The sequence below is a fragment of the Gordonia gummivorans genome, assembly GCF_022513585.1.
GTDB lineage: Bacteria > Actinomycetota > Actinomycetes > Mycobacteriales > Mycobacteriaceae > Gordonia.
The window spans coordinates 171,715-228,791 of the sequence record NZ_JAKWBF010000003.1; the positions used below are offsets into that span (position 1 = coordinate 171,715).

The window sequence follows — 57,077 nt, forward strand, 5'->3', positions numbered from 1 at the left end:
TAGCCGGCGAATCCGACCGGCGCATTCGTCGGCGCTCCCGCCAGACGCAGTGCGGCGCGTGCGGCGTCGAGCATCGCGTGGCCGGTCTCGGCCCGGTTGACATATGTGTGGATACCCGGAGTACCCAATCCGATGTAGTCGGTGACGACCACCCGAACACCCTGCAGCAGAAGGTAGTACATCTCTGGAGCGGTGTAGTTGACGCCGATGCTGGGCTTGGTGATGTCCACCGACATCGGGAAGGCCATCATCTTCGACGGTGCGCAATTGTCGGCCTGGCCGACGGTGCCCGGTCCCACCACGACGGTCGGACGGTGCCCCTTACCTCGCCACGGGGCGGTCGGCTCGACCACGGTGCCGGTGACCGCCGCGGGCTTTCCGTCCTGGTAGCGCGAGGTGTACATGATCCGCTTGGCGGTACCTGGCCACTGATTGGCCATCCCTGGAATCTGCAGCAGCAACGGACTGGCCTCGCTGCGGATCACCGAACCCGGCGCGTTCGCGAACCGTGCGGGCGGTGTGTAGAAGTCGGTGGCAGCATCGGCCTGCGGCGTCGCCACCACGAGTCCCGCCCCCACGACGGCACCGGCGAGCACAGCGGACGACAGTTTCCGCCGACCATTTCTTGAGAAGATCCCCCTGATTTGTCTCATGAGGAAGTAAGCTACCACACAGTAACTTGGACGCGTGATCGGGGTCATGTCCAGTCTTCGACGCGGGCTCTCCCACGCCCAACTGAAGTCTCTGCCCGGGGACGGGTCCTGAAAAATCTAGCGGAAGAACTTCCTCCCCTAAGTTCAAAGTCCTCCCCTAGAAGTTTCTAGGGGAGGACTCCAAGGGTCGGGGAAGAAACTCCTCCCCTACTTTCTGCGACTACGTCAGACGAGCAGTTCGGCGATCTGGATCGTGTTGAGCGCGGCACCCTTTCGGAGGTTGTCGCCGGAGATGAACAACGCCAGTCCTCGACCGTCGGGCACACCCGGGTCCTGCCGGATACGACCCACCAGTGAGTTGTCCTTGCCGGCCGCGGCGAGCGGCGTCGGCACGTCGGCCAACTCCACGCCGGCCGCTGCACCGAGGATCTCCTGGGCGCGCGCCACCGAGAGCGGGTTCGCGAACTCGGCGTTGATCGACAGCGAGTGCCCGGTGAACACCGGCACGCGGACACACGTTCCGCTGACCAGAAGCTCGGGCAGACCCAGGATCTTGCGAGATTCGTTGCGCAGCTTCTGATCTTCGTCGGTCTCGCCCGAACCGTCGTCGACGATGGAGCCGGCGAGCGCGATGACGTTGAACGCGATGGGGGCGACGTACTTGTTCGGTGCCGGGAATTCGACCGAACTGCCGTCGTAGACAAGCTTTTCCGCGTCTCCGTCGACAGCGCGCACCTGAGTCGCAAGTTCTTCGACACCCGCAAGTCCACTACCGGATACCGCCTGATAGCTCGACACGATCAGACGCTGCAGGCCCGCCGCGTCGTGCAGGGGCTTGAGCACCGGCATCGCCGCCATCGTGGTGCAGTTCGGGTTGGCGACGATCCCCTTCGGCGGGTTCTTCGCAAGCTCGCCGTTGACCTCCGAAACCACCAGGGGCACATTCGGATCCTTGCGCCAGGCCGAGGAGTTGTCGATGACCGTCACTCCGGCCGCGGCGAACCTCGGTGCCTGCTCACGCGACATCGTCGCACCGGCGGAGAACAAGGCGATGTCGAGACCGCTGGGGTCGGCGGTCGAAGCATCCTCGACCACGATCTCGCCGTCACCCCACGGCAACTTCTTGCCGGCCGACCTCGCCGATGCGAAGAACCGCACCTCGTCAGCGGGAAAGTTGCGCTGCGCCAACAGGGTTCGCATGACGCCGCCTACCTGACCGGTCGCGCCCACCACTCCGATACGTACACCCATCACATCTCCCGTCGCTTCGCTCGCCCCATGACTTACCTCCCTGTTCCCGCGTAGACGACGGCTTCTTCTTCGCCACCGAGATCGAAGGCGGCATGCAGGGCGCGCACCGCGTCGTCGAGTTCGGTGTCGCGACACAGCACCGAGATGCGGATCTCCGAGGTCGAGATGAGTTCGATGTTGATACCGGCCTCGCTCAGCGCCTCACAGAAGGTGGCGGTGACGCCCGGATGCGACTTCATGCCCGCGCCCACCAACGACACCTTGCCGATGTGATCGTCGTAGAGCAGATCGGTGAAGCCGATCTCCTGCTGAAGCTTGGCCAGCTTCTCCATTCCCGTCGGGCCCAGTTCCCGCGGCAACGTGAAGGTGATGTCGGTCTTTCCGGTCTCCACCTTCGAGATGTTCTGCAGCACCATGTCGATGTTGATCTCGGCGTCGGCGACCGCGCGGAACACCTTGGCGGCATAGCCGGGTTTGTCGTCGAGGCCGACGACGGTGATCTTGGCCTCGCTGCGGTCGTGGGCGACTCCGGTCAGAATGGCTTCTTCCACTGGGATGTCCTCCATCGATCCGGTCACCAGGGTGCCGGGTTTGGTCGAGTACGACGAGCGCACGTGAACAGGAACGTTGTAGCGGCGCGCATATTCGACGCACCGGAGCATCAGGACCTTGGCGCCGCACGCTGCGAGTTCGAGCATCTCCTCGAAGGAGACGGTCTCGAGGCGGCGGGCATCCGGAACGATGCGCGGGTCGGCCGAGTACACACCGTCGACGTCGGTGTAGATCTCGCAGACGTCGGCCTCCAGCGCGGCGGCCAGCGCCACAGCGGTCGTATCCGACCCGCCGCGCCCGAGGGTGGTGATGTCCTTGGTGTCCTGAGAGACGCCCTGGAACCCGGCGACCAGCACGATCTTGCCCTCATCGAGTGCGCTGCGGACGCGGCCCGGCGTGACGTCGATGATCTTGGCCTTGCCGTGGCTGCTGGTGGTGATGACGCCGGCCTGCGAACCGGTGAAGGATTGCGCCTGCGCACCCAGCGAACTGATCGCCATCGCGACTAGAGCGTTGGAGATCCGCTCACCCGAGGTGAGCAGCATGTCCATCTCCCGAGGAGGCGGCGTCGGGTTGACCTGCTGGGCCAGGTCGAGCAGTTCGTCGGTGGTGTCGCCCATCGCCGACACGACCACCACGACGTCGTTGCCCTGCTTCTTGGTCTCGACGATGCGCTCGGCGACCCGCCGGATGCGTTCGGCCGTTGCGACCGACGATCCGCCGTACTTTTGCACCACCAGTGCCACGTCGAGTTACCTCCTTGCCGACGGTTGTCGGTCGATCTGCGGCGTTCGCTGACGCAACAACCTTACCGGCGAGCGCGACCACGTCCGATTCGTGGTGACCTGATCCACGTGAGCCGCGCCGAGCGCAGGCCCTACGATCGCTCACGTGGTCACCTCAACCGATGCCGGCAGTGCCGACGACGCGCGTGCGCAGGATGACCGGCCCGACGACCAGGTGAGTTCCTCGCCACACCGGCCATGGCCACTCGGTTCGCCGCACCTGTGGTGGATCGAGGCGGTCGTCGTGTTCCTCGCGGTCCGCGCGATCGGCGTGATCGTGCTGGCCCGGTTCGCCGACCTGAACGGGGGCACCGTCGGCGGGCGTCTGACCGTGTGGGACGGACAGTGGATGCTGGCCATCGCCGAATACGGCTACGGCGGTGTTCCGCTGTCGCTCACCGATGCGCAGGGGGTGCACACCGCCGAAACCGCCTACGCGTTCTTCCCCGGCTATCCGTATCTGGTCGGTGCCATCGCAAAGCTGCCGCTCATCACACCCTTCGGTGCCGCGATCGGCCTCAACCTGATCCTTGGATGCGTGGCAGCCGCCGGAGCAGCACGCCTCGGTGCCGTGTGTGCACGTCAGATGTCGGAGCGCTCACCGATCGGACCGGCCTCGCCGCATGCCACCGGCCTGATCCTCGTCGTGCTGTTCGCCGCTACGCCGATGTCGATCGTGCTGAACATGGCCTACACCGAGACGCTGTTCTGTGCGCTGGCCGTGTGGGCATTGGTCGGGGTGCTCGAGCATCGCTGGCTGCTGGCGGGAGCCATGACTCTCCTCGCCGGAGCGACGCGCCCTACCTCGGTGGTCCTCATCGGCGTAGTCATGCTGGCCGCGATCATCGCCCATCGCGACGGATGGCGGGCGTGGGCGGCGATCGTCCTCAGCCCCCTCGGATACCTCGGTTACCTCGCGATCGTCTGGGGTCAGACCGGCTCCCCCACCGGGTGGTTCCGGGTGCAGAGCGAGGGGTGGGACACCCGGATCGACTGGGGCAGAGCGGCATTCAACTTCGTCAACGCAACCATCGTCGGATCGGGTGAGGTGGCGGCCACCGCGACGGCGTGGGTGATGGTGGCCTCGGTGGTCCTGATGGCCATCGCCTGCTGGTCGCGACTGCCCTGGCCGGTTCTCGTCTACGGCACCCTCGTGGTGGTCTCGATCCTGCTGTCGACGGGGCTCATCATCAGCCGCACCCGCCTGCTGTTGCCGGCGTTCGTGCTGCTGATCCCGCTGGCGATGGCGCTCGCGCGGGTTCGGCCCGCAGCCGCCGTCGCGATGCTGGTGCCGGTGGTCGTCGGCAGCTCGTGGTTCGGTGCGCACATGCTGACCGTGTTCCCGTACGCGATCTGACGCGAAGAGTTCGGGTCAGCCGGCGCGACGAGACCCCTGCGCCGCAGCCTCGAACCCCGCGCACAGGAATTCGATACCCGCGTCGAGCCGGTTGCGCGGGTCGAGCAGCCGTGCGGCGTCGGGGCTGGTGGCGAGTCCGGAGAGATGAGGTAGCGCGGGATCGGTGTTGCCGCGGGCCAACTCGGCCAGACCGTCGGGCGGCGCGCTCGGATTGTCCGGCCGCAACAGCGCGTCGCTGACCATGACCAGCGCCACGCCGTGGACAAAGCTCCAGACGGTCAGCGCCATCTCGATGGACCGCTCGACGTCGACGCCGAGATCGGTGAATCCGGCCGCAAGCCAGTCCAGACAGACCAGCGATTCTTCACCGAAACTGTGCCGGGGCGACGAATACGCCAGCACCACCCACGGGTGGCGCCGATAGAGCTGCCAGTCGACGTCGACGGCGATCTGCACCCGCTCTCGCCACGTCCACGGACCCGCTTGGTCGACCGGATACGGGAAGCGTCGGCCGATCTCCTCCGACATCTCCTGCAGCAGCGCGTCCTTGTCGGCGACGTGGCGGTACAGCGACATCGCGCCGACTCCGAGCACATCGGCGATACGCCGCATCGACAAGCCACCGAGCCCGTCGGAATCGGCGACGTCGATGGCGGCGTCGACGATCGTCGGCAGCGTCAGTTTCGCATTGTCGGCCTCGGGCACACGGCACCTTTCTGTGGGACCACAGGGCGGTGACCTGGGTCATCACCGGAATGAATTGGTTGCGTACAGCGTACTCACCTGGGTACCGTACGAGCGTACGGCGTACGCAGATGCGTCCGCCGAGACGCATCACGACCCAGGAGATCACACCATGTCCACCCAGCTCGATCCGACGACCCAGCGACCTGCCGAACCCGCGGCCGCTGACCGTCGTACCTGGTGGGGACTGGCCGTGCTGACCCTGCCGGTGTTGCTGGTGTCGATGGACTTCTCCGTCCTCTATCTGGCGATGCCGGCGATCACCGACGCACTCGAACCCGGCGCCACACAGCAATTGTGGATTCTCGACATCTACGGATTCCTCATCGCCGGCCTCCTCATCACCATGGGCAACGTCGGCGACCGCATCGGACGTCGTCGCGTACTCCTCGCCGGCGCCGCGCTGTTCGGCGTCGCATCGGTGATCGCCGCCTTCGCACCCAGCGCCGCGGTCCTCATCGCCGCTCGCGCGCTGATGGGCGTCGGCGGTGCGACGCTGATGCCGTCGAGCCTGTCGCTGATCGCCAACATGTTCCCCGACGCCCGGCAACGCGGACGGGCCATCGGGGTCTGGACGGCCGCCTTCGCGGGCGGTAGCGCTCTCGGCCCCGTGCTGGGAGGCGTTCTGCTGCACCACTTCTGGTGGGGCGTGGTCTTCCTGATCAACGTGCCGGTGTTGGCCGTCCTCTTCATCCTCGGGCCGCGCCTGATTCCCGAGTATCGCGCTCGCACCTCCGACCCCTTCGACTTCGTCGGCGTCGGACTGTCGATGCTGGGCATCCTGCCGCTGGTGTACGCCGTCAAGACGATGGCCGCCGAGGGTGTCGCCACCGGCCCGGTCGTCATCGGTGTGATCGGCCTGGCGATGCTCGTGGTGTTCATCGTGCACCAGCGCAACACCCGCGCCCCGCTGCTCGACGTCCGACTGTTCGGCAACGCCCAGTTCAGCGCCGCCGTCGTCGTAGCCCTCGTGGGCATGATGGCGCTCGGCGGGATGGCGTATCTCACCAGCGTGTACCTGCAGTCGGTGATGGGGCACGACGTCTTGTCCGCAGCGCTCGCCGGACTTCCAATGGCTGTCGCGGTGGCGGTGTTCTCCCTCGGTGCGACGCGCGCCGCCGACGCCATCGGCACGCGTGCGGCCTTCGTCGGCTCCGTCGCGCTGGCCGCGGCCGGCAACCTGGGGCTGCTCCTGCTCACCACGTCGAGCCCGATCTGGATCTACCTGGTCTTCACCTCCATCGCCGGAATCGGCTACGGCATCCAGTTCAGCCTGGTGTCCGACGTGGTGGTCGGGTCGGTTCCGGTCGAGCGGTCGGGCGCGGCGTCGGGCATCTCCGAGACCAGTTTCGAACTCGGCACGGCGCTCGGGCTGGCACTGCTCGGGTCGCTGGCGACGCTGGTGTTCCGGGAGAGCTCCGGGGGCTGGGACTTCGGTGACACGCTCGGCGAGACCCTGCATCGCGCTCTCGACATGGGCGACGGCGGAACGGCTTTGGCCGACGCGGCACGTCAGGCATACGTCGACGGGATGCACGCCGCGTCACTCGCCGCAGTGATCGCGCTGACCGTCCTCGGTGTGGTGCTGACCTTCGTCATGCGCACGCCGCGGAAGAACACCCACTAGTCTCGGCCGCGTGCACGAACTCATCGAGAGTCGCTGGAGTCCGCGCGGCTACGACGACACCGCCACCGTCTCGGCGTCTGAGATCACCGAGATCCTCGACGCCGGACGGTGGGCGCCGACGTGGGGCCGAATCCAGCCGCTCAGGTTCGTCGTCGGGCTACGGGGCGACGACACGTTCACGCGGCTGACCGGCACCCTGAATCGCGGCAACATCGGGTGGGCGCCTCGCGCGTCCGCGTTCATCCTGCTGTGCACCACCAACGATCCCGACGACGCGAAGGCGCACACCTACGGCGCGGTCGACCTGGGCCTCGCGTTGTCGCAGATGCTGGTCCAGGCACGGGCGCTGGGGTTGCACGGGCATCCGATGGCCGGATTCGACGCCGCCGCCGCATCCGAACGGTTCGACATCCCGCATGACAAGCGCCCGCTCGTGGTGCTGGCCGTCGGTCGGCTGGCCGACGACCCCGACACTCTTCCACCCGAGATCCGCGAACGTGACGCGTGGCCGCGCGAACGACTGCCGTTGTCCGAGGTGGCGTTCGGCACCACATGGGGTGAACCCTTCGACTCCTGAGACCGTTGCGCACGGATGGGCGCCGGAACCGCATTTGATCGTCGCGGGTGGCAAAGAGTATGGTGACGCACATGCAGCGTGCACTCCTTCTCGGTTGCCGCGGCGGGGTCTGAATCGACCGGCCCTCCGTCGCGGGGCCTTTTCACGCGCCGGTCACTTTCCACTTTCATCCGGAGACTGACCATCATGGCTGCAGCAGATACCTTCACTTCCGGCGCAAGCCGCATCATCGAACCCGCGGGACCGATCCCCGAGGGCCAACCCGCCTGGAACACCCAGCGCGGATCCGCGATGCCCGTGCATCGCTACCGGCAGTTCGCCGACGAGGTCGAGACGATCGCCATCCCCGACCGCACCTGGCCCGACAACGTCATCACCAAGGCCCCGATGTGGGGTGCGGTCGACCTGCGTGACGGCAACCAGGCGCTGATCGACCCGATGAGCCCGGCGCGCAAGCGCCGCATGTTCGACCTGCTGGTGCGGATGGGCTACAAGGAGATCGAGGTCGGCTTCCCCTCGGCAAGCCAGACCGACTACGACTTCGTCCGCGAGATCATCGAGGACGGCGCCATCCCCGACGACGTCACCATCCAGGTCCTGACCCAGTGCCGCGACGAACTGATCGAGCGCACCTTCGACGCCTGCCGCGGGGCCAACAAGGTGATCGTGCACTTCTACAACTCCACGTCGGTGCTCCAGCGTCGCGTGGTGTTCCGCGCCGACCGCGACGCCATCACCAAGATCGCCACCGACGCGGCACACAAGGTGCTGGCCGAACAGGCGAAGTACCCCGACACCAACTGGCGGTACGAGTACTCGCCGGAGTCCTACACGGGCACCGAGTTGAGTTACGCCAAGCATGTGTGCGACGCGGTCACCGCGATCATCGCTCCCACCCCGGAGAACCCGATGATCATCAACCTGCCCGCCACCGTCGAGATGGCCACCCCCAACATCTATGCCGACTCGATCGAGTGGATGCACCGCAACCTGGAGCGTCGCGACTCGATCATCCTGAGTCTGCACCCGCACAACGATCGCGGAACCGCGGTCGCCGCAGCCGAACTCGGCTTCCAGGCGGGCGCCGACCGCATCGAGGGCTGCCTGTTCGGCAATGGAGAGCGCACCGGAAACGTCTGCCTGGTGACCCTGGGCATGAACCTGTTCAGCCGGGGTGTCGACCCGCAGATCTCTTTCTCCGACATCGACGAGATCCGTCGCACGGTGGAGTACTGCAACCAGCTGAACGTCCCCGAACGCCACCCCTACGGCGGTGACCTGGTCTACACGGCCTTCTCCGGCAGCCACCAGGACGCGATCAACAAGGGTCTCGACCAGATGAAGATCGACGCCGACGACGCCGACTCGGACGTCGACGACATCCTGTGGCAGGTGCCTTACCTGCCCATCGACCCCAAGGACGTCGGCCGTAGCTACGAAGCCGTGATCCGCGTGAACAGCCAGTCCGGCAAGGGCGGCGTCGCCTACATCATGAAGGCCGACCACGGCATGAACCTGCCACGCCGTCTGCAGATCGAGTTCAGCCGGGAGATCCAGAAGATCACCGACGGCGAGGGTGGCGAGGTCAATCCCAAGGAGATGTGGGATGTCTTCGCGGAGAACTACCTTCAGCCGATCTGGCCGCTCGAGCGGATGCGCCAGCGGGTCGACGCGGCCGAGGTCGACGGCGGCGACGACAACATCACCGCGATCGTGAAGGTCGAAGGCAACGAACGCGAGATCGCCGGCACCGGCAACGGCCCGCTCGCCGCGTTCGTCGACGCGCTCTCGACCGTCGGCTACGAGGTCCGCGTGCTCGACTACAGCGAGCACGCGCTGACCGCCGGCGGAGACGCGAGCGCAGCAGCGTACGTCGAGGCCGAGGTCAACGGTGAGACGGTGTGGGGTGTCGGCGTCGCGTCGTCGATCACCACCGCCAGCCTGCGCGCCGTGGTCTCCGCGGTGAACCGCGCCTACCGGGTGAGCGCACCGGTGGAGGCCGACAGCGGCGCCGCGCCGCGCACCTGGGCACCGTAAGGCCCTGTAAGACAACACCTTCGATGCCACCTTCGCGGTGGCTCCCAAGACCCACGGTGCGCGGGTGACCCCTGCCTGCACCGTGTCGGGTTGGGCCGGACATGGCACCGAGACGAGCGATCCCCGTCCGCCGTGTCCGGCCCATCATCGGTGTTGCAGATGGCCGTCCGATTGTGCCGCCCGAGAGAACCCGCTGCTCAGCTGCCGTCGTCGCCTCGAGCAACGGCGAGAATCCGAGGGTCGGTAGGCTCGCCATTCGCTTCGTTGGCGGCTATCACCATGCGAGCCGCCGCTTGACGCACCACAAGTGGGCGCACGCGACGACGTCCACCCGCGGCGGGTGAAGGGCTGGCTTCTGTCCTGGTCATGATGCCTCCTCACGTGCCAGTATGAGGTCGGAAGATCTCCGCTGTCACCCTCGTATGCCAGAGCCTGCGGGCTACCCCATGCTGCGAAGACTCTACGATCGGCGCGACTTGCCAACCTCGACCGCTGCAGCTTCGCCAGCACGTCGAAGCCGACGATCTGCGCGTCAACGTCGTCGGACAAGGTGTGATCGACACCCAAGTAGCGCGACGCCACCATTCCGCCCGGCGGTCGGCATATGTTCGTTGAACCAAACCAGCTATGCCACCGGCGAATCCCACCGCTCCGACGAGAAGAGTCGCCCAAACCTGGGCTGGCATGACGCCTACGACCGATTCCCGAGTCGCCCTCGGAAGCTGTCGCGCTCGTCGTACGGATCGCCGACGACGCGCAGGCGCGGCGATGTCGATCCGATCGACCCGCCGACAACGTTCTTGATCTTCTCCCCGATCGTCGAAAAGTCATATGCCGCAGTCGACATCGGGTACATGTCGGCGATCAGCGCCAGCCAGTGATAGATCTGCTTCAGATCGCTCTCGCTCAGCGGTCCGTGCATCCAATCATCACTGTTCCAGGTTTCGCGGTCGTCCCAGTTCTGCCACGGATAGTCCCAGTCGGTCGGCGGTGACACCGAGAACAGGCCGCGCACGATGACGTCGTTCCGATCGGTACCGGCCTCGACCCGCCAGCGGTCGACCAGCCGCGTGTAGGCCGCATATTCTGTTGCCGCCCAGCTGTTGTCACGCACTGTCCGCCAGCCGGCCCACCTCAGGGTGCGGGCAATCTTGGCGTCGATCGGCTGACACGGATGGTGCGGGGCGCCGGCACCCGCGAAGTAGAGGTACCAGGTGAATCCGGTGGGGCCGAGCCGCGCGATGACATTGCCGATGCGCTCAGGTTTGAGCAATGCGTACGCCTCGGCAGGATCGGTCCGACTCGTCGTCGCGGTGCGCATGAGGAGGGCACCGAGGTGATCGCGATCTGCAGCGACCGCGGCGATGCGGCGCTTGGCGTCGGTCATCTTCTGGCCCTGGCAGAACGCCACGGTGTGCCAGAGCAGCGAGATGGCCGCGGCCGGGCTGCTGACGGCGTCCTCGCCCATGCGGAACAGGTCACGGCGAGAGATCCGATCGGCAGTCAGTTCAGGCAAACCGTGAGCAGACAATTCTGCGTTCCACTGTGTCCGATTGACGTGCACGGTATCGGTGAAGATCTCGGTGGTCCGGTCTCCGGCAGCGAGCCACTCGGACACCAGGGCGGGGAGCTTGAGATTGTTGTCGGTCATGTTCACTTGGACGCACCTCGGCCCGATCCGGTTCCGTCCGCCTGCCGGGACATCTCGCGAATTCCGCCTAGGGGACCCCGCGGATCGCCTAGCGTGATCGACGTCTGGACCCTCGTCCGGGCGTTGATCCACGTCAGGAGCGAACTCACCCATGTCCGAAGTCATCGTCGTCGCGACCATCTCTCCCAAGCCCGGTGAAGAGGACAAGGTTCGGGCAGCCATCCTCGCGGCGATCCCGAAGGTCCACGACGAACCGGGTTGCGAGAAGTACGCGCTGCACGAGGCGACGGGCGATTCGACCGATCTGGTGATGATCGAGCGCTGGCAATCGATCGAGGCGCTCGGCACGCACGGTGGTGCGCCGGCGCTCACCGAACTCGGCGCGGCGATCGGCGACCTCCTCGCCGGCCCGCTCGACGTCAAGACCTTCACCGCCGTCCCGGCCGGGGATGCCGGCAAGGGCGCGATCTGACCACACGGGTTGTCGATTTTCGACCCAGGTGTTGTCTCCGCGCTTGAGTACGTGCTAGACCAGTAGAACGAGCGTTAGATCGGTACCGGGATTCCGGCCGATTCCGCTGTAGTCAGGCGATTCATCGTTCTTCTGAGAGGACCTGCTCATGCCCGAAGCCGTCATCGTCGACGTCGCCCGCCTCGCCTCCGGAAAGGGCAAGCCCGGCGGCGCCCTGTCGGAGACCAAGCCCGTCGAACTGCTCGCCCACGTCCTCAAGAACATCGTCGAACGCAACGACCTCGACCCCGCCCTCGTCGACGACGTGATCGGCGGATGCGTCGGGCAGGCCGGTGAGCAGGCCCTGAACATCTCCCGCACCGCCCTGCTCTCGGCCGGATTCCCGGAGTCGGTGCCGGCCACCACGGTCGACCGGCAGTGCGGCTCCAGCCAGCAGGCCGCCCATTTCGCCGCTCAGGGCGTGATCGCCGGCGCGTACGACGTGGTGATCGCAGCCGGTGTCGAATCGATGAGCCGGGTGCCGATGGGCTTCTCCGTCGCAGGCCAGAAACCGCACGGCCCGAGTATCGCCGCACGCTACCCCGACGGCCTGGTTGGCCAGGGCATCTCCGCAGAGCTGGTGGCGGCGAAGTGGAAGCTCGACCGCGAGGCACTCGACACCTTCGCCGCCGAGTCACACAAGCGTGCCGCACAGGCCACAGCCGACGGATTCTTCGACCGTGAGATCCTGCCGATCGACGTCGTCGATGCCGACGGGAACACCGCCACCCACCGCGTCGACGAGACGATCCGCGCTTCCACGACCGCCGAAGGACTCGGCGGCCTGAAGTCGTCGTTCTACTCGGAGGCCTACGCCCAGCGCTTCCCCGAGATCAACTGGCACATCACGCCGGGCAACTCGTCGCCGCTGACCGACGGCGCGTCGGCCGCGCTGATCATGAGCGACACCATGGCGTCCAAGCTGGGCCTCACGCCCCGCGCTCGGTTCCACACGTTCGCCCTCGCCGGCGACGACCCGGTCTTCATGCTCACCGCGCCGATCCCGGCCACCCACAAGCTTCTCGACCGGGCCGGACTCACGATCGACGACATCGACGCCTACGAGGTCAACGAGGCCTTCGCGCCGGTGCCGATGGCCTGGGCGCACGAGTTCGGCGCCGACCCGGCCAAGCTCAACCCGCGCGGCGGCGCCATCGCGCTCGGACATGCTCTCGGCTCGTCGGGCACCCGGCTCCTCGCAACGCTCGTCAATCACCTCGAGGACACCGGCGGACGGTACGGCCTGCAGACCATGTGCGAGGGCGCGGGCATGGCCAACGCCACCATCATCGAACGTGTCTGACACCATCACCGCACAGACGTCACCGGCCGCCGGGCTCCCGCCCGGTGGCTGGCGCAGCACCGAACCCACTGCCCTGTCGCCGATCCTGGCCGCCGCCAAGAGCGCGTTCCACGAGCGCGGCTTCCACGGCACCTCGACCCGCGACATCGCTGCCCGCGCAGGCGTTTCCCTGCCGACGCTGTACTACCACCACGAGAGCAAGCAGGGCATGCTGGTCGCAGTGCTGCAGGCCGCGATGGACGCGGTGTTGAGCCGGGTCCGTGCAGCCATCGCCGAGGCAGACACACCCGCCGGGCAACTCTCGAATGCGATCGAGGCCATCGTGCTGCATATGACAGCCGATCTCGAACTGGCCAGCACCGCAGGCGAATTCCGATACGTCGAACACGATCACCCGCAGCGCGCGGAGTATGTGGCGCTTCGGACCGAGATGGAGGACCTCGTGGAAGGCATCCTCCAACGCGGTTTGGACGCAGGCGACTTCCACATCGACGGCGACATCAAGGAAACCCTGCGCTATCTGCTCGGCGCCTGCCAGGCCGTCTCGATCTGGTATCGGCCAGGGGGCGCCCGTACCCCGACTCAGGTGGCCCAGTCCTACGCGGCCACCTCCATGCGCGCCGTCGGCGCCCAACCGAACACATCCGTTGTCCTAGCACCTATCTGAGGAGTTGAATCACATTGAAGCGCACCATCTTCAACGAAGACCACGAGGCACTGCGGGCAACCGCACGGGAGTTCCTCGCTCGTGAATGCGCACCCCACAGCGACGAGTGGGAGGCCAACGGCCAGGTCGATCGCGAGATCTACAAGAAGGCCGGCGACGCCGGACTGCTCGGCTTCAACATCCCCGAGGAGTTCGGTGGCGGCGGCAGCGAGGACTTCCGATTCAACGCGGTCGTCGTCGAAGAATTCGCCAAGTTCGACGGAGCCGCGCCGGGCCTGAGCCTGCAGAACGACGTTCTCGCCCCCTACTTCCTGCACCTTGCGAACGAGGAGCAGCGCAAGCGTTGGATGCCCGGAATTGCCACCGGTGAAACCATTCTCGCGGTCGCCATGACCGAGCCGGGAGCCGGATCGGACCTCGCCGGCATCAAGACGTCGGCCAAGAAGGACGGCGACGACTACATCGTCAACGGCGCCAAGACCTTCATCTCGGCGGGCATCAACTCCGACCTCGTGGTGGTCGTCTGCCGCACCAACCCCGATCCGGGCGCCGGACACAAGGCGTTCTCGCTGCTCGTCGTCGAACGTGGCATGGAGGGCTTCGAGCGCGGCCGCAAGCTCGACAAGATGGGCCTGAAGTCGGCCGACACCGCCGAGCTGAACTTCAACAACGTGCGTGTACCCAAGGAGAACCTCCTCGGTGAGGAGAACAAGGGCTTCTACCACCTGATGCAGAACCTGCCGTCGGAGCGCCTTTCCATCGCCATCGGCGCCATCGCCAGCGCCCGCGCGATCTTCGACGAGACGCTGCAATACGTCAAGGACCGCAAGGCATTCGGCAAGCCCATCGGAACCTTCCAGCACAACCGGTTCGTGATGGCCGAGCTCGCCACCGAGCTCGACCTCGCCGAGGTCTACATCGACCGCTGCCTGCAGGCCGTCCTCGACGGCGATCTGTCGGCCGTCGATGCGTCCAAGGCCAAGTGGTGGTGCACCGAACTCGGCAAGCGCGTCATCGACGCCTGTGTGCAGTTGCACGGCGGCTACGGCTACATGAACGAGTACCGAGTGGCCCGCGCCTACAAGGACTCTCGCATCCAGACGATCTTCGGCGGCACCACCGAGATCATGAAGGACATCATCGGTCGGGATCTGGGCCTGTAACGCCCGGTCGACGGGTCGGGGGCGCTACTTCGCGAGGTCACTGGCTTCGCGGAGTAGGCCCACGACGCTTCCGACAGCACTGCGGCCACCCGGACGGGTCAGCGCCTCGTACACCCTCGCGGCCCGAACACCCTTCAGCTCAAGCCTTCTCACCCCGGGATGACGCACGGCATAGCGTGGCATGAGGGCGATCCCATGACCGCCCGCAACCAATGCCTCGATGGTGGTGAAATCCAGCATTCGCTGCGTCACCCGTGGAGCCACTCCGGTGATCGCGGAGATCGACAAAAGCACATCGTCGACCGGGAAGCCACCCTCGACGGAGATCCAGTCGAAATCGGCCAGCTCCGACACCGATACCGAATCACGCAGAGCCAGTTCCGATGCCCCGGAGGCAATCACGTCAACAGGCTCGCGCATCAGTTCTGTCACCACCACCCGCGGCAACCTGACCGACGCGGTTCGCTCGTCGCGGTGGGTGACGACCACGTCATGGTCGGCGAGCGCCGGTGGCGCCTCGGGATAGCCCACGTCGAGGTGCGACGCGTCGATGTCGATGCCGGCCGCGGCCGCACCGTCGAGCACTGTGGGCAGCAGCAGCGTCGATCCGGACGGGAACATCGCGAGCCGGACAAGCGCATTGCCACCGCGATAGGACGCCATCTCCTCTTGTGCGCGCTCGATCACGGCGATCACCTCATCGGCACGCAGAACCAGCGCCCGTCCGGCCGGGGTCAGACGAATACGCCGACCGTCCTGCTCGACGAGTTCGACGCCCGCCTCGCGTGCCAGGACCTTCAGTTGCTGCGACACCGCCGACGGCGTGAGATGCATGGCGTCGGCCACCGCGCCCACCGAACCGCGGTCGGCGAACTCGCGCAGGATGCGCAACCTCTTGATGTCCATGAAGAAAGGCTACGTCAACCACCGAAGACCGTTCGATGATGCTTAACCGCGGATCCGAGTCGTTCGGTTGCGCGCAGCACCCCGTTCACCCGATCGGGATGAGGACATCGGACCCGGCTACCTCGACACTTGGGTACACACAACCGCCGAGGAGGTTCGATGCCCGATTCGACCGAACTCGGACCTGTGGATTACGTTGTCTATGAATTCCCGGACAGTACAACATCTTTCGGCAACGCCATGACAATCGAGCTCGCCGGGCTCGTACGGGACGGCACCATTAGGATTCTCGACCTCCTGGTGTTCTCGCGCCGCGACACCGGCGAGATCGACGTCGTCGAGGTCGAAGAACTCGTCGACAGCGGACTCACGGTCCTCGATGGCACAACTGCCGAACTCCTCGCCTGGGAGGATGTGGAGAACCTGGCGTCGTCCATCTCGCCCGGACGTTCGGCCGCCGTCATCGTGTGGGAATACCTGTCGACCGCATCCTTCACCAGGGCGGCACGTGCAAGCGGCGCGCAGCTGGTGGCGCGCGGCCGTATTCCCGGTCGGGCGATTGTGTCGGCCCTTGCCTCAGAGTAGATTTCGCTCGCGGGCACGCTCGACGGCGGCGCGGCGGGTGGAGACCCCGAGCTTGCGGTAGATCGATTGCTGGTGCGTCTTCACGGTGTTCACCGAAACAAACAGATCTGCCGCGATCTCGGCGGCCTTGTACATCGTCGGAAGATAGCGGAGAACGGCCAGTTCTCGTTCGGTGAGGTGACTGTCGGCCGACTCGTCGTCCTCGATCGGACGGCGGGGACCGTCGGCCAATTGCTCCAAGACATGCTCGACAAAGCGTTGATTTCGTTCTCCGACAACGTGATATCGCTCAAGCAGCTTCGGAACCGAGGGGCCGCCGACGATGAATGGTCGCACCGCACCCACCGGTTCCGCCAGCGCGATGGCCTCGCCGATCCGTACGAGCGCATCGGAGTCGCGACGCAGCATATGAGCCGCAACGGCTCCGAGCACCGCGGCCTTGGCAGCGATCACCCGGTACGGAGCAAACCGTGCGGCGTTGCCGAGCACACGAAAGACTTCCTCCGGGTGGCCCGTCCGTAAGTAGAACTGCGCCAGCAGCGTACGTTCCAGGGCGGCGGCGTAGTCATCACCCTCGGGCGGTTCGACGAGCACCGAATCGGTCGCCGCGCCTTCCATCAGGTCGACGTCGGTCATGGCAACATGCGACCACCGTCGCAACAGGTCAGGCAGGGCGCCCGCCGCGGCACACACTGCGGTCAGCCGCACTCGCGCCTCTCGCGCCGCGAACACATCGCCGCGGACGACGGCGATCCGGACCGCGGCGATCTCGAGCAAGACTCGCGCCCCCGCATCGGATTGCGTCCTGCTGCCCCGACATCCGCGCTCCACGGCGGCCTCGGCGAGTTTCAGTTCGTTGCGCTCGAGGTGCATCAGCGCCGCCGCGGCGTACAGCGCGGTGACCTGCGGCTCCCGACTCCAGCCTCGACGGTCCACCGTGGCGAGGACCTCACCCACCTGCCGGCCAACCGCCGGAAGCGCACCGTGGATGACGTCGATGATGGTGAGGTAGGCCGAAGCGGCGATCGCCATCAGGGAAATGCCTGCGCCCGCAGCGCGATCCCGACACACGGCCAGAATCTGGCTCGCGGCTTCCAGGTCACCGCGATGCATCAGCCCGATGCCGCGGGCGTTCTCGGCGATGAGCAGGAGCCCGGCCGCACTCGGCAGCTCCGAACTCGGGACGCTCCGCACGATCGTCGCGACCGCCGCACCGCGGTCGACAAGTTCGGCGAGACGGCTGATTCGCGCGTGGACCATCTCACACAGCGCGATGATGAGTCGCGCGGGAAGGCCTTCCTCGGCGAATTCCTTTGCAGCCATTGCATTCTGATGCATCGCTGCGAAGTCGCCACGTTGAAACTCGGCGACAGCGGCGATCAGGAGAGTGGCCACGGTGGGGCCGCGCGAATTCTGCACCGTGGCCGGACTCATCGCGGCGACGAGAGCGGGTGCGTGCGGTGAGAGGATCAACGGAACCGCCACGGTCGCCAGGACCGTCAGCATCTGATCCCAGTCGGCCGCCAGCCCGAGATGCCGCAGACCTTCGATCGGGTCCCCCGCACCGACAAACCAGGCTGCCGCCTTTCGGTGCAAAGGAGCCGCGATGTCAGGGTTTTCGGCGTCGAGCCGGGAACGCAGCAGCTCACGCAGCAACGGATGGTAGCTATACCAGCCCTCCCGATCGGTCAGCTGCACCGTCAACGCGTTGATCGCCACCAGCCCATCGAGCACGGTTCCACTGTCGGCTCGGCCGGTCAGCGCCCGCGCCAGGTTTGCGTTGATAGGGTCGGCAATACTGGTGGCCAGCAAGAACTTACGATCGCTCGGCGCGATGTGATCGAGCACCTCTTCGAGCAGGTAGGCGGCGACGAGCCGCTGTTTGCCGCCGAACCTGCGCAGACCTTCGTGCAGGTCGCCGCGGTCGGCAGAGAGCAGCAGAAGCCGGAGGCCTGCGGGCCAGCCGGCCGTCTTCTCGACGATGACGTCGATGTCGGCGGACGACACGTCGGCACCCGCTCGACGGCAGAACTCCTCGACCTCGGGCCTGGTGAAGGCGAGTTCGTCGGCGCCGATCTCGACCAGGTCACCGGCGATCTGGCGGCGCCGCAGACGCAGTGGCGGCTCGGTCCTGGTGATCAGCACCAGGCGCAGCGTCGACGGCCGGCGATCGAGGAGTTCGCTGATGGAGGCGATCACCTCCGGATCGGAGATCGTGTGAAAGTCATCGACCACGAGGACCGTGTCCGCCCTCAACTCGCACAGTGCGTCGAGGATCCGTTCGAGCTCGGCCGAACCGAACTCGACGCCCGGTGTGAGGTCGGCAAGTGCCGCGTTGCCGGAGTCACCGTCGGCGTCGGTGATCGCCGCGACCACGCCAAGCCAGAACGATCGCAGGCCACCTGCGCCACCTGCCACCAGCCAGGCGATGTGCTGGTCGGTCTTCGACGCCCATGCGGCCACTGCAAGGGTCTTGCCGTAGCCGGCTCCCGCGCAGACCACGGTCAGAGGATGGCGCACGCCTCGGTTCAGCGCGTCGGCAACGCGCGGACGGCGCACGAAACCGGGCGGCACGGCCGGGCGTCCACCGCTCGGCACCACCTGCAGAGCCGGCTGGCCCATCGCGCACCTCAGTTCCCCGGATCTTCACGACACGCTGCAGTAACGCGTCCGTACTCGAAGGAATCGTAGACGGTCGGTCATACGAACCGGGTGACGCATGGACAGAACATTGTCGGTGACGATGTGGTCGGTCGGCGTCGACCGTGGTGCTCGGAGAGTGTGGAGGTGGAGATGATCCGACCTGGCCGCCTGCAACGAGGTGCCGTCATCGGGCATCCCGTGGTGCGAGCAACGCCCGATGACAACGCTGCCGACGTGGTCAGGGCGGCCATTCGGCGGCGCCGTGAGAGCAGCGCCGACCATGCTCCGTCGACCCAAACTCCACCGACCGCGAGGGCGGACATGACAAGCTCCCCGAACGACAACCTGGCCACATTGGCCGCCGAGGCGTACACCTACCTGTACCCACTCGTGACGATGGACGTCACCCGGCGACAGCAGACATCGCCGCGGTCGCCGTCGGGCTTCGGTGGCGCGAATCGCTTCAACCACTTGCGGGCGTTCCCCACCGCCGAGTTCCGCTCGGTGGTCCGCCCCAACTTCGACACCCTGTACTCGATGGTCTGGCTCGATCTCACCGGCGGACCGGTGTTGATCGAGGTTCCCGAGGCCGATCGCTACTACATGCTGCCGTTCCTGGACATGTGGACGGACGTTTTCGCGGCGCCGGGCACCCGGACCACCGGCAACGGTCCCGCGCGCTACGTTCTCGTCGGTCCGGGGAACGTCGGCCTCGACAACGGCGTGATCCCCGACGTCGCGACCCTCATCATCACTCCGACTCCCCACGTGTGGGCGATCGGCCGAGTCCAGACAAACGGCCCATCCGACTACGCCACTGTCGGCAAGTTTCAGGACGGACTGTCGATCACCGAACTCACACCCGGCAACCTCGCGACGACCGGCGGCGACATCGACGTGCAGACCGAACCCGTGCGACTCGTCAACGGGTTGTCTGTGGTGGAGTTCTTCGCCTGGGCGGCCGAGATCCTGGCTGTCAATCCTCCGCATCCGACCGACTTCTCCGTGCTGGCGCGGATCGCGCGCATCGGACTGGTGCCGGGCATGCCGTTCGATGCTGCGCAGTTCGACGACGCAGCGTTGGCCGAACTCGAGAAGGGCCGGGCTGCCGCGCTGGCGAAGATCACCGACCTTTCACACCTTGCGCAGCCGGTGAACGGATGGATGACCCTGACGAACTCGATCGGGGTCTACGGCAACGACTACCTGCAGCGTGCACGCATCACGCTGCTCGGCCTCGGGGCGAACCCGGCCGACGACGCCGCGTACCCGGTGCTGGTGGCCGACGCGGACGGCACACCACTCGACGGGGACAACGACTATGTCATCCACTTCCCGGCCGACGGGCTGCCACCGGTGGACGCGTTCTGGTCGGTGACCATGTACGACGCGGAGGGCTATCAGGTGGCCAACGAGCTCGACCGATTCGCCATCGGCGATCGAGATCGCTTGCGGTACAACGACGACGGTTCGCTGGATCTGTATCTCCAGCACGCCGATCCGGGCGCGGACAAACGGGACAACTGGCTGCCCGCACCGCGTGGCACCCTTGGCGTGACGATGCGCCTCTACCAACCCCATCCCGAGGTTCTCGATGGCCGCTGGACTCCACCTGCGGTCGTGCGACGCTGAGAGCGTAAGACGAAAGGGCTACTGTCTTATCGTTTTTCGCGGACTACGATCTGGACATGACCGATGACCTCGTGATCAGACCGGCGATCGAGGACGACGCCGCGGGTCTGTTCGATCTCCGTGAACGCGTGGCCGCCGAGGGGGTGTGGATCGGCTCCGAGGCCCCACTCGACCCGGCGCGCGAGCGCGGACTCTTCCGGTCGCTGGTCGATTCCGAGGACAAGGCACTGTTCATCGCGCTCATCGGCGACGACATCGTCGGCGGTCTCGGTATCGCCTTCGGGTTGCCCGGTGTCACCGAGTTCGGCATGCAGATCGACCGCGCCTGGCGACACCGCGGAATCGGCAGTGCACTGATGACCGAGGCCATCGCGTGGAGCACCGAGCGCGGAGCCCACAAACTCGAACTCCAGGTCTGGCCGCACAACGGTCCGGCGATCGGACTCTACGAGAAGTTCGGATTTGTGCGAGAGGGTTGTCTGCGGCGGCACTACCGGCGCCGCTCCGGCGAACTCTGGGACGCCGTGGTCATGGGACTGGTGCTGGACACCGCATCGCCGGGGTCGGAATTAAACGGACCGCGGTACGTTTAGACGGTTATGAAGAACATCGGTTTCCTCTCCTTTGGCCACTGGTCCGATTCCCCCGGTTCGCAGGTGCGGTCCGGGTCCGACGCCTTGCTGCAGTCCGTCGAACTGGCGGTCGCAGCCGAGGAACTGGGCGCAGACGGCGCCTACTTCCGTGTGCACCACTTCGCCCGCCAGCTCGCATCACCGTTCCCGCTGCTGGCAGCCATCGGCGCGCGCACCAACCGCATCGAGATCGGCACCGGCGTGATCGACATGCGCTACGAGAACCCTATGTACATGGCCGAAGACGCGGGCGCCGCGGACCTGATCTCGCGCGGCCGCCTGCAGCTGGGCGTCAGCCGTGGCTCACCCGAGCAGGTCATCGACGGCTACAAGTACTTCGGCTACGTCCCACCTGAGGAATCGACGGCAACACGCGACCCGCTCGCTCCGTTCCCGGCGCCGGACGCCGATATGGCGCGTCAGCACACCGACGTCTTCCTGAAGGTCATCGAGGGCAAGGGATTCGCGCAGCCGAACCCTCGGCCGATGTTCCCCAATCCGCCCGGCCTGCTGCCCATCGAGCCGCAATCACCCGGGCTCCGGGATCGGATCTGGTGGGGCGCAGGCACGCGTGCGACGGCCGAATGGACGGCCCGCCAAGGCATGAACCTCATGAGTTCAACCCTGCTGACCGAGGACACCGGAGTGCCGTTCCATCAGCTGCAGGCAGAACAGATCGAACGCTTCCGCAAGGTCTGGGCCGACGAGGGGCACGAGCGCATACCACGAGTCTCGGTGAGCCGCAGCATCTTTGCGCTCATCGACGATCGCGATCGGATGTACTTCGGACGTGGTGGTGCCGAGGACGACCAGGTCGGCGTGATCGACAACAGCGTCGCGCGATTCGGTCGGAGCTACGCTGACGAACCCGACAAGCTCATCGAGCAACTACGCGAGGACGAGGCGATCGCGGCCGCCGACACGCTGCTGCTGACGGTACCCAACCAACTAGGCGTCGAATACAACGCACACGTGATCGAGTCGATCCTGACGCATGTGGCGCCGGAACTCGGTTGGCGCTGAATTCAGATCCCGAGGATGCCCGCGGTGGTGTTGCTCGCCCAGGTCGCGATGTCGTTGATCTGGCCGCGCGGCGCATAGAGCCACAGTGTGGGGCTGCTCTGCCGGCCGCACCTCAACACCACCGGGTGCCGGCCGGCCTTCACCGCCGCACCCGACACGGTCGCCGTGCCACCGGTCGAGATCGGCACAACCTTGTTCCCGACAAAGAGCTTGCACCTCTCCGACCGTGCGTCGCCCTTGTCGAAAGTGACCTGCCAATCGGTGTTGCCCGAAATCGACACAGCGATGCGCGGGCCGACGACGGCCCGCGCGTCGGCCGCACCGATCGTCGTGCCCACCCCCACCGCCGTCACGGCGAGAACTGTCGCTGCACCCGAAAGCATGACCCCGAATCTGCTCATGCCGGAATGATGCCACACCGGGTCGGCATTGTGGCAAGCCTCACCACCGGGCAATTAATGTAGCAAGTATGAACTATCTATGCGGATAAATTCGATTGTCCTTCACCGATTCAGGCCGCACGATGGCAATCATGTCCCCACGTGATCGCGCCCTCGGCCTGGCAGTCGTCCTCCTGTGGGGTTTCAACTTCATCGCCATCCGCCTGGGCCTCGACCACTTCCCACCGTTCTTCTTCGCGGCGCTGCGGTTCGCGGTCATGGCGATCCCGGTGATGCTGTTCGTGCGGTTCCCCAAGGTGCAACTGCGCTGGTTCTTCCTGTACGCAGTCGGTTTCGGCACACTGCAGTTCGCGTGCTTGTTCCTCGCGATGGAGTTGGGCATGCCGACAGGTCTCGCCTCACTCGTCCTGCAGACCTCCGCGCCGTTCACCGTCATCCTCGGCGTCGTGTTCCTGCGGGAGCGCATGGCGCCGCTGCAGGTGATCGGAATCGTCGCGGCGGTCGGCGGAATGGCACTCATCGCGGTGGATCGGACCGCGCACAGCAGTCTGGGTGTCGGCGCGTTGTTGCCGATCGCGCTCACCGTCCTCGGCGGATTGTCCTGGGCCTTCGGCAACATCGGCGGGCGGCTCGCACAGCCCGACGACGCCCTGCGCATGACGCTGTGGATGTCGGTGATCCCGCCGATCCCGCTCTATGCCCTCAGCCTTGCGGTCGAGGGACCGTCGGCCGGATTCGACGCGGTCGCCACCCTCGGCACCCACACCGGCATCCTCGCGTTGTGCGGTCTCGCCTACGTGGTGCTACTCGGCACTATCGCCGGTTCGGGAATCTGGACCTCGCTCATGTCCCGGCACGCGGCCAGTCGCGTCGCACCGTTGTCGCTGCTCGTGCCCATCGTCGGCATCAGCGCGTCGTGGGCGTTTCTCGGTGAGACGCCGACGATCGTCGAGCTGGCCGGGGCCGCTGTCGTGATCGTGGGGTGCGCGGCAGGCGTGCTCGCCGCGCCGGTGTCCCGACCGCATTTGCCGGAAACTCCGTCGGCCGACGACAGCGCCGAGCCCCAACTCGTCGGTGCCGCGGCTCCCGGTCGCCGGCTGAGATGAGGTGACGGCGACGATCGTGGCGGCGGGAAGAACGCCTCCCCGCCGGCTAGGTGCGAGCCTGCGAGCTTCGGCCCAGTGAGATGACATTGTTGTCTCACCAGGCCCTTCGAGGCTCGTCGCTGGCGCTCCTCGCACCTCAGGGAGCGGTGGGGGCGTAGCGGACCGTCGCTGGCGCTCCTCGCACCTCAGGGAGCGGTGGGGTCGAAGCGTTTCCGCAGTTCAGGAGGCCTGAAAGCAGTACTCTTCGATTCAGTCCTCGGGCTGCACCTTCTCGATCGCTTCACGAACGGCCTCGTTGACCCGGTCCACGGCCGCGCGTGCACCGGCGCTGATCAGCGTCATGTTGGCGAAGGCGTGGATCATGGCGCCCTCTCGTTGCACCGTGACCGGAACTCCGGCGTCGACCAGCCGCTGCGCATACTCGAGGCCCTCGTCGCGGAGTGGGTCGAAGCCCGCCACCACGACGTGCGCGGGAGCGAGGCCGCTCAGGTCCTCGGCCAGCAGCGGCGAGCAGCGTGGATCGGTGAGCATCGCAGGTTCCGGCACGTAATGGTTGTTGAACCATTCGAGCCGCTCCTCGGTGAGGAACAGGCCAGACTCGAACTCGCGGCGCGACGGCCGCACATTCCCCAGATCGGTGATCGGATAGAGCAGCAGTTGCAGGCACGGGGTCACGCCGTCGCCGCGGACCTGCTGAGCCACCACCGCGCTCAGGTTTCCACCGGCACTGTCGCCGCCGACGACGATCCGGTTCGGCGAGCGCCCCCAGCGAGGCGCCGCCTCGACCGCAAACCGCCATGCCGCGACCGCGTCCTCGACGGCAGCCGGAAAAGGGTGCTCGGGGGCGAGCCGGTAGTCTACCGACAGCACGTCGACGTCTGCACCCAGGGCCAGTCGCCGGACGAGACCGTCGTGGCTGATCCGACTGCCGAGGACGAAACCGCCACCGTGAAAGAACACCAGCAGACCGGACGATTCCTCGCGGGCACGGTATCGCGTCGCCGGGATCGGCCCGCTCGGCGAGTCGATGACCAGATCTTCTTCGACCGCGAACGGCGGGAACTTCTCGGCCAGTCCCGCAGCACCCTCGTCGACACCACGACGCGAGGGCTCCACTTCTGGACCGCCGAGACCCATCCCGGGGATGTGCGCCGCCGACCAGCCCACGGCAGCCATCTCCGGCGCCAGCCGTTCACCGTCGGCGTTCACTCGCGTGCGTCTACCGAACAGCGGAGAGACCAGGGGTTGCAGCTTTCCCATCCCCGACATGAGGGCGCGCTGGGGTCGGGCGAGGGGCGACAGCTTCATCGTTGTGGCACGGCTCACAGCAGGGACCTTACGCGGCGTGCGCATCTGCGCACACACCCGTGCCGAAGTCCTATGACAGACTCGTCCCCATGCCCGACCGTGTACCTGTCCGCACCTCGATCGCGTTGACGGCTGCCGCCGCGGCCCGCTGGGCGTCGCGCACGGCAGGACGAGGCAAGGGCTCGATGATCGGCGGTCTCGTGGCCGCAAAGATCGACCCCGACATCATGCGACGACTCGCCGCAGGCAAACGGACCGCGATCATCACCGGGACCAACGGGAAGTCCACCACCACTCGGATGACCGCTGCGGCACTCGCCGAGATCGGTGAGGTGGCCACCCAGGCCGATGGCGCCAACATGGACGCCGGGATCATCGCCACCCTGACGCTGCAGCGCAGCGCACCGGTGTGCGCGCTCGAAGTCGACGAGTTGCACGTACCGCACGTCAGCGACGCCGTCGACCCCGAAGTCCTTGTGCTGCTCAATCTCTCCCGCGACCAGCTGGATCGCGTCGGCGAGATCAACATGATCGAGCGACGGCTGCGCGAAGGAATCTCGCGCCATCCGAAGACGACCGTCGTCGCCAACTGCGACGACGTGCTGGTCACCTCTGCCGCCTTCGACGCGGAGCATGTTGTGTGGGTGGCGGCCGGCGCGAGCTGGGTCGGCGACTCGGTGAGCTGTCCACGCACCGGCGAGCCCATCGTCCGATCCGACGACGGTTGGTATTCGACCGGCGACCAATCGTTCCGTCGACCCACCCCGGATTGGTGGGTCGACGACGAGAACATCTATGGCCCGGACGGCTTCCGGTCGCGCCTCGATCTCGCGGTACCGGGGCGGGCCAACCGGGGCAACGCCGCGCAGGCGGTCGCGGCAGCGGTCGCGATGGGCGCCGATCCGGACAAGGCCGTCGCAGCCGTCGGCACCGTCGGCGAGGTCGCCGGACGGTATGGCATCCACCAGGTCGGCAATCACTCCGTGCGCACTCTGCTCGCCAAGAACCCGGCCGGCTGGCAAGAGGCCCTCTCCATGATCGACCAGGACGCCGACGGTTTGGTGATCGCCGTCAACGGCCAGGTCCCCGACGGCGAGGATCTCTCGTGGCTGTGGGATGTGCGGTTCGAGGCATTCGAGACCATGGCCGTGGTCGCCGCCGGCGAACGTGCCGCCGACTTGTCGGTCCGGCTGCTCTACGCGGGCGCCGAACACACCACCATCCCGGATCCCGTGCGCGCCATCGCATCCTGTCCGCCGGGCCGCGTTGAGGTACTCGCGAACTACACCGCGTTCCGCGATCTGGGTATCGCCCTGGATCGTGCCGCTCGGTCCCGGAGGGGTGAGCAATGAGCGAGTCCACTGTGCGGATCGGGCTGGTCCTGCCTGACGTGATGGGCACCTACGGCGACGGCGGCAACGCGCTCATCCTGCGGCAGCGCGCCCGGATGCGCGGCATCGACGCCGAGGTCGTGCAGATCACGCTCGACGACGAGGTACCCGAGTCCCTGGACGTCTACACCCTCGGTGGCGCAGAGGATTACGCCCAGCGGCTCGCCACACGCCACCTGACCAAGTTCCCCGGGTTACAGCGCGCTGCCGCGGCCGGGCGTCCGGTCCTGGCCATCTGCGCGGCCATCCAGGTGCTCGGACACTGGTATGAGACGTCGGCCGGCGAGCGCGTCGACGGCATCTCGCTGTTCGACCTCACGACGTCGCCGCAAGCGGCTCGCAGCATCGGCGAACTCGTCACCGACCCCGTCATCGACGAACTCACCTCGCCGCTCACCGGATTCGAAAACCACCGTGGCGGAAGCACACTCGGCTCCGACGCCCGGCCACTCGGCCGGGTGCGACACGGCGTCGGGAACGGCGTCGGCGACGGCACCGAAGGTGTGGTGCAGGGTTCGGTCATCGGAACCTACATGCACGGACCGGCACTGGCCCGCAATCCGGAGTTGGCCGATTTCCTGTTGGCCCGGGCGATGGGCGTCGAACGACTCGACCCGCTGGAACTACCCGAAGTCGACCGCCTACGACGCGAACGGCTCGTCGCCGGACGACGCGGCTGAGTTCCCCGGATCGACTCCCGCGAATTCTGCTGCGGCAGTAAGCACATCGACGACCATCGGTAAGGTCAGCCGGCCGGTGAAGGTGTTGTGCTGGCTGACGTGGTAGCAACCGAAGACGACGATCTCCTGCTGCCCCCGAGCCAGCGATGCCGTGGCACCGTGGGCGAACACCGGCCGCGGGCGCGGCACGGTCCAGCCCAGTTCCGCGAGAGTGTGCAGTGTCTGACGCCATCCGAACGCACCGAGCGCGACCACCGACCGCATGCTGGGTGCCAGCAACTCGAGCTCCGCATGCATCCAGTGCGCGCAACGGTCCCGTTCTTCGGGGGTCGGCTTGTTCTGCGGCGGTGCGCAATGCACCGGTGCCGTCATTCTCGTTCGGTACAGCTTCATCCCGTCGTCGGCCGACACTGCGGTCGCTTGATTGGCCAGCCCGGCCTCGAAGAGCGCGGCGAACAGCATGTCGCCACTACGGTCACCGGTGAACATCCGGCCGGTCCGGTTGGCACCGTGGGCGGCAGGGGCAAGGCCGATGATCACGATTGCGGCGTCGGTCGGCCCGAAGCCGGGTACCGGTCGGCCCCAATAAGTCTCGTCGGCGAACGCTGCCCGCTTCTCCTGCGCGACGCGTTCACGCCATTCGACGAGCCGCGGGCAGGCGCGACATTGCACCAGTTCCCGGTCGAGGTCGGCGATGGTCATGCTCCGAGCCTATGCCGATCAGTCCAGAACCCGACAACGCTCTCGGGTGCGGTCGACGGCAAACCATCCGCGCTCGAACTGTTGCCACTGTGCGAGGTGGGGTCGCGCTTGCTCGCCGTCGCGTGCGACGGCGCGTTCGAGCCGTTCTTCCGCGGGTGGACCGTCGAGCCACAGGGTGTGCGTCAGCCGGTTCGCGATCCGACGCCGAGCCGACGACACGCCTTCGATGACCAGCAACGGTTGCCAGCGATACCAGACGCGGGGTCCGGGCTCGGGCACCCCGTCGTGCCAGACACGCGGCCGGTACTGATAGTCGTGGCGGCGGATAAAGGCGTGCAGCACATCGGTTTCCAGCTCCGGCCACCACGCCACCGGGTTGTCCCAGGTGGCGAAGTCGTCGGTGCGGACGAGGACCGCGCCGGTGCGATTGGCGGCAAGTTTGGCCATCAGCGCGTCGGCAACGCGGGATTTGCCCGCGCCCGACGGTCCGTCGATCGCAACGATCCCCGACACCATCTCGGCGGCGAGAGCGTCGAGCCGAGCGTCGACTGCAGGATCGAGCCCTGCCGCCGCGACGGGTGTCACCAGCCGTAACCGACCCGCTCGCTGCGCGACGCGGAGGTAGGGCCGGGCAGACGGGTGAGCGGCGTGGTGATCGGCGCCTGCGGTGTCGACGTCACCGACGTGTGGCCGGTGATCAGATACTGGGCGATGGCGGCGTCGAGCGGACGGTTCCCGCGGGCGAGTTGTCCGTGATCACCGCCGCCGACCGTGATGAGGTGTGCACCCATCTGCGCGCGCAACGTCATCGCGCCGCGATAGGGCGTCTGCGGATCCCCGAGGCTGTTGATCAGCAACGGTTGCACCGCAAGCCCACGGTTTCGGGTGGCCACCGGCCGGACGATCGGAGTGGTTCCGGCGCAGGCGATTCCGGCGCCCCAGAACAGTCCGGGAGCGTCGAAGACGTCACTGACGACGAGGTTGCTGAAGAGCGCCGCAGGGATCTGCGACGGCTGCGCCGGGTACTGATTCTCGTTGCACATGATGATGTTGTGCATATTGCTCGACGCCTCGGCGGCGGCGATCTCCTCCTGCGTCGGCTTGACGGCCTTCCGACGCGGGAGCTTGTTGGCCAGGCGCAATGCGACGATCGGCCAGTAGTTGCGGTCGGGCGCGAGCTGACGCGTCCCGACGAGCAACGACGAATCCGACTGCTCCTTGCCGGTCAGCATCGTCGCGACGAAGTTCTCCCACCGCGCCCGCACATCGGCAGTCAGGTTGACGCCCGCAATGTACTGCTGCGACACGGCTTTCAGGCCTGGCGGAACATCGCCCACCTGTGCAGGCGGCGCGGCCAGTGAGGGCGGTACACCCGCCTGCTTCTCCACCAGCGCACTCCACTTGCGGTACACCGCGAGTGGTGTCTTCCCTAGGTGATAGATGTTGTCGTGCTGGGCAATCCACGTCATCATCGCGTTGACCCGCGCCTTGTACCCGGGCGTCTGGTCGTTGCCGACACGATTCCACACACCGGTCGGGTCGACGGCCGAGTCGAGCACGAGACGATCGGTGTGCTGCGGGTACAACGTCGCATACGTGGCCATCAGCGTGGTGCCGTACGAGAGTCCGTACAGACTGAGCTTGTTGACTCCGAGAGCGCGTCGCACCATCTCGATGTCTCGTGCGGTGTTCTCGGTGGTGATGGTCGACGGATAGCCCGGGCTCTGCCGCTCGCAGCGTTGCCGATTGATCGCGCCGTAGTTCATCAATGCTTCGATGTCGTTGTCGGCGTTGAACTTTGCACACCGAATCGGCGTGGCGCTCCACAGCCCACGTGGCTGGACGGCCACCAGGTCGAAGCGGTCGCGCACAGGTGCGGGAGGTGGCGCCCACGAGAAGAGGCCGAGCGCGTCGCCGCCGGGACCGCCCGGATTGCCGACCAGCACCCCGATCTTGTGCGCCGGGTCGCGGGCGGGGATGCGGCTGACGGTCACGTTGATCGTCGGACCATTCGGCTTGGCGTAGTCACGCGGCACAACGACCGTTGCGCACTGGACGGCACTGCTGGTGCTGTGCACCTTGGGGCAGGGACCCCACTGCAACGACTGCGGGGCCGCGACAGCTTGCGGCGGGGTAGTCAGTACACCCGCGGCGGCGCCGATCGCCACGACGGCACCCAGCAATCGCACACCCATTCGGTGTTTCAACACACACTCCCCCGTCTCGGCATCCCTATATCTCTAGCAGACGCCGTCCCGGCACGCGCCGCCGGAAAGGCCGCAGCGGCTCAGGCGAGGATACGACGACCCGACAAGGCCCGCCCGAGTGTGAGTTCGTCGGCGAATTCAAGATCTCCGCCCATCGGAAGCCCCGACGCCAGTCGCGTCACGGACAGTCCGGGGAAGTCCTTGAGCATGCGCAGCAGGTAGGTTGCGGTCGCCTCGCCCTCGGTGTTGGGATCGGTGGCCACGATGATCTCCGTGACGTCGTTGCCGTCCTCGGTGTTCGCCAGACGCCGGAGCAACTCGCGAATGCGCAGTTGATCGGGCCCGATCCCCGACAACGGGTCGAGTGCACCTCCGAGCACGTGATAGCGGCCGTGGAATTCCTTCGTCCGCTCGATGGCGTGCACGTCCTTGGGCTCTTCGACGACGCAGATCTTGGTGGCGTCGCGCCGGGCGTCCGAACAGATGCGGCACAGCCGGTTGGCCGACACGTTCCCGCATTCGGCGCAGAAGGTCACGTCGTCGCGCACCCGACCGAGGGCGGCGATCAGCCGGTCGATGTCGACCTTCTCGCCCGCGAGCAGCGCAAACGCGATCCGTTGGGCGCCCTTGGGCCCGAGTCCCGGCTGTTTGGCCAGCTCATCGATCAGGTCCTGGATCGGTCCCTCGTACATCGGTGGTCCCGGCTTCTTCGGTGGGGCCTCAGCCGAGTCCCGGCAGGCCGCCGAGTCCTCCGGCGAGCGGGCCCATCTTCTCGGTCGCGAGCGTTTCGCGCTTCGTCGACAGATCGGCGAGTGCCCCGAGCACCAGGTCTTGCAGGGTCTCGACGTCGTCCGGGTCGACGACCTTGGGGTCGATGGTCACTGCGGTGATCTCCCCGGTGCCGTTGCCGGTGACGGTGACCAGGCCGTTTCCCGCGGTCCCGACGACCTCCGTCGCGGCGATCTCGTTCTGTGCGTTCAGCAGCTGCTCCTGCATCTGCTGGGCCTGGGCCAACAGCCCGGCCATCGGGTTGTCGCCACCCCCGCCGCCGCCGAACAGTGCGCTGGGATCGAAAGGTTGAGTCACCCGTCCAGGGTAACCGTCAGCTCAACGCAGCAATCGATCGACATGCGCCGCGATGTCGTCGACGGTGGACTCGTCGGCGGGGCTGATCTCGAAGGACAGCAGTTCGTCCCCGAAGAGGCGACTCGCGCGACGCGTCAATGCGAATTCGAACCGGTCCTCGACGCGGCGCCAGTCGGCGATCCCGCCGTAGATCGGCGCGCTGGCCCCGGTGGTCACGCAGTATTCGTGGGCGCGGGGACCGCCGACGAGGTCGCGTTGGATCTGGAAACAGGCCAGTGACTCGTCGTCGATGAACACGACGGCCTCACATCCCAGGTCGGGATGTCGTTCATACGACGCGCGGATCGTCACCTCGCCAGGCTAGCGGACGCGTCCAGACGTCAGCGTCGCCAGAACAGGTGGTGCGTGACGCCACTCGGGCTGGGCACGACCTCCAGATAAAAGCGGTCGAGCAGCTCGTCGGGTGTCTCCCACAGCCGCGATCCGCCACCGAGTTCGACGTCGCACACGGCCACATGCATGGTGTCGACGAGGTCGGCGTCGAGGAATGAGCGGATGATCGCCGCCCCGCCACCGAGTCGCACGTCCTTGCCGTCGGCCGCTGCGCGCGCCATCTCGAGTACGGCTGCGGGTTCGTCGTCGACGAAGTGGAAGGTGGTGTCGGACAGACTGAACGACGGCCGAGCATCGTGGGTCATCACGAAGACCGGGGTGTGGAATGGTGGTTCGTCGCCCCACCAGCCGAGCCACTCGTCGTGATCCTCCCAGGGACCGCGCAGCGGACTGAATTTGTTGCGCCCCATGATCTCGGCGCCGATGTTGTGGTGGAAGTCGCGGGTGAAGTAGTCGTCGAGACCGCGAGTGCCGCCGGGTTCGGTCCGATTGGGCCAGCTCGCGGTTGCCCCCGCCCAGGCGAAGATGCTCGCCGGATCGGCATGACCGAACGAACGCTCGACGCTCTGTCCCTCGCCCGCGCCGTATCCGTCGCGCGACACCCCGAAATTCTGGACTCGCAGCAACTGCGTCATGTCGTCTCCTCGGTGACGGGAGTGGCCACCAGTGCCACCTCGAACAGTTCGGTGCGTGCAATCGCACTGTCACGCTCGGCGGCCAGTGCAGTCCGACGCGGATCGGCCATGAAGCGGTCCAGCGCCGCTCGGTCCCCGATCGAGATGATCTGAAGCTCGTCGGGCCCGTCCGGATCGTCACAGAGGGCGCGCTGTCGCACCGAACGGATAGCGCGCTGTCGCACGACGCCCCCATGGTCGGCGACCAGGGCAAGCACCTTGTCCTCGTAGGAGTGCATCTCCGCCCGACGACCGGGGTGAGCCCACAGGAGACAACACAGATCAAGCGCCATGTATCCATCATGACCGTCTGTGCTCATCCGGTCACCGACCGCCGACTCTCGAAGCGACGACGCTCGCCGGTGATCGGGTCGGTGAACTCCAGCGCATGCGCGATCAGTCGCAGTGGTGCGGAGAAGTCTCCCTTGTCGGGCCGCGCCGCCAGTTCGGGGCGCACGTCAGGATAGAGCGGGTCGTCGACGATCGGCACGCCCAGCTGCGACATGTGCAGCCGCAGCTGGTGCGTGCGACCGGTGTGCGGGACCAACCGGTAGACGCCGCCATCCATAGTGGTGTCGATGAGGGTGACGTCGCTGATCGCGTTGACCGGGCCGTCGACGACGAGTGCGCGCAGGTCCCCGGCGGTTTTCTCGATGCGGTTGCGCACGGTGACGGTATCGGTCAGCGATGCGTCGACCGGGGCAAGCGCCCGATACTCCTTGGCGGCGGTCCGCGACGCGAACAACTCTTGGTAGGCCGAGCGCACCTGCGGCCGCAGGGTGAAGAGCAGCACTCCGGCGGTCAGCCGATCGAGCCGATGCGCCGGTGCGACGTCGTCGGAGCCGAGTTGGCGCCGCAGACGCACCAACGCTGTCTGCGTCACATGTCGGCCGCGCGGCATCGTCGCCAGAAAATGCGGCTTGTCGACGACGACGATGTTGTCGTCGCGATACAGGATCGGCAGGTCAAACGGGATCGGCACCTCGTCGGCGACGTCTCGGTAGAGGTAGATCGACGTGTTCAGGCGGGCCGGGTCGTCCAGCGAGATCGGTTGGCCGGCTGCATCGACGATCTCTCCGGCGTCGGCGCGATCGCTCAGGTCATCGTCGGTGAGGCCGTCGAGCGAGGGTGTGGTCAGCAGGCACTCGCGCACGGTCCGATCCGGGCCGGAGCGCAAGACCACACGCGTCGCATCGACCCCGTCACGAATCGGCAGCGGCGATGGTCGCCGGCGGCCCCGACGCACCGACGGTCAGCTCTCCAGGCGCGTCTTGAGGTTCGCGAGCAGCGCAGCCTGGATGCGTGCAAGTCCCTTCGGCGCGAAGGTCTTCTCGAAGAAGCCGCCGATGCCGCTGGCGTTGCTGTTCCAGGTGGTCGTGGTGGTCACCTTGGAGCCGTTGCCCGCGGCGACGACCTGGTACGTCGTGACCATCGTCGAGTTCTCGTCGCGTTCGGTGACGGTAGCTGCAGCATTCGCCCCGCTCGCTCCGCTCCCGGCGGCGGGAACCACCGACACGGTGGCCTTCACGTCACGCTGACGCTTGGAGGTGGCCTGCAGAATCCAGTGCACCACGGTGCCGTCGCCGTTGCCGCCGCTGATCACGGCGTAGTCGCGGTACTGCTCGGGCAGGATCGCCGGACGCACCTCGTTGTAGTCGGCCAGCGCGCCGATCACGGCGTCGGGAGCGGCGGCGATGTCGACCGACTGAGTTGCGGAAATCTGACCCACGATTGGGCTCTCCTTAGAACTGATTGGCGGGTGCACTGATCACGTCCTAGGCTAGCCAAGTGAACTCTGACCGGTTGGAGATGGGGGCAGAGGCTTTCGACCAGGGGGTGTCGACCCTCCTGGCGAGTTATCGCGCCATTCCGCCCGAGGCCACCGTGCGGCTGGCCAAGAAGACGTCGAACCTGTTTCGCAAGCGTGCGGCCAATCCATATCCCGGTCTGGACGTCTCGGGTCTGGACCGGGTGATCTCGGTGGACCCCGACGCGAAGACCGCGGACGTCGCGGGCATGTGCACCTACGAGAACCTGGTCGCGGTCACTCTCCCGTACGGCCTGGCGCCGACGGTGGTGCCGCAGTTGAAGACCATCACGCTCGGCGGCGCGGTCACCGGACTCGGCATCGAGTCGACGTCGTTCCGCGACGGATTGCCGCACGAGGCCGTGCTCGAGATCGACATCCTGACCGGCAGCGGCGAGATCATCACCGCCACACCCACGAACGAGCATTCCGATCTGTTCTTCGGGTTCCCCAACTCCTACGGCACACTCGGCTACTCGGTGCGACTCAAGATCGAGCTCGTGCCGGTGTCTCCGTATGTCGAACTGCGCCATGTCCGTTTCGACCGGCTCGCCGACCTGCAGTCGACGATGAGCACGATCGTCGACACCGGCACCTACGACGGGCAGCAGGTCGATTACCTTGACGGCGTGGTGTTCTCGGCCACCGAGTCTTACCTGACGCTGGGTCGGTCGACGACCGAGCCGGGACCGGTCTCCGACTACACCGGCATGGACATCTATTACCGGTCCATCCAGAGCAAGAAGACCGACCGGCTGACCATCAACGATTACCTATGGCGCTGGGACACCGACTGGTTCTGGTGTTCCCGCGCGTTCGGCGCTCAGAACCCGCGTATCCGACGCCTGTGGCCCAAACGCTATCTGCGCAGCAGCTTCTACTGGAAGCTGATCGGCCTCGATCAGCGGTACGACATCGGCGACCGGCTCAACGCACGCAAGGGTGAACCGCCCGGCGAACGCGTCGTCCAGGACATCGAGGTCCCGATCGAGAACACCACGGCCTACCTCGAATGGTTTCTCGCCAACATCCCGATCGAGCCGATCTGGCTGTGCCCGCTGCGGTTACGTGAGCCGGCACTCTCCGGCTCCGACCCCGCACGCCCGTGGCCGCTGTATCCGTTGCAACCGCACAAGACCTACGTCAACGTCGGCTTCTGGTCGGCGGTCCCGGTGACGCCGGGAGACCCCGGCCACGCCAACAAGATGATCGAACACAAGGTGGCCGAGCTCGACGGTCACAAGTCGCTGTACTCGGAATCCTTCTACAGCCCCGAGGATTTCGACGAGCTCTACGGCGGCGAACACTATCGGCTGCTCAAGAAGCGGTACGACCCGCGGGGACGTCTGCTGGATCTCTATGCGAAAGCGGTGAAGCGCCAATGACCACATTCCGTGAAACGTCGTCGGGACTCGATACCGGTTCGACCAAGATGAGTCTTGCCGAGATCTTCGAGTCGCTCCTCGGCGGGAACCTCCAGATCCGGATCACCGCCTACGACGGCAGTTCCGCCGGCCCGATCGACGCGCCGTACGGCCTGAATCTCAAAACTCCGCGTGGCACAACCTATCTGGTCACCGCGCCCGGTGATCTCGGGCTGGCACGCGCCTACATCGCCGGCGACCTCGAACTCATCGGGGCACACCCGGGCGACCCGTACGAGGCGTTGCGCGCGCTGGCCGGCGACCTCGAGTTCACCCGTCCGTCCGCCCTGGCGCTCGCGCAGATCGCCCGCTCCATCGGACTCGAACACTTCAAGCCGATCGCACCGCCGCCCCAGGAGGCCGTGCCCCGCTGGCGCCGATTCGCCGAGGGCTTCCGGCACAGCAAGTCCCGCGACGCCGAAGTGATCCACTATCACTACGACGTCTCGAACACCTTCTACGAGTGGGTACTCGGGCCGTCGATGACCTACACCTGCGCGGTCTATCCCGATCGCGACGCGTCGCTGGAGTCCGCACAGGACAACAAGTACCGGCTCGTCTACGACAAGCTGCGGCTCAAGCCCGGCGACCGGCTGCTCGACATCGGTTGCGGCTGGGGCGGAATGGTCCGCTACGCCGCCCGACGCGGCGTCAAGGTCATCGGCGCGACGTTGTCCGCCGAACAGGCCGAATGGGCGCAGAAGGCCATCGCCGACGAGGGACTCGGCGAACTCGCCGAGGTCCGACACAGCGACTACCGCGACGTCCCCGAGGGCGATTTCGACGCGGTGTCGTCGATCGGTCTCACCGAGCACATCGGCGTGAGCAACTACCCCGCCTACTTCGGGTTCATGCGCGACAAGCTCCGCGACGGCGGAATGCTGTTGAACCACTGCATCACCCGCCCGGACAACTCCGGACGCAACCGGGCCGGATCGTTCATCGACCGCTATGTGTTCCCCGACGGGGAGCTGACGGGCTCCGGCAAGATCATCTCCAAGCTTCAGGACATCGGCGGCATGGAAGTGGTGCACGAGGAGAACTTCCGCGAGCACTACGCGATGACGCTGCGCGACTGGAACGTCAACCTCGTCGAGCATTGGGACGAGGCCGTCGAAGAGGTCGGCGAAGGCACCGCGCGCCTGTGGGGCCTGTACATGGCGGGGTGTCGAATCGGGTTCGACCGCAACATCATCCAGCTACATCATGTCTTGGCCACCAAACTCGACAAGTTCGGCAACAGCGACCTCCCGCTGCGCCCGTGGTGGGACGCCTGACACCGTGATTCTGTAGAGACGAGCGCCCACTCCTCCACCGGCCGACGTACGAGCCTGCCCACGCCGGCTGAGGTGCGAGCCTGCGAGCCTCGAAGCCCCTGGTGAGATGACATCGTTGGCTTACCAGGCCTTCGAGGCTCCTCGCTAGCGCTCGTCGCGCCTCAGGCAGCGGAATCCGGGACCAGGGAGCGGGGGTTCTCTCACTCGAGCGGGCGTGCGCCCAACTCTGATTGGAGCAGCTCGAGGGCGGCCTTCCCCGGGTCGTGCCGGCCTTCGGGTGTGGCCGCCTGAGCGTCGGCGACCATTTCCTCGCGTTCGTCCTGGGGGATGTCCTCATCGGCGCGCGGCGGCTCGGGCTCCTCGGGTTCGGCCACCGGCTCCGGTGCCGATTCCACCGATGACGTTGCAGCAGAAGGAGTTTGCGTGGCCGCTTGGCTGCGCCGTGCGTAGGTTTGCCGCGACTTGGCAGCCGACTGCGCAGGTTTCGCCGACGTACGCGCCTGGCCGGATGGCGCAGCGCCGCCACCGGGCGGCTGATGGATGGTCTGGACGTCGAACTCCGTCCCGAGGACATCCTTGAAGGCTTCCCTGATGATCGCGATGGCGTGCGGCGCCGACAACCGGCCGACGAGGATCTCCACCGGGTGCGACAAGATCACGGTCTGATCCTGCAGATCGTGGACGGTTGCCGACGACAGCATCGGCTCGACGGTCTTGCCCTGCGAACTGTGGCCACGCACGGCCGTGCGCACCTCCTGGAAGCGCTTGCGGAGCGTGTCCAGATCAAGCCCCGGAGCCGGCGGCTCTGCAGGCTCCGGTTCTGCCTTCGACGTGAGGCGCGGCCGGGGATCGTCGGGTGGTGCGTCGTAGTCGTCGGAGGGTTCATCAGGAAGTGGAATATCGTCGGCTGCAGCAACTTCCGGCTCGGGCGTCAGTTCAGGTGTCGGTTGCTTCGGAACCGGCGTCGGCTCTGGCGTCTTCTCTGGCTCGGGCTCGGGTGCCGCCTCGGTGCGTGCCGCCGGTGTGCGCGCCGGAGGCTGCGGTGCCGTCGGCGTCCCGCCACCCCGAACCGCTTCTGCAGCAGTCGTATCCGCGACGACTGGAGCCGGCTCAGGCGTGACCACATCAGCCGGTTCAGCCACCACCACATCGGCCGGCGCAGCAGACTCTGCCGGCGCGAGCACGCGGTCGTCGGCCTCGGCTTCTTCGGCGGCGGTGCGTTCGGCAGCGGCCTGCTCCTTGGCCTCCTCGATCGCCTTGCGCTGGGACGCACGCACGAATTTCGGTTCCGGTTCCGGTTCGGCCGGGGTCGCCGGGATCGGAATCGACGTCCGTGCACCCGATTCCAGCCGCTCGAGACGCTGGAGCAACGCTGCGTCGTCCGCGGAGACCGCCGGCAGCAGCATGCGCGCACACATCACCTCGAGCAGCAGTCGCGGCGAGGTGGTGCCGCGCATCTCACCGAGCGCGGCGTGCGCGATCTCGGCGAACCGCGTCAGCGACGCAGACCCGAGCGACGCGATCTGGGCGTTCATCCGCGCGAGCTGGTCGCCGGGCGCCTCCACGAGCCCGCGATCGGCAGCGTCCGGAACAGCTTGCAGCAGAATGAGATCCCGCAGCCGCTCGAGGAGGTCGATGGCGAATCGGCGGGGATCGTGTCCGGCGTCGACGACCTTCTCGACCGTCCCGAACAGCTTCGCTCCGTCGGCTGCGGCAAGAGCGTCGATCGTGTCGTCGATCAGCGCGATGTCGGTGACACCCAGCAACGACAGCGCCCGATCGTAGGTGACTCCCTTCTCGTCGGCACCGGCGATGAGCTGATCGAGGACCGAGAGCGAATCTCGTGGCGACCCACCACCGGCACGGATCACCAGTGGAAAGACATCAGCCGCGACGGTCACATGCTCGCGTTCGCAGATGTTCTCCAGCAGCCCGCGCATCACCGGCGGCGCGAGCAACCGGAACGGGTAATGGTGCGTACGCGAACGGATGGTGGGCAGCACCTTCTCCGGCTCGGTCGTCGCGAACACGAAGATCAAGTGCTCCGGCGGTTCTTCGACGATCTTGAGCAGCGCGTTGAAGCCGGCCGTGGTGACCATGTGCGCCTCGTCGACGATGAACACCCGATAGCGCGACTCGGCCGGTGCATAGAATGCGCGGTCGCGAAGCTCGCGAGTGTCGTCGACGCCGCCGTGGCTGGCCGCGTCCAACTCGATGACGTCGAGATTGCCCGGCCCACCCGGCGCGAGCGCCTCGCACGACGAGCACACACCACACGGCGTCGACGTCGGTCCCTGCTCGCAATTGAGTGACCGCGCGAGGATGCGCGCCGACGACGTCTTGCCACAACCACGTGGCCCCGAGAAGAGGTATGCGTGATTGATTCGACCGGCGTCGAGTGCCCGGCTCAGCGGATCGGTGACATGCTCCTGACCGACGACGTCGGCGAACGTAGCCGGGCGATAGGTGCGATACAGGGCCACGCGTCGAGACTACCGGCGAACCCCGACAGTCCCCTGCCCGGTCCCACAGTCCGGTCCGCAACTCACCGACCGGTGTGATCAGTCCTTCTCGAGCAACGTCTCGGTGGCCGCCAACAGCACGCAGGTGGAGACCCCATCCATGGCGACGCGCAGGTCGTCGGTGCTCGGAAAGGTCGGCGCGAGACGGATGTTGCGGTCGTAGGGATCGTTCTTGTACGGGTAGGTCGACCCCGCCGCGGTCAGCGCGATGCCCGCTTCCTTGGCCAGCTGGATGGTCCGCTTGGCGGCACCGTCGAGCACGTCGAGGTTGATGAAGTAGCCACCCTCGGGTTCCGACCACGCCGCGACCTTGGACTCGGCGAGGCGGTCGGCGAGGATTTCGAGCACCAGCTTGAACTTGGGCGCGAGGATCTCGCGATGGCGGGCCATGTGGGCGCGCACCCCGGCGGCGTCGCCGAAGAAGCGCGCATGCCGGAGCTGGTTGACCTTGTCGGGGCCGATCGTCGTGAACGACAGATGCTTGGCGAACCAGTCGACGTTCGCGGGCGACGAGCCGAAGAACGCAACGCCTGCACCGGCGAAGGTGATCTTGGACGTCGAGCCCAGCACATACACGCGATTCGGATTCCCGGCCTGCGCGGCCATGTCGATCACGGGCAGCGGCGTGGGCGGTGCGTCGACGAGGGTGTGCACGGCGTAGGCGTTGTCCCAGTAGATGCGGAAGTCCGGTGCGGCCGGCATCTCCAGGAGCCCACGGGTGACCTCCTCGGTGAAGGTGACACCGGTGGGGTTGGAGTACGTGGGTACCGCCCACATGCCCTTGATGCTCGGGTCGTTGCGCGTCAACTCGGCACACGCGTCCACGTCGGGGCCGTTCGGCAGCATCGGCACCTCGATCATCTCGATGCCGTAGGTCTCGGTGATGGCGAAGTGCCGGTCGTATCCGGGGGCCGGGCACAGGAACTTCACCTTCTGTCCGTGCCATGGGGCATCGGAGTCCTGGGTTCCGGTCAGCAACGCGAACGCGGTGAGGTCGTGCATCAGCTCGAGGCTGGAGTTGCCGAAGGCGATCAGGTTCTTGGGGTCGACGGCGAGTAGTTCGCCGAAGATCTCGCGCAGCTCCGGCAGGCCGTTGATGCCGCCGTAGTTGCGAGTGTCGGTGCCCGCGGAGTCCTTGTACTCGTCACCCGGCAGCGACAGCAGATCGTTCGAGAGGTCCAGTTGCTCGGGCGCCGGCTTGCCGCGGGTGAGGTCGAGTTTGAGGCCGGCTGCGCACAGCTCGTCATAGAGCTTTCGCAGATCCTGCGCGGTGGCGTGAAGTTGATCCGAACTCATCGAATGGAAGTTCAACGTTGGCCCTCTCGCCGCAACGTCGGTGCGGGTGGCCGACGCCGCAAACCTGGATGATCGTGTCGGGGATAGGGGACCCCGCGCACCCGAGAGAGCCCGTTGACCCTTGCTGCCTTCCGGCCCTGGGGGAGTTCACAGGATGCACGCCGCGCGGGATCCGGAGACAAGTGTACCCACCCGATTTCGGCCGACGTCACTGACCCGAGATCACGGTGCGCAGATGCAGAAACCCCCGGTCACGCTCGCGCGTGCCCGGGGGTCTGATGTTGCATCATCTGGCGGAGGATAGGGGATTTGAACCCCTGAGGGCGTTAACCCAACCCGCGTTCCAGGCGAGCGCCATAGGCCACTAGGCGAATCCTCCAACTCCGCGATGATAGCGGTCCGGGCACCGCGGCCCAAAACCGACTGTCCCGCGTAGGTCTAGCGGAGGTAGCCCGGCAGGTACGAGACCGGCGCGACGGCGGTGGCGCGATCCGACGCCCCGGACGACACGATGCCGACGATGCGGCCGCTCGCGTCGCGCACTCCCGACCCGCTGTCCCCGGCCTTCGATAGCAGGCTGGTCCGGATGCTGATCGTCGAGTGCTGCAGCAGGAACGGCGGCGCGTAGACGAATCCGCGGGCCGTCCGCTTGGTCGGCTTGGGGTCGGTCACCACACCGCGACCGAAACCTGTGGTCACGCCGTTCTTGCTGACCGGCTGGCCGCGGAAGAACTGGCCGGACCAGTTGATGCGGTCGATCTGGACGCGCGCCCGCGGCACCAGGGTGATCACGGCGATGTCGAGGCCCTTGGCGATGCGATTGGCGGTGATGGTTCCGATCCGGTTTCCGCGGGCGTCGTAGACCCCGCGGCCGACCTCGCCGCAGTGGCCCGCGGTGAGTGCCTTGCGGGGCGAGAGGACTGCGCCGAGCGTGCATTCGCTGGCCGTCACGATCGTCTCCTCGACGTCGATCTCCATGCCTGACCGCACGGTCAGGGCGGGTGCCGCTTCGGCTGTGACCGCGGGTGCGGCCACCAATGCTCCGACAGACAGCAGCGCTCCGGCCAGAAACTTCATACGCATGTGTGATCCCCTCATCGTCATTGGTCCGTTCTCATCGGATCGTCATCGAGCGCGGGGCTCTCGAGGAGATCACCTTGCCGACGACGGTACCAGCGTCACACTGACACCAGTAGCCCCAACTATTCGCGGTATTAAACCACGGCTTTGCTGAACGAGGCGCGGGCTAGGGTGGAGTCATGACCGACCACAACGCGCCATACGTGATCCTGGGAGCCACCGGTGGACAGGGAGGAGCGGTGGTCGATGCGCTGCTCGACGCCGGCCGACCCGTGCGGGCCGTTGTGCGCGACGCAGAATCGGCGCGAGCAGTACGACTGGCCGAGCGTGGCGTCGAACTCGCGGTCGGCGACATGGTGACCGGAAACGGACTGACCGAGGCCTTCGACGGGGCCGCCGGCGTCTTCGGACTCACCACGCCGTTCGAGACCGGCGTCGACGCGGAGATCACCCAGGGCACCGCGCTCATCGCCGCGTCGAAACAGGCCGCGGTGCCCTACTTGGTGTTCTCATCGGTGGCGAGCGCGAACCTCGGTACGGGAGTACCGCATTTCGAGAGTAAGTTCGAGGTCGAGAAGTTGTTGGCGCAGAGCGACCTCCCGCACACCATCGTCGGCCCGACCTACTTCTACGACAACCTCCTCGGCGGAGCCGACGCCCTCGCCGCGGGCGTGATGCCCATCGCCATGCCCGCCGACAAAGAGCTGCAACAACTTTCGCGACGCGACCTGGGCCGGTTTGTCGCGACGCTGTTCGCGGATCCGCAAGCCCATGCCGGCGAGCGCTTCGACATCGCCTCCGACGCACCCACCCCCGCCGGGATGGCCACCACCCTCAGCGAGGTTCTCGGACGGCCGGTGCACGCCGAATCCTATGACCCCGAACGCATCTCATCACCCGACATGCGGGCGATGTTCACCTTCCTCAGCGGCGACGGCTACAGCGCGGACATCCCCGCCCTGCATGCACGCTTCCCCGACGTCGGATGGCAGTCCTTTGCCGAGTGGGCGGTCGGGGCGCTCTCGAAGAGTTAGGTGACCAATCCCGCTGACCTGGGCAAATGCGCTTGCGTCGTGCCCGCAAAATTAAGGGGAAGAACTTCCTCCCCTAACTTCCAAGTCGTCCCCGCGAAAATGTGCGGGGAGAACTCCAAGGGTAGGGGAAGACACTTCCTCCGGGACGAGGCCGCAGAAATTGCCACTAATTGGTCGGGAAGGCGAGGTCCAACGGCGACGCGGGTCCCATGCTCAGTGCGGCCAACGCTTCGGGCGTGATCCCCGGCCGGAAACGCACGGACGCACCGAACACATCGGAACCGTTGCCGATCTGATGCAGGTCTACGTCGGCGATGTCGACCCGGCGCATGCGGTCGGTGCCGTTCACGTTGGTCGTCGAGGTCCGCATGCTCAGGACACCGCGGCCATTCGTGACCCGGATGATGGGGTCGGACATCGCAATCTCGAGGAGGTGGAACCTGGTGTGCGCCACAACTGTTCCGCGGTATCGCAGCACACCGTTGCCGTCGCGCACCGCGCCGTCGCGCAGGGCGAAGGTGAGCCGGTGCGCGTCGTCCACGGCTGCACCGTCAACGCCGTACACACTGCCTTGCAGCCGGCCGGTGACGGTCTGGTAGAAGGTCGGCGAGTAGGCCCAGATCAGGTTTCGCGGTGCAGGTTTCGGTGTGTTGGGTCCGGGTGCGGTGGAGTACCGGATGGGCACGCTGAGTTCCTGGGCGGCGTTGACCGCGCCCGCTGCACCGTAGGTGTAGATGCCGTATCGTGCGCCCGCGGGAACGGTTTTCGGCGTGCTCGCCACGACGCGAGCCGTGAACGTTCCGCGCGGTGACAGCGGCACCCACTGCTGGCGGATGGTGCGGCGCATGTCGAACGGGGCCGACGGCACCTGCGCGAGTGCCGAGCGCGACAGCGCCCACTTGACGCCCGACCGGTTGGTGGCGCGAGCCGACTCAGGTGCACCTGCCGACGGCTTCCACGTTGGCGCGAAAGCACCGAAGGCGATGAAGGTACCGTGCGGCACACCCGGCGGCACCGGAAGCGGGAAGCCGCCGTCGCGGTTGGCGTTGGGGTCGAAGCCACTCCCCTTGACCACCAACGTATCTCCGGGGTGAACGACGGTGGAACCGATCGGCGTGACACCGTCGGCCGCAAAGACCTCGATCTGCGGCCGGAAGGCCGGCGCCCCATGCGACTGGCCGACAATGCCGGGAGCGGGCAGGACCACGATTGCCAGTGCGGCGAGGATCGCGCACAGGACTCCGATGCGACGGTGCATGAGGGCACCCTAACGTGAGGGCTGGTCGGGCGGTAGCGACCAAGGTCCCGGTGATCGACTCAGGTTGGTTAAGGTCAACGCATGACCGAGTACGTGCTCGTCGTCGCAGGTCTCGGTGGCCTGATTCTCGGCGCCGAGTTGCTCGTCCGCAGCGGTACCGCGATCGCCGCGCGCCTGGGTATCTCTCCGCTGCTGATCGGGCTGACAGTCGTCTCGATCGGCACCAGCCTGCCCGAACTGGCAATCGGCATCGACGCGACACTCAACGATGCGGGCCCCCTTGCGGTGGGGAACATCGCCGGCACCAACATGGTCAACATCCTGCTCATCCTCGGCCTGTCAGCCGCGATGCTGCCGCTCGCGCTCGGCCGCCAGACGCTGCGACTCGACCTGCCCGTGATGGCCGTGAGTGCGGTACTGCTGCTCGTGCTCTGCTTCAACGGCACATTGTCGAGGTTCGACGGCGTTCTTCTGCTCGCGGTCGCCATCGGCTATACCGTCGCTGCCGTTCGTGGTGAACTGACGTCGCGCACACCGTCGACCACCGACGACACACCCGATCAGGGCCCGATGTGGCAGCGGTCAGCCCAGTTGATCGCGGGGATCGTGATCGTGGTGATCGCGGCGGACTGGCTGGTCGACGGATCCGTGCGGGTCGCCACCGACCTCGGCATCAGCGAGGCGCTCATCGGTCTGACGGTTATCGCGATCGGAACGTCGGCGCCCGAGTTCGTGACGACGGTCGTCTCGACCATTCGAGGAGATCGAGATCTGGCAATCGGCAACCTGATCGGGTCGAGCGTCTACAACATCACCTTCATTCTCGGAACAGCTGCTCTCGTGCGACCACTGGCGATCACCGACGATCTCATCCACGTCGACATACCGCTGATGACCGGGGTCGCGCTGCTCTGCATTCCCGTCTTCATCACGGGTCGACGCGTGTCCCGCCTGGAGGGCATCGCGTTTGTGGCGACCTACCTCGTGTACCTGACACTGGTCATCGCACTTCGCACCTGAATACCCGTCCACGGTCAAGGATCACAGGTCAGCGGGGCTGGTCACCAACCCTTCGAGTCAGCGACCCACCCGCCGCCTGCGGCGGCGATCGTGGAGGCGGGAAGAGGCCGTGGAGCGCGACGCGGCGACGATGATCCACGAAAATAGGGGAAGAAACTCGTCCCCTACCCCTGGAGTCCTCCCCGCGAATTTTCTCGCGGACGACTCAACAAGCAGGGGCAGAAAGTAGGGGAAGAACCTTCCCCTACTTTCAGTGGTCCGGCGCCTCGCTGACGTGGCCCGTTCGCCTGCCCTTCGAGGCATCCCTCGCCTGGCGCCTCGGGCACCTCAGAGCGGTGGGGTGGTGGACGCTTGTGTGCAGGTCAGAGCGCTAGTCACCGAACTCTTCGGGTCAAGACGCACGGTAAGCGGTTTTCGAAGCCCAGTCAGCGGTTTTCGACGCCCAGTCAGCGGTTTTCGACGCACGGTCAACGGATTGGGACGCACGGTCAGGTGCCCTCGATGCGGTTGCCCTTCTCGTCCCAGTGGTCGGCGACCTTCTTGCTCGGCTGTACCCGTGGCGGTTCGCCGGGCATCTTCGGGTAGCTCGGTGGATAGGGCATGTCGCCCAAGCCGTTCGCGTCGTCGGCGGCCACCATCTCGAGTAGTGGTTCCAGGCCTCGGCGGTGGCCGGCGATGTCGGCCCACGGGTCGCCGCGGTCGGCGACGAGCTTGGGAACGGTGGCCATCGTGCAGTCCTCCGGATCGACGTCGGCAAGCTCTGCCCACGTCACCGGCGTCGACACCCGGCCGGTCGGACTGCGCCGCACCGAGTAAGGCGAGGCCATCGTCCGGTCGCGGGCGTTCTGGTTGAAGTCGATGAAGATACGCTCGCCGCGCTCTTCCTTCCACCACGACGTTGTCACCGAATCCGGTTGTCGACGTTCGAGTTCACGGGCCAATGCGATCACCGCGCGGCGGGTCGCGATGAAATCCCACGTGGGTTCGATCGGCACGTACACGTGTACGCCACGGCCGCCGGAGGTCTTTGGATAGCCCGTGTAGCCCAGCTCCTCCAGGAGCGGCCGCAGTCCGTCGATCGCGACGCGGCGCACATCGTCGAAGGTGGTGCCGGGTTGCGGGTCGAGGTCGATGCGCAGCTGGTCGGGATGATCGTTGTCGCCGTCCAGCGTGGGCCACGAATGAAACGTCACCGTTCCGAGATTGGCGGCCCAGACGATGTCGGCGGGGATGGTCGGACGGATCGCATCCCCGGTTCGCTTGGAGGGAAAGACAATTCGAGTCGATTGCACATGCTCGGGCCGCTTCTTGGCGATGTGCTTCTGATAGATCTCCTCCCCCTCGACGCCGTCGGGGAAACGCTGCAGGAAGGTCGGACGATCTCGGAGTGCCCGCATGATCGGGCCGTATTCCGGCGCCCCATCCCCGAGCGCCATGCTTCGGTAATATCCGACGAGATCCCGTTTGCGGCCACCGTTCTCACCGAGTTCGGGGAAGTAGATCTTGTCGGGGTTGCTGAGTCGCACCGCGACACCGTCGACGTCGAGTTCCTCTGCGGGAGAACGGGATGCCATCTCAAGACCCTTCCAGGACGTCGTGTAGGTCGTAGGTGAGCGGCACCTCGAGCTGGTCGTAGCCACAGCTCTCCGGTTCCCGGTCGGGTCGCCACCGCAGGAACTTCACCGTGTGCCGGAACCGGTGGTTCTCCATCTGGTCGTAGGCGAACTCCGCCACCAGTTCTGGCCGGATCGGTATCCACTCCCCCGACTTCTCCGAGCGCCATCGCGTGGGTTCACCCAGCGACGGCTTGTCCGGGTCCTTGCGCATCGGCTCGAACATCTCCTGCAGCTCAATGCGTTTGGCGTCGGAGAAGGCACCCGCGCCGCCGACCATGTGCAGGTCGCCGTCGTCGGTGTAGAGACCGAGCAGCATTGATCCGAGACCAGTTCCGCTCTTGTGTACGCGGTAGCCGATGATCACACAGTCCGCGGTCCGCTTGTGCTTGACCTTGACCATTTCCCGCTTGTTCTGCAGATATCGACCGTCGAGCCGTTTGCCGACCACGCCGTCGAGCCCGGCACCCTCGAACGCCGAGAACCAGTCCTGCGCGACGGTAGGGTCGGTCGTCACCCGACTGACGTGGAACCGCCGATCACGGCCGGGTTCGACGACCGCGCGCAGCAGCGCCTCGCGTCGGACCTCGAAGGGTTCGTCCATCAGACTCGCCGATTCCAGCGCGAGAGCATCAAAGCCGATGAAGATGGCCGGCGTGGTTTCGGCCAGCATGTTCACCCGCGAGGCAGCCGGATGAATGCGTTGCGCCAGCGTGTCCCAATCCAGACGGTGGGTGTCGCCGGTGAGCGCGGGAACGCCGATCTCCCCGTCGAGCACCACCTTGTCGGGCAGTTCTTCGCGGGCCGCCGCGACGATCTCCGGGAAGTAGCGGGCCAGATCCTTACCGCCCCGCGATCCGATGCTCACCTCGTCGCCATCGCGAAAGATCAAAGCCCGAAAGCCATCCCATTTGGGTTCGTACGACCAGACGGGCGCGCCATCGGGTTGATCGGGAACCGCTGTGACCGCCTTCGCCAGCATCGGCGCGACCGGCGGCATGACCGGGAGATCCATGGGTGCCATCGTTCCTCACTCGTCGAACAAACCGCAACGGCGCGGCGGGTCGCCAAGACAGACCGGGCTGCGCGGCGGATCTCATCGCTGCGGTGACTTCTCCCGTCGCTTCGCTCGCCCCGACTTCCCCCGTCGCTTCGCTCGCCCCGACTTCCCCCGTCGCTTCGCTCGCCCCGACTTCCCCCGTCGCTTCGCTCGCCCCGACTTCCCCCGTCGCTTCGCTCGCCCCGACGGTAATCTCGTCGTCGATGCCTGACCCCAACGCCGGACGCTTTGCGCCGTCTCCTTCGGGAGATCTCCACGTCGGCAATCTCCGCACGGCGTTGCTCGCGTGGCTGTTCGCGCGCACCAGCGGACGGCGTTTCCTCCTGCGAATGGAAAACCTGGATCGTAGCGCTGCCGGTTCGGATCAACGCCAGATCGCCGACCTGACCTCGATGGGGATCGACTGGGAGCCGCCGGTCATCTATCAAACCGACCGCCTGGCGACGTATCGAGCGGTGATCGACCGCCTGCAGGCACAAAGCCGCACCTTCGAGTGCTACTGCACGCGACGCGAGATCCTCGAGGCGCCCTCCGCGCCGCACGCACCGCAGGGTGCCTACCCGGGTACCTGTCGCGACCTCACCGAGGCACAGAGGGCTGATCGTCGCTCCTCCGGACGTCCGCCCGCAATCCGAATACGTTCCGAGGTAACGCATTTCACGGTCGACGATATGCTGCACGGAACGTATGAGGGAGTGGTCGACGACTTCGTGGTGCAACGCAACGACGGGACCCCCGCCTACAACCTCGCAGTCGTCGTCGACGACGCCGCACAGGGAGTCGACCAAGTGGTCCGCGGCGACGACCTGCTCTCGTCGGCGCCGCGTCAGGCGTATCTGGCGACGCTGCTCGGCGCGACCCCGCCGACCTACGCACACGTCCCGATGGTGCTCAACGCCGAGCATGTTCGGCTGAGCAAACGCGACGGCGCCATCACGCTCCCCGACCTTGCCGACGCAGGCGTTCCGGTGGCGACCGTGCTCAGTCGGATCGCGTGCTCACTCGGTCTCGGTGGACGCGACGAGGCGGTCGGGGTGAACGTCCTGGCGCAGCGATTCGACCCTGAACGGCTACCCCGGGAGCCCTGGATTTTCACCGCCGACGAATGGGGCTGACGGCACCCACGCCCCCCCGAGAACCGCCCCGCACTACCCCCCGCGACACGCCGCCAATACCGGCGTTTCGCCCGCAGCCGCACCTCGGAGGGTGGAAATCAGCGGCAGGTTTCCGGGGCGGATTCCAGGCCGATACAGCAACCTGCCTTCGGGTGCTCGTTGGTCAATACGACGCGTCAGTGCGCGGTCGAGAGCAGCCGCTGCAGCACGTCGTTGAGCGTGATCAGCCCGACCGCCCGGCCGTCATCGGTGACCAACGCGAGGTGAGTGCGGGTGCGACGCATGGTGGCGAGCGCGGCGTATACCGGTTCGTCGGACGGTACCGACAGGACCGGACGCATCAGTTCGGCGGCGCAGGCGTTGGACCGCAAGCTGTCACGCACGTGCACAACACCCTCGACCGACGCCCCAGCCTCCTTTGGCAGCACCAACAACCGCTGATGGCCCGACGTTCGTGCGGCGGTCTGGATCGCATCGGCGGTGGCGTCCGGGGTCACCGTGCCGACCAGCGCCGTGTTCTCCGACGCGACCACGTCGCCGACCGTCAGTGACTCGAGTTCCAGCGCACTCGTGAGGTGCGCGTGATACCGCTCGTCGAGCGTGCCGACCGTCGCGGAGTGTTCCACGAGATGCTTCAGAGCGTCGCTGTCCTGGCCGGTTGCGACCTGGTCGACCGGGTCCACGCCCACCTTGCGCAGGCACCAGTTGGCCAGGCGGTTGAGCTGCACGATCACCGGCCGCGTCACCCACATGAAGGCACGCATCGGCACGGCCAGCAAGATCGCCGAACGTTCCGGATGGGCGATCGCCCACGACTTGGGCGCCATCTCGCCGACCACGAGGTGTAAGAACGTGACGACGATCAGCGCCAGCACAAAGCCCGCGACATCGGCCAACCACAAGGGCGCGCCCCACCCGGAGATGGCGGGCGTGAGCCATTGGTGCACAGCGGGTTTGGTGATCGCACCGAGCGCCAGCGTGCACAACGTGATGCCCAGCTGAGATCCGGCGAGCAGCACCGACAACTCGGAGGCACTCCGCAACGCCGCGCGAGCGCTCCGACTCGTCGACGCCGCATCCTCCAACCGGTGACGGCGGGCAGCGATCAGTGCGAACTCGACCGCCACGAAGAAGGCGCTTGCCGCGATCAACGCGACGGTGGCGACCAACACGACCCAGGGATTACTCATCGTCGGCCTCCGGTTGTGCCAGCAGCACCAGCGATGGCACGTGTCTGCGCACCTCGAGAACGGTCGCCACGATGTGTTCGTTCGGCGTGTTCTCGTCGTCGGCGAGGGCGGCGGCATCGGGAGCGAGTTCGATCGTCACCTGATCGCCGACTTTCGGCAGTCCCACAAAGGTCGCGATGACCAGACCGGAGACGGTTTCGTAGTCACCTTCTGGCAGGTCACGACCGATCGTCCGCGACACCTCGTCAAGGTGCGCGTCGCCACGGACGCGCCACCCGTCGTCGGCGCGTGCGATGGCATCTGACGACACGTCGTCGTGTTCGTCGTCGATCTCGCCGACAACTTCTTCGGCGATGTCCTCGGCGGTCACGATGCCGGCGAATCCGCCGTATTCGTCGATGACGACCGCCATTTCGTCGTCGGCAGCCGCGAGTTGTTCGAGAACCTCGGGCAGCGGCAGGGTCGACGGCACGACGACCGCGGCTCGGGACAGGTCGTCGGCGGTCGCATCTGGGTCCGATTGTGCGGGACGGTTTTTCACGGCATCCGACCACTCGAGCACGTCGTGCAGGTGCACGATGCCTCCGACCTCGTCACCGGTCTGGTCGATCACCGGGTAGCGCGTGTGCCCGGTGCTCATCGCCGCGATGACCTCCGACGCCGGCGTCGCGCCGTCGAGATGGTCGACGGCCGGGCGCGGGATCATGGCGTGTTCCGCGGTTCGGGTCGGGAAGTCGAGCACCCGATCCAGGAGGACCGACAGGTCGGCGGGCAGCTCACCCGCGTCGCGAGACTCGGCGACGATGTGCTCGAGGTCGCGCACCGACGCCGAATGCTCGACGTCGTGTACGGGTTCGATGCGCAGCGCGCGCAGGAGCAGATTCGACGACTTGTCGAAGAGCGCGATCAGCCAGCCGAACACGGCGAGATACGCGGTTGTCGAGCGTGCGAGCCAGCGGGCGACCGGTTCGGGCCGGGCGATCGCGAGGTTCTTCGGGAACAGCTCACCGGCGACCATCTGGACGACGGTGGAGAACAGGAGGGCGATCACGGTGCCGATCGCGACACCGATACCGACTGGAATTCCCGCGTCGCCGAGCAGGTCACCGACCCCGCTGCCGATGAGCGGCTCGGCCACGTAACCCACGAGAAGACCGGTGACGGTGATCCCCAATTGCGCGCCCGAGAGCATGAACGACGTTCGACGCGTGACCGACAGGGCACGGCGTGCGGCGGCGTCACCGGAGGCGGCACGCGCCTTGAGTCGCGACCGGTCGACCGCCATGTAGGCGAATTCCTGGGCCACAAAATAGCCGGTCAGCGCGGTGATCGCGGCGACCACGAGGATGCCGATGAAGATTCCGAGCAGGGTCAGCAGCATGATGCCGCCCAGTCACCAGAAGAGGTAGATCGTCGTCGTCGGCGTTTTCGGCGCTTGGCGCGTCGTCTCATCGCTGCTTTCGTAAAGAGATGGTCAAGAGAATTCCAGGGTGCCTGAAGAACGAGCACCTTCGCAAACTCAACGACTTTTGGGCGACGAGAGTTCCTGGCCACAATGACCAGTCCCGCGGCCAACGGACAAACTGCCCCGTCGCTTCGCTCGCCCCGATGCCGATAGAGTTCGCGTTCACAACCGCACGTACACACCTGACAGGGAGAACCCGATGAGACGACCACGGATTCGGGTGCGAGCGGCGACCATCCTCGTCACCGCTCTGCTGGCCGGAGTCGGCACGATGTCGGTACCAACGCCGGCCCAGGCAGCGCCCGCCGCGTCGGCGGCCTAGGCAGCGACCAACGGCTACATCTACGGCGTGGCTCCCGTCGCCGTCGTGCGAACCCGATCCACCCTGCTGTGCAACCGCGCCCCGAACACGCTGATCAACCTCCCGATCACCGCCAACCCGTTGATCCGGCAGATCGTCGCACCGAACTCGGACACGCTGTACAGCAACGCTTTTCTCGATCTCCGCCGCGGCCCGGTGACCCTGAGCCATCCCGCGTCCCACGGGCGCTACGTCGTTCTGCAGTTCTTGGACATGTACACCAACGTCATCGGCAACGTCGGCAGCCGGACCGCCGGTTTCGGTCCGACGTCGGTGACCGTCGTTCCACCGGGCTATCGCGGGCCGATACCTGCGGGCTCACGACGTCTGCCGTCGACGACGTGGGATGTGTGGATGCTCGGCCGGATACTCGCGACCGGCAACCAGCGTCCGCTCGCCCAGGTGTTGCAGGCCCAGACCCGGCTGAGCGTCGGGAAGCGAATCGGCTATCCGGCAGCGGTGCCACCGCGTCTGAAGACCCCGACCTGCACCGGACGTTCTCCCCAGAAGCTCAACGCGAACGGCACGGTGTTCTTCGACGAACTCGCCGATGTGCTTGCCTCGAACCCGCCGCCGGCGGCCGATCGAGCGGCGGTGGCGTCGTTGGCCAGCGTCGGCGTGCGGCCGGGCGCCCGGCCGAGTGCCGGACCACACGCCGACGCTCTCGCGGCAGGCATGGCAGCGGGCACCCGAGCCGTCGACGACGCGGTGGGCAACGACCTCATTCACCGCGGCGCGTGGACGACGCTGGCGACAGCCGGCCATTTCGGGACCGACTTCTCGACGCGCGCTGCCGTCGCCCGGTGGGCGCTGGCCGCCAACGAGGAGATCGAGTCGAGGTACTTCCTGAGCGCGACCGACAGCACGGGCGCCGCGCTCACCGGGTCGAAGCGGTATGTCATCCACCTACCCGCCCGCAGTCCGCTGGTCCCCGTCGATCCAGGCCGTGGCGGATGGTGGTCGGTCACGATGTACGACACGTCAAACTTCTTGGTACCCAACCTGATCGGGCGCTACTCATTGGGCAGCAACCCGGCCGCGCTGACCCGCAACCGCGACGGATCTGTCGACATCGTGTTGTCGTCGACGGCGCCGCGCGACGTGCGGATGTTCCCGAACTGGCTGCCCGCACCGAGGGGCGGATTCCGGCTCATCGTCCGGCAGTACGTGCCGACCGATCTGCAGTGGTTCCCGCCATCACCGAAACCGGTGGGGTAAACGGGAACTCAGCGCGACCCGGCGTAGTACCGCCCAAGGAACTCGTCGCGATACTCGAAGAACCGGCCGTCGACGATGGCTTGCCGTGCTCCGTCGACGAGTTGGACGACGAACGACACGTTGTGCAGTGTCGCCAGCGTCGCGGCGAGTCCTTCTTTCGCCTTGAACAGGTGATGCAGGTACGCGCGGCTGTATTGCGATGTGTAGTTGTCGATCTCGGGGTCGAGTGGCCGAAAGTCTCTGCGGTAGCGAGCATTGGTGATGTTGTACCGACCGTCGAGCGAGTAGATGGCTCCATTGCGGGCGACGCGCGTCGGCGAGACGCAGTCGAAGGTGTCGGCGCCGTTCTCGATGGCGGTGAAGATGTCGTCGGGTTCGCTGATGCCGAGCAGATGCTTCGGCGACTCCTCGGGCAGTTCCTCGTTGACCCAGCCGACGATGGTTCCGAGGTCGTCCTTGGTGAGCGCGCCCCCGATGCCGTAGCCACCGAATCCGCGTCCGCCTTCAGCCTGATCGCGTCGGCTCATCTCGACGAGGTCGCGGGCCGCCTTGCGGCGCAGGTCCTCGTACTGCGCACCCTGAACAACGGCCCACAGCGACTGCAGCGGGCGATGCGAACGCGCCGCGGTCAGCCGATTGTGTTCGGCGAGACAGCGAATCGCCCACAACCGGGTTCGCTCCAACGAATTCTCCTGGTACTCACGAGTGTTCATCAGTGTGGTCAGCTCGTCGAACGCGAAGATGATGTCGGCCCCGAGCTGATGCTGTATCTGCATCGACACCTCGGGCGTGAACCGGTGCGCCGAACCGTCGAGATGCGACTTGAAGGTCACACCGTCGTCGTCGACCCGGGACAGACGCTCTTTTCCGTTGGCGGTCAGGTCGTCGTCGGGAGTGTGGTCGGCGTCCATCGAGATGACCTTTTTGAATCCCACTCCCAGGGACATCACCTGAAATCCACCACTGTCGGTGTAGGTGGGACCCGGCCAGTTCATGAACGCGCCGAGTCCGCCGGCCTCGTCGATGATCTCCGGTCCCGGTTGCAGATACAGGTGGTAGGCGTTGGCCAACACGGCTTGCGCACCGAGAGCGGCCACCGACTCCGGCAGCACGGTCTTGACCGTCGCCTTGGTCCCGACCGGCACGAATGCGGGAGTGTGGATCTCGCCGTGCGGGGTGCTGATCACCCCGGTGCGGCCCAAGGAATCGGGCAGCCGGGTACCGAGGGTGAATCCATGGTCTGCCGGGGTCGTGCTCATCGGTGCATCTTCGCAGGTCCACTCCATCAGGCCCAAAACGGCGACCCGGAGAAGGACACGTGCGATGCCGGGTTCGCTACGGTGAAACACATGTTGCTTTCCCGAAATCGGATCCTGCCCGTCGGCGTGCTCGGCGCCGGTGCCCTGAGCCTCGCCCTGCTCGGTTGCGGCTCCGAACAGGAGGTCGCAAGTTCGACGACCGCGTCCGAGCCACCCGCCCTGTCGTCGAGCGCACCCGTGGTCGGAGGTCCTCGTCCGGCCTCGTCGGCCGCAGAGTCGTCGGCATCGAAGTCGGGCGGTGCCGCCCAGGAGTGCGGCAAGATTCCGGGTCCCGACGGATCGCTGCGCATTCTTGTCCTCGCCGGCAACGTCAACTGTGACACCGCAAAGCAACTGGCCACCGACTACGGGCCGAAGATCGCCACCGGTGAGCAGCAGACCGTGAACGGCTGGACATGCGGGCCGTCGGAGATCGAGGGCATGCTGGCCGCCTGCGTGCGCGGAAACGACGCGGTCGGCTTCACGCCCTAGCTTGACCCTGACGCGACGTGAGGCCCGACAGTGTCTGATGTGAGCGATGGAAAGCAGATACGCGACCTCACCGTCGGTGGGGTCTCCGGTCTGGTCGGCGTGAGTGTGCGCACCCTGCACCACTACGACCGCATCGGATTGGTGACACCGTCGGGCCGGACGCCCGCGGGCTACCGCGTCTACGACGACGCCGACATCGAGCGTCTCCACCAGGTACTGACCTACCGGGAGCTGGGCTTTCCGCTCGAGCAGATCGCGACCCTGCTCGACGATCCGGACACCGACATGCTCACTCGCCTGGGAGACCAGCGTGATCAACTCCGTGCCCGGATCGATCGCCTGCACCGGATGGTCGCCGCTGTGGAGGAACTCATGAATGCGAAGAAGACCGGAATCCAGTTGACCGCTGCCGAGCAGGCCGAGATCTTCGGCGACGACTGGCTCGGCGACGAGTACGCCGCCGAGGCGGAGGAACGCTGGGGCGACACCGACGCCTGGAAGCAGAGCAGGCAGCGCACGTCGTCGTTCACCAAGGACGATTGGCAGCAGATCAAGGCCGACACCGACGCCTTCGAGGCGCGGGTCGCCGACGCCATGCGACGCGGCGTCGACCCGGGCACCGACGAGGCGAATGCGCTGGCCGAAGCGCATCGCGCGTCGATCGAGCGGTTCTACGACTGCAGCCACGAGATGCAGGTGTGCCTGGCCGACATGTACGTCGCCGACCCGCGGTTCACCGAGCACTACGACGCGGTAGTCCCCGGCCTCGCGAACTACCTGCGCGAGGTGATCGTCGCCAACGCCGCGTTTGATGCTGGTTGATGCCCTAGATCCGAGTCACTCTGCGGCGTAGATCTACGGCACCGATTGGCCGTCAGTCCAGCAACGCCTGCGCGACGCGTTCGAGTGCCGCGACGCGACTGCCCTTGACGAGCACCGCGTCGCCGGCCTCGAGCCGGGAAAGCTCTGCGACCGCGGCCTCGACGTCGGGCACGTGCCGGACGTCGGGACCGTAGGACGGCTCGCCGACCGCGATCACCTCGACACCGAGTTCGCGTGCCTGCAGTGCGATCGCCTCGTGTTGGGATGCGGAGTCGTCGCCGAGTTCGGCCATCGTGCCGAGCACCGCCACCCGCCGGCGAACGTCGAGCGCGACGAGCGACCGCAACGCCGCCACCATCGACGTCGGGTTGGCGTTGTAGGCATCGTTGAGGATCGTCACGCCACCGTCGGTGGTCACCAGTTCCATCCGCAACCCAGACAACGCGGCGCCGAACAGGCCGTCGGCCATTGCGTCGACCGGCACGCCCAGCCATCCGGCTGCAGCGACGGCGGCGAGCGCGTTGGGAACCTGGTGTTCACCGCGCGCACCGAGTCGGATGTCGGACTCACCCCAGGGTGTGTGCAGGCGGAACGACGCCCGCAGCTCGTCGTCGAGCACGACGCCCGAGGCGTACACGTCGGCCGCGGCCGTCAGGCCGAAGGTCAGGACGGCGGCGTCGGTGCGGTCGGCCATTGCGGCGACATGCTTGTGGTCGGCGTTGAGCACCGCGAGGCCGGCGACCGGCAACGCCTCGACGAGTTCTCCCTTCGCCCGCGCAACGGACTCGATGTCGCCGAACAACTCCAGGTGCACACCTTCGACGCGGGTGATGATCCCGACGGTCGGACGGGCGATGCTGCACAGCAGGTCGATGTGCCCGATACCGCGGGCACCCATCTCGACGACCACCGCCTCGGTGTCGTCGGGCGCATTGGCCAGGGTCAGCGGGAGCCCCAGTTCGTTGTTGAACGACTTGGCGCTGGCTGTGGTCCGGAAGGTGGTCGACAGAACCCCGGCAAGCAGGTCTTTGGTGGAGGTCTTCCCCACCGAACCGGTCACCCCGACCACCCGCCCGGGGAGGCGGTCGCGCATTGCTCCACCGAGGTCGGCGAGCGCTGCAGCGGTGTCCTCCACGACGATGGCGGTCCGTGCTTCCGCTCCCGGCACCACACCGGCCGAACTCAGATATGCCACCGCGCCCGAGCCGATGGCCGACGGGACGAACTCGTGCCCGTCGCGCGCCGCGACAATCGGCACGAACAACTGCCCGCTGGTCACCGATCGTGAGTCGATGCTCACGCCGTCGATCTCGACGTCGTCGCCGACCATCCGTCCACCGACCGCTGCTGCGACCTCACTCGCCATGACATGCACGACGTTCACGCTATCGGAGGCGGCACGCCGAGAGCACGCCACGCCGGGGCCGTATCGTGACACCCATGTCCACTCCGTTGCTGCGCCTGGTCGTCCTCTTCGG

55 protein-coding genes, 1 tRNA gene and 1 other RNA gene (2 of these 57 only partly in view) are annotated in these 57,077 nt (G+C 66.5%); 25 read left to right on the top strand and 32 right to left on the bottom strand.

The features are described from left to right. From MKW15_RS03825 to MKW15_RS03835, 3 genes are all read right to left on the bottom strand, one after another. Positions 1–653 carry the 5' portion of a lipase family protein gene (locus tag MKW15_RS03825; RefSeq protein ID WP_240856242.1) on the bottom strand. It extends 628 nt beyond the left edge of the window, so the window shows 653 of its 1,281 coding nt (coding positions 1–653); it begins with the start codon at positions 651–653; the stop codon falls past the left edge of the window. Between the two features lie 225 nt (positions 654–878). After that, positions 879–1,904, bottom strand: coding sequence for an aspartate-semialdehyde dehydrogenase (locus MKW15_RS03830; RefSeq protein WP_240856243.1), 1,026 nt, complete (start codon positions 1,902–1,904; stop codon positions 879–881). Between the two features lie 32 nt (positions 1,905–1,936). Further along, positions 1,937–3,202, bottom strand: a complete 1,266-nt coding sequence (locus tag MKW15_RS03835; protein ID WP_240856244.1) for an aspartate kinase — start codon at positions 3,200–3,202, stop codon at positions 1,937–1,939. 145 nt (positions 3,203–3,347) lie between these two features. Here MKW15_RS03835 and MKW15_RS03840 point away from each other — a divergent pair, with 145 nt between their 5' ends. Continuing rightward, positions 3,348–4,598, top strand: a complete 1,251-nt coding sequence (locus tag MKW15_RS03840) for a hypothetical protein (RefSeq protein ID WP_374246098.1) — start codon at positions 3,348–3,350, stop codon at positions 4,596–4,598. A gap of 15 nt (positions 4,599–4,613) precedes the next feature. On the opposite strand, the gene MKW15_RS03845 is transcribed toward MKW15_RS03840, so the two are convergent. After that, complete coding sequence (locus tag MKW15_RS03845) at positions 4,614–5,303, bottom strand: TetR/AcrR family transcriptional regulator (protein ID WP_240856245.1); 690 nt, start codon at positions 5,301–5,303, stop codon at positions 4,614–4,616. Positions 5,304–5,454: 151 nt separating this feature from the next. Between MKW15_RS03845 and MKW15_RS03850 the strand changes: the two genes are divergently transcribed. From MKW15_RS03850 to leuA, 3 genes are all read left to right on the top strand, one after another. Further along, positions 5,455–6,969, top strand: coding sequence for an MFS transporter (locus MKW15_RS03850; protein WP_240856246.1), 1,515 nt, complete (start codon positions 5,455–5,457; stop codon positions 6,967–6,969). 10 nt (positions 6,970–6,979) lie between these two features. Beyond that, positions 6,980–7,546: a nitroreductase family protein gene (locus MKW15_RS03855; protein ID WP_240856247.1), complete on the top strand. Its 567-nt coding sequence runs from the start codon at positions 6,980–6,982 to the stop codon at positions 7,544–7,546. A gap of 186 nt (positions 7,547–7,732) precedes the next feature. Further along, positions 7,733–9,583, top strand: coding sequence for a 2-isopropylmalate synthase (leuA, locus tag MKW15_RS03860; protein WP_240856248.1), 1,851 nt, complete (start codon positions 7,733–7,735; stop codon positions 9,581–9,583). Positions 9,584–9,780: 197 nt separating this feature from the next. Here the strand turns inward: leuA and MKW15_RS03865 are convergent, their stop codons facing one another. Together MKW15_RS03865 and MKW15_RS03870 are read right to left on the bottom strand one after the other, a co-directional pair. Then, positions 9,781–9,951: a hypothetical protein gene (locus MKW15_RS03865; RefSeq protein ID WP_240856249.1), complete on the bottom strand. Its 171-nt coding sequence runs from the start codon at positions 9,949–9,951 to the stop codon at positions 9,781–9,783. Between the two features lie 323 nt (positions 9,952–10,274). Beyond that, on the bottom strand, positions 10,275–11,234 hold the full coding sequence (locus MKW15_RS03870) for an 8-oxoguanine DNA glycosylase OGG fold protein (RefSeq protein ID WP_240856250.1): 960 nt from the start codon (positions 11,232–11,234) through the stop codon (positions 10,275–10,277). 151 nt (positions 11,235–11,385) lie between these two features. Here MKW15_RS03870 and MKW15_RS03875 point away from each other — a divergent pair, with 151 nt between their 5' ends. The 4 genes from MKW15_RS03875 to MKW15_RS03890 all read left to right on the top strand — a co-directional run bounded on the left by MKW15_RS03875 (position 11,386) and on the right by MKW15_RS03890 (position 14,878). After that, positions 11,386–11,706 carry a putative quinol monooxygenase gene (locus MKW15_RS03875; RefSeq protein WP_240856251.1) on the top strand — a complete coding sequence of 107 codons (321 nt, stop codon included), beginning with the start codon at positions 11,386–11,388 and terminating at the stop codon, positions 11,704–11,706. Between the two features lie 148 nt (positions 11,707–11,854). After that, positions 11,855–13,048, top strand: coding sequence for a thiolase family protein (locus tag MKW15_RS03880; RefSeq protein WP_240856252.1), 1,194 nt, complete (start codon positions 11,855–11,857; stop codon positions 13,046–13,048). Further along, positions 13,041–13,715 carry a TetR/AcrR family transcriptional regulator gene (locus MKW15_RS03885; protein WP_374246103.1) on the top strand — a complete coding sequence of 225 codons (675 nt, stop codon included), beginning with the start codon at positions 13,041–13,043 and terminating at the stop codon, positions 13,713–13,715. The genes MKW15_RS03880 and MKW15_RS03885 overlap by 8 nt, the downstream gene beginning before the upstream one ends. A 14-nt stretch (positions 13,716–13,729) precedes the next feature. Continuing rightward, the gene (locus MKW15_RS03890) at positions 13,730–14,878 is read left to right on the top strand and encodes an acyl-CoA dehydrogenase family protein (protein WP_240856253.1); all 1,149 of its coding nucleotides are present in this window, start codon (positions 13,730–13,732) and stop codon (positions 14,876–14,878) included. Positions 14,879–14,902: 24 nt separating this feature from the next. Here MKW15_RS03890 and MKW15_RS03895 read toward each other — a convergent pair whose 3' ends face one another. After that, positions 14,903–15,784: a LysR family transcriptional regulator gene (locus tag MKW15_RS03895; protein ID WP_240856254.1), complete on the bottom strand. Its 882-nt coding sequence runs from the start codon at positions 15,782–15,784 to the stop codon at positions 14,903–14,905. Positions 15,785–15,943: 159 nt separating this feature from the next. On the opposite strand from MKW15_RS03895, the gene MKW15_RS03900 reads away from it, so the two are divergent. Continuing rightward, positions 15,944–16,369, top strand: a complete 426-nt coding sequence (locus MKW15_RS03900; RefSeq protein WP_240856255.1) for a DUF6325 family protein — start codon at positions 15,944–15,946, stop codon at positions 16,367–16,369. Here MKW15_RS03900 and MKW15_RS24345 read toward each other — a convergent pair. After that, positions 16,361–18,991 (bottom strand): LuxR C-terminal-related transcriptional regulator, encoded by a 2,631-nt coding sequence (locus MKW15_RS24345; RefSeq protein ID WP_276614557.1) that lies wholly within the window; start codon positions 18,989–18,991, stop codon positions 16,361–16,363. The two genes, MKW15_RS03900 and MKW15_RS24345, sit on opposite strands and share 9 nt — an antisense overlap. 342 nt (positions 18,992–19,333) lie before the next feature. Between MKW15_RS24345 and MKW15_RS03915 the strand changes: the two genes are divergently transcribed. Genes MKW15_RS03915 through MKW15_RS03925 form a run of 3 tightly spaced genes read left to right on the top strand, consistent with a single transcriptional unit; the run spans position 19,334 to position 22,299 of the window. Next, on the top strand, positions 19,334–20,644 hold the full coding sequence (locus MKW15_RS03915) for a DUF1254 domain-containing protein (protein WP_240856256.1): 1,311 nt from the start codon (positions 19,334–19,336) through the stop codon (positions 20,642–20,644). 56 nt (positions 20,645–20,700) lie between these two features. Further along, a complete protein-coding gene (locus MKW15_RS03920) occupies positions 20,701–21,237 on the top strand; it encodes a GNAT family N-acetyltransferase (protein ID WP_240856257.1) in 537 nt (178 codons plus the stop codon). A 6-nt stretch (positions 21,238–21,243) separates the two neighbouring features. Beyond that, complete coding sequence (locus MKW15_RS03925; RefSeq protein WP_240856258.1) at positions 21,244–22,299, top strand: LLM class flavin-dependent oxidoreductase; 1,056 nt, start codon at positions 21,244–21,246, stop codon at positions 22,297–22,299. Positions 22,300–22,301: 2 nt separating this feature from the next. On the opposite strand, the gene MKW15_RS03930 is transcribed toward MKW15_RS03925, so the two are convergent. Then, positions 22,302–22,700: a hypothetical protein gene (locus MKW15_RS03930; protein WP_240856259.1), complete on the bottom strand. Its 399-nt coding sequence runs from the start codon at positions 22,698–22,700 to the stop codon at positions 22,302–22,304. Between the two features lie 131 nt (positions 22,701–22,831). On the opposite strand from MKW15_RS03930, the gene MKW15_RS03935 reads away from it, so the two are divergent. Further along, positions 22,832–23,806, top strand: coding sequence for an EamA family transporter (locus MKW15_RS03935; protein WP_240856260.1), 975 nt, complete (start codon positions 22,832–22,834; stop codon positions 23,804–23,806). Positions 23,807–24,055: 249 nt separating this feature from the next. On the opposite strand, the gene MKW15_RS03940 is transcribed toward MKW15_RS03935, so the two are convergent. Then, positions 24,056–25,132, bottom strand: a complete 1,077-nt coding sequence (locus MKW15_RS03940) for an alpha/beta hydrolase (protein WP_240856261.1) — start codon at positions 25,130–25,132, stop codon at positions 24,056–24,058. A gap of 71 nt (positions 25,133–25,203) precedes the next feature. On the opposite strand from MKW15_RS03940, the gene MKW15_RS03945 reads away from it, so the two are divergent. Then, positions 25,204–26,466, top strand: a complete 1,263-nt coding sequence (locus MKW15_RS03945; RefSeq protein ID WP_240856262.1) for a MurT ligase domain-containing protein — start codon at positions 25,204–25,206, stop codon at positions 26,464–26,466. Continuing rightward, the gene (locus MKW15_RS03950) at positions 26,463–27,185 is read left to right on the top strand and encodes a type 1 glutamine amidotransferase (RefSeq protein ID WP_240856263.1); all 723 of its coding nucleotides are present in this window, start codon (positions 26,463–26,465) and stop codon (positions 27,183–27,185) included. Before MKW15_RS03945 ends, MKW15_RS03950 begins: the two co-directional genes overlap by 4 nt. On the opposite strand, the gene MKW15_RS03955 is transcribed toward MKW15_RS03950, so the two are convergent. The 10 genes from MKW15_RS03955 to MKW15_RS04000 all read right to left on the bottom strand — a co-directional run bounded on the left by MKW15_RS03955 (position 27,147) and on the right by MKW15_RS04000 (position 33,976). Further along, positions 27,147–27,887: a uracil-DNA glycosylase gene (locus MKW15_RS03955; RefSeq protein WP_240856264.1), complete on the bottom strand. Its 741-nt coding sequence runs from the start codon at positions 27,885–27,887 to the stop codon at positions 27,147–27,149. The genes MKW15_RS03950 and MKW15_RS03955 overlap by 39 nt on opposite strands. A gap of 18 nt (positions 27,888–27,905) precedes the next feature. After that, positions 27,906–28,403 carry a uridine kinase family protein gene (locus tag MKW15_RS03960; RefSeq protein ID WP_240856324.1) on the bottom strand — a complete coding sequence of 166 codons (498 nt, stop codon included), beginning with the start codon at positions 28,401–28,403 and terminating at the stop codon, positions 27,906–27,908. A 65-nt stretch (positions 28,404–28,468) separates the two neighbouring features. Beyond that, entirely contained in the window at positions 28,469–30,082 is a 1,614-nt protein-coding gene (locus MKW15_RS03965) for an alpha/beta fold hydrolase (protein WP_240856325.1), read from the bottom strand. A 92-nt stretch (positions 30,083–30,174) separates the two neighbouring features. After that, on the bottom strand, positions 30,175–30,786 hold the full coding sequence (gene recR, locus MKW15_RS03970) for a recombination mediator RecR (protein ID WP_240856265.1): 612 nt from the start codon (positions 30,784–30,786) through the stop codon (positions 30,175–30,177). Between the two features lie 28 nt (positions 30,787–30,814). Beyond that, positions 30,815–31,180 (bottom strand): YbaB/EbfC family nucleoid-associated protein, encoded by a 366-nt coding sequence (locus tag MKW15_RS03975; protein ID WP_240856266.1) that lies wholly within the window; start codon positions 31,178–31,180, stop codon positions 30,815–30,817. Between the two features lie 21 nt (positions 31,181–31,201). After that, entirely contained in the window at positions 31,202–31,531 is a 330-nt protein-coding gene (locus MKW15_RS03980) for a hypothetical protein (RefSeq protein ID WP_240856267.1), read from the bottom strand. A gap of 29 nt (positions 31,532–31,560) precedes the next feature. Continuing rightward, complete coding sequence (locus MKW15_RS03985; protein WP_240856268.1) at positions 31,561–32,208, bottom strand: dihydrofolate reductase family protein; 648 nt, start codon at positions 32,206–32,208, stop codon at positions 31,561–31,563. After that, entirely contained in the window at positions 32,205–32,540 is a 336-nt protein-coding gene (locus MKW15_RS03990; protein WP_240856269.1) for a hypothetical protein, read from the bottom strand. The genes MKW15_RS03985 and MKW15_RS03990 overlap by 4 nt, the downstream gene beginning before the upstream one ends. A 23-nt stretch (positions 32,541–32,563) precedes the next feature. Further along, the gene (locus tag MKW15_RS03995) at positions 32,564–33,430 is read right to left on the bottom strand and encodes a pseudouridine synthase (protein ID WP_240856270.1); all 867 of its coding nucleotides are present in this window, start codon (positions 33,428–33,430) and stop codon (positions 32,564–32,566) included. A gap of 69 nt (positions 33,431–33,499) precedes the next feature. Then, complete coding sequence (locus MKW15_RS04000; RefSeq protein WP_240856271.1) at positions 33,500–33,976, bottom strand: SRPBCC family protein; 477 nt, start codon at positions 33,974–33,976, stop codon at positions 33,500–33,502. Positions 33,977–34,056: 80 nt separating this feature from the next. Here MKW15_RS04000 and MKW15_RS04005 point away from each other — a divergent pair, with 80 nt between their 5' ends. Together MKW15_RS04005 and MKW15_RS04010 are read left to right on the top strand one after the other, a co-directional pair. Further along, positions 34,057–35,439: an FAD-binding oxidoreductase gene (locus MKW15_RS04005; protein WP_240856326.1), complete on the top strand. Its 1,383-nt coding sequence runs from the start codon at positions 34,057–34,059 to the stop codon at positions 35,437–35,439. After that, positions 35,436–36,755 (top strand): class I SAM-dependent methyltransferase, encoded by a 1,320-nt coding sequence (locus MKW15_RS04010; protein ID WP_240856272.1) that lies wholly within the window; start codon positions 35,436–35,438, stop codon positions 36,753–36,755. The genes MKW15_RS04005 and MKW15_RS04010 overlap by 4 nt, the downstream gene beginning before the upstream one ends. Before the next feature lie 200 nt (positions 36,756–36,955). Here the strand turns inward: MKW15_RS04010 and MKW15_RS04015 are convergent, their stop codons facing one another. The 5 genes from MKW15_RS04015 to MKW15_RS04035 form a co-directional block, all read right to left on the bottom strand. Then, positions 36,956–39,238 carry a DNA polymerase III subunit gamma and tau gene (locus tag MKW15_RS04015; protein ID WP_240856273.1) on the bottom strand — a complete coding sequence of 761 codons (2,283 nt, stop codon included), beginning with the start codon at positions 39,236–39,238 and terminating at the stop codon, positions 36,956–36,958. A 78-nt stretch (positions 39,239–39,316) separates the two neighbouring features. Then, positions 39,317–40,588: an aminotransferase class I/II-fold pyridoxal phosphate-dependent enzyme gene (locus MKW15_RS04020; RefSeq protein WP_276614559.1), complete on the bottom strand. Its 1,272-nt coding sequence runs from the start codon at positions 40,586–40,588 to the stop codon at positions 39,317–39,319. Positions 40,589–40,655: 67 nt separating this feature from the next. Next, positions 40,656–40,750: signal recognition particle sRNA small type (ffs, locus tag MKW15_RS04025), an RNA gene on the bottom strand. A gap of 114 nt (positions 40,751–40,864) precedes the next feature. After that, positions 40,865–40,952 (bottom strand) — tRNA-Ser (locus MKW15_RS04030). Positions 40,953–41,011: 59 nt separating this feature from the next. Continuing rightward, positions 41,012–41,656 (bottom strand): S1 family peptidase, encoded by a 645-nt coding sequence (locus MKW15_RS04035; protein WP_240856275.1) that lies wholly within the window; start codon positions 41,654–41,656, stop codon positions 41,012–41,014. Between the two features lie 176 nt (positions 41,657–41,832). On the opposite strand from MKW15_RS04035, the gene MKW15_RS04040 reads away from it, so the two are divergent. Beyond that, entirely contained in the window at positions 41,833–42,687 is an 855-nt protein-coding gene (locus MKW15_RS04040; RefSeq protein WP_240856276.1) for an NmrA/HSCARG family protein, read from the top strand. Positions 42,688–42,853: 166 nt separating this feature from the next. On the opposite strand, the gene MKW15_RS04045 is transcribed toward MKW15_RS04040, so the two are convergent. Beyond that, positions 42,854–43,945: an HtaA domain-containing protein gene (locus tag MKW15_RS04045; protein WP_240856277.1), complete on the bottom strand. Its 1,092-nt coding sequence runs from the start codon at positions 43,943–43,945 to the stop codon at positions 42,854–42,856. Positions 43,946–44,026: 81 nt separating this feature from the next. Between MKW15_RS04045 and MKW15_RS04050 the strand changes: the two genes are divergently transcribed. Beyond that, positions 44,027–44,965: a calcium/sodium antiporter gene (locus MKW15_RS04050; protein WP_240856278.1), complete on the top strand. Its 939-nt coding sequence runs from the start codon at positions 44,027–44,029 to the stop codon at positions 44,963–44,965. A gap of 488 nt (positions 44,966–45,453) precedes the next feature. Here the strand turns inward: MKW15_RS04050 and MKW15_RS04055 are convergent, their stop codons facing one another. Together MKW15_RS04055 and MKW15_RS04060 are read right to left on the bottom strand one after the other, a co-directional pair. Then, complete coding sequence (locus MKW15_RS04055; RefSeq protein WP_240856279.1) at positions 45,454–46,539, bottom strand: DNA polymerase domain-containing protein; 1,086 nt, start codon at positions 46,537–46,539, stop codon at positions 45,454–45,456. A 1-nt stretch (position 46,540) separates the two neighbouring features. After that, positions 46,541–47,593, bottom strand: coding sequence for an ATP-dependent DNA ligase (locus tag MKW15_RS04060; protein WP_240856327.1), 1,053 nt, complete (start codon positions 47,591–47,593; stop codon positions 46,541–46,543). 248 nt (positions 47,594–47,841) lie between these two features. Between MKW15_RS04060 and gluQRS the strand changes: the two genes are divergently transcribed. Then, positions 47,842–48,753, top strand: a complete 912-nt coding sequence (gene gluQRS / locus MKW15_RS04065; protein ID WP_240856280.1) for a tRNA glutamyl-Q(34) synthetase GluQRS — start codon at positions 47,842–47,844, stop codon at positions 48,751–48,753. A gap of 176 nt (positions 48,754–48,929) precedes the next feature. On the opposite strand, the gene MKW15_RS04070 is transcribed toward gluQRS, so the two are convergent. Both MKW15_RS04070 and MKW15_RS04075 read right to left on the bottom strand, forming a co-directional pair. Then, the gene (locus MKW15_RS04070) at positions 48,930–49,943 is read right to left on the bottom strand and encodes a hemolysin family protein (protein ID WP_240856281.1); all 1,014 of its coding nucleotides are present in this window, start codon (positions 49,941–49,943) and stop codon (positions 48,930–48,932) included. Beyond that, on the bottom strand, positions 49,936–51,321 hold the full coding sequence (locus MKW15_RS04075) for a hemolysin family protein (protein WP_240856328.1): 1,386 nt from the start codon (positions 51,319–51,321) through the stop codon (positions 49,936–49,938). Before MKW15_RS04075 ends, MKW15_RS04070 begins: the two co-directional genes overlap by 8 nt. A gap of 286 nt (positions 51,322–51,607) precedes the next feature. Here MKW15_RS04075 and MKW15_RS24350 point away from each other — a divergent pair, with 286 nt between their 5' ends. Together MKW15_RS24350 and MKW15_RS04080 are read left to right on the top strand one after the other, a co-directional pair. Next, positions 51,608–51,730, top strand: a complete 123-nt coding sequence (locus MKW15_RS24350; RefSeq protein WP_276614560.1) for a hypothetical protein — start codon at positions 51,608–51,610, stop codon at positions 51,728–51,730. A 45-nt stretch (positions 51,731–51,775) separates the two neighbouring features. After that, on the top strand, positions 51,776–52,987 hold the full coding sequence (locus MKW15_RS04080) for a DUF1254 domain-containing protein (protein ID WP_240856282.1): 1,212 nt from the start codon (positions 51,776–51,778) through the stop codon (positions 52,985–52,987). A gap of 8 nt (positions 52,988–52,995) precedes the next feature. Here the strand turns inward: MKW15_RS04080 and tgt are convergent, their stop codons facing one another. After that, a complete protein-coding gene (gene tgt / locus MKW15_RS04085; RefSeq protein ID WP_240856283.1) occupies positions 52,996–54,246 on the bottom strand; it encodes a tRNA guanosine(34) transglycosylase Tgt in 1,251 nt (416 codons plus the stop codon). Between the two features lie 90 nt (positions 54,247–54,336). Here tgt and MKW15_RS04090 point away from each other — a divergent pair, with 90 nt between their 5' ends. Beyond that, a complete protein-coding gene (locus MKW15_RS04090) occupies positions 54,337–54,777 on the top strand; it encodes a hypothetical protein (RefSeq protein ID WP_240856284.1) in 441 nt (146 codons plus the stop codon). A 39-nt stretch (positions 54,778–54,816) separates the two neighbouring features. Further along, positions 54,817–55,599 carry a MerR family transcriptional regulator gene (locus tag MKW15_RS04095; RefSeq protein WP_240856285.1) on the top strand — a complete coding sequence of 261 codons (783 nt, stop codon included), beginning with the start codon at positions 54,817–54,819 and terminating at the stop codon, positions 55,597–55,599. 52 nt (positions 55,600–55,651) lie between these two features. On the opposite strand, the gene MKW15_RS04100 is transcribed toward MKW15_RS04095, so the two are convergent. Continuing rightward, on the bottom strand, positions 55,652–56,974 hold the full coding sequence (locus tag MKW15_RS04100) for a UDP-N-acetylmuramoyl-tripeptide--D-alanyl-D-alanine ligase (protein WP_240856286.1): 1,323 nt from the start codon (positions 56,972–56,974) through the stop codon (positions 55,652–55,654). A 65-nt stretch (positions 56,975–57,039) separates the two neighbouring features. On the opposite strand from MKW15_RS04100, the gene MKW15_RS04105 reads away from it, so the two are divergent. After that, positions 57,040–57,077, top strand: the beginning of a protein-coding gene (locus tag MKW15_RS04105; protein ID WP_240856287.1) for a D-alanine--D-alanine ligase family protein. Its footprint extends 1,039 nt past the window's final position; the window shows 38 of its 1,077 coding nt (coding positions 1–38); it begins with the start codon at positions 57,040–57,042; the stop codon falls past the right edge of the window.

Coding starts and splice junctions, on each gene's coding strand:
- recR (WP_240856265.1), bottom strand. CDS start 30,786: ATGTACGAGGGACCGATCCAGGACCTGATCGATGAGCTGGCCAAACAG.
- MKW15_RS04045 (WP_240856277.1), bottom strand. CDS start 43,945: ATGCACCGTCGCATCGGAGTCCTGTGCGCGATCCTCGCCGCACTGGCA.
- MKW15_RS04070 (WP_240856281.1), bottom strand. CDS start 49,943: ATGAGTAATCCCTGGGTCGTGTTGGTCGCCACCGTCGCGTTGATCGCG.
- MKW15_RS03915 (WP_240856256.1), top strand. CDS start 19,334: ATGACAAGCTCCCCGAACGACAACCTGGCCACATTGGCCGCCGAGGCG.
- MKW15_RS03965 (WP_240856325.1), bottom strand. CDS start 30,082: ATGGGTGTGCGATTGCTGGGTGCCGTCGTGGCGATCGGCGCCGCCGCG.
- MKW15_RS04055 (WP_240856279.1), bottom strand. CDS start 46,539: ATGGCATCCCGTTCTCCCGCAGAGGAACTCGACGTCGACGGTGTCGCG.
- MKW15_RS03945 (WP_240856262.1), top strand. CDS start 25,204: ATGCCCGACCGTGTACCTGTCCGCACCTCGATCGCGTTGACGGCTGCC.
- MKW15_RS03990 (WP_240856269.1), bottom strand. CDS start 32,540: ATGGCGCTTGATCTGTGTTGTCTCCTGTGGGCTCACCCCGGTCGTCGG.
- leuA (WP_240856248.1), top strand. CDS start 7,733: ATGGCTGCAGCAGATACCTTCACTTCCGGCGCAAGCCGCATCATCGAA.
- MKW15_RS04040 (WP_240856276.1), top strand. CDS start 41,833: ATGACCGACCACAACGCGCCATACGTGATCCTGGGAGCCACCGGTGGA.
- MKW15_RS03880 (WP_240856252.1), top strand. CDS start 11,855: ATGCCCGAAGCCGTCATCGTCGACGTCGCCCGCCTCGCCTCCGGAAAG.
- MKW15_RS03900 (WP_240856255.1), top strand. CDS start 15,944: ATGCCCGATTCGACCGAACTCGGACCTGTGGATTACGTTGTCTATGAA.
- MKW15_RS04060 (WP_240856327.1), bottom strand. CDS start 47,593: ATGGATCTCCCGGTCATGCCGCCGGTCGCGCCGATGCTGGCGAAGGCG.
- MKW15_RS03960 (WP_240856324.1), bottom strand. CDS start 28,403: ATGGTGTCGGGGATCGTTGCGATCGACGGACCGTCGGGCGCGGGCAAA.
- MKW15_RS04050 (WP_240856278.1), top strand. CDS start 44,027: ATGACCGAGTACGTGCTCGTCGTCGCAGGTCTCGGTGGCCTGATTCTC.
- MKW15_RS03870 (WP_240856250.1), bottom strand. CDS start 11,234: ATGACCGACAACAATCTCAAGCTCCCCGCCCTGGTGTCCGAGTGGCTC.
- MKW15_RS03850 (WP_240856246.1), top strand. CDS start 5,455: ATGTCCACCCAGCTCGATCCGACGACCCAGCGACCTGCCGAACCCGCG.
- MKW15_RS03865 (WP_240856249.1), bottom strand. CDS start 9,951: ATGACCAGGACAGAAGCCAGCCCTTCACCCGCCGCGGGTGGACGTCGT.
- MKW15_RS04005 (WP_240856326.1), top strand. CDS start 34,057: ATGGGGGCAGAGGCTTTCGACCAGGGGGTGTCGACCCTCCTGGCGAGT.
- MKW15_RS03830 (WP_240856243.1), bottom strand. CDS start 1,904: ATGGGTGTACGTATCGGAGTGGTGGGCGCGACCGGTCAGGTAGGCGGC.
- MKW15_RS03985 (WP_240856268.1), bottom strand. CDS start 32,208: ATGACGCAGTTGCTGCGAGTCCAGAATTTCGGGGTGTCGCGCGACGGA.
- MKW15_RS04010 (WP_240856272.1), top strand. CDS start 35,436: ATGACCACATTCCGTGAAACGTCGTCGGGACTCGATACCGGTTCGACC.
- gluQRS (WP_240856280.1), top strand. CDS start 47,842: ATGCCTGACCCCAACGCCGGACGCTTTGCGCCGTCTCCTTCGGGAGAT.
- MKW15_RS03930 (WP_240856259.1), bottom strand. CDS start 22,700: ATGAGCAGATTCGGGGTCATGCTTTCGGGTGCAGCGACAGTTCTCGCC.
- MKW15_RS03895 (WP_240856254.1), bottom strand. CDS start 15,784: ATGGACATCAAGAGGTTGCGCATCCTGCGCGAGTTCGCCGACCGCGGT.
- MKW15_RS04090 (WP_240856284.1), top strand. CDS start 54,337: ATGTTGCTTTCCCGAAATCGGATCCTGCCCGTCGGCGTGCTCGGCGCC.
- MKW15_RS03955 (WP_240856264.1), bottom strand. CDS start 27,887: ATGACCATCGCCGACCTCGACCGGGAACTGGTGCAATGTCGCGCCTGC.
- MKW15_RS03935 (WP_240856260.1), top strand. CDS start 22,832: ATGTCCCCACGTGATCGCGCCCTCGGCCTGGCAGTCGTCCTCCTGTGG.
- MKW15_RS03950 (WP_240856263.1), top strand. CDS start 26,463: ATGAGCGAGTCCACTGTGCGGATCGGGCTGGTCCTGCCTGACGTGATG.
- MKW15_RS03875 (WP_240856251.1), top strand. CDS start 11,386: ATGTCCGAAGTCATCGTCGTCGCGACCATCTCTCCCAAGCCCGGTGAA.
- MKW15_RS03920 (WP_240856257.1), top strand. CDS start 20,701: ATGACCGATGACCTCGTGATCAGACCGGCGATCGAGGACGACGCCGCG.
- MKW15_RS24345 (WP_276614557.1), bottom strand. CDS start 18,991: ATGGGCCAGCCGGCTCTGCAGGTGGTGCCGAGCGGTGGACGCCCGGCC.
- MKW15_RS24350 (WP_276614560.1), top strand. CDS start 51,608: ATGAGACGACCACGGATTCGGGTGCGAGCGGCGACCATCCTCGTCACC.
- tgt (WP_240856283.1), bottom strand. CDS start 54,246: ATGAGCACGACCCCGGCAGACCATGGATTCACCCTCGGTACCCGGCTG.
- MKW15_RS04035 (WP_240856275.1), bottom strand. CDS start 41,656: ATGCGTATGAAGTTTCTGGCCGGAGCGCTGCTGTCTGTCGGAGCATTG.
- MKW15_RS03925 (WP_240856258.1), top strand. CDS start 21,244: ATGAAGAACATCGGTTTCCTCTCCTTTGGCCACTGGTCCGATTCCCCC.